We start from the raw sequence: 57671 nt of genomic DNA on the forward strand, positions 1-57671 counted from the left end.
GAGACCCAATTCCTTAATATTGAGCAAAATTCAAAGGAAATTTCAAAAGGGGTTCGGAATGTTTTAATTCCGAACCCCTTTTGTCTACAAACTGAACAGCACATCCATTATAAAAGGATGTGCTGTTTTCATTAATCCATTATTTGTACATTTCAGCAACTTGTTTTTGCAATTGAGTATTTTCAAGATACTCATCGTAACTAATTTGCTTATCGATAGTACCTTTTGGTGTAAGTTCAATAATTCGGTTTGCTACCGTTTGAATAAATTGATGATCATGAGAAGAGAAAATCATAGACCCTTTAAAGCTGATTAATCCATTATTCAATGCCGTAATTGACTCTAAGTCAAGATGGTTAGTCGGTTCGTCAAGCATTAGAACGTTTGAACCGCTTAGCATCATTTTAGAAAGCATACAGCGGACTTTTTCGCCCCCTGAAAGAACACTTGCCTTTTTCGTAACTTCATCACCAGAGAATAACATTCTGCCCAGGAATCCGCGAAGGAAGCTTTCACTCTGATCATTAGGAGAATATTGACGCAGCCAATCGACAAGTGTTAAATCAACACCATCAAAGAATTCAGCGTTATCTTTAGGGAAGTATGCCTGAGAAGTCGTAACACCCCATTTGAAAGATCCGCTATCCGGCTCTATTTCACCTGCTAAGATCTTGAACATGGTGGTTTTTGCAATTTCATCTTTGCCGACAAAAGCAATTTTGTCACCTTTATTCATCGTGAAGCTGACGTTTTCCAATATTTTAATACCATCGATTGTTTTTGTAATTCCATCTACACGAAGCAGGTCGTTTCCGATTTCACGCTCCGGTGTAAAGCCAACGTATGGATAGCGGCGGGAAGAAGGTTGAATATCATCTAAGCTAATTTTATCCAATAATTTCTTACGGGAAGTTGCCTGACTCGATTTAGATGCATTTGCACTGAACCGGGCGATGAAATTTTGAAGTTCTTTGATTTTTTCTTCTTTTTTCTTATTGGCATCTTGTGTTAATTTAAGAGCAAGCTGGCTTGATTCATACCAGAAGTCATAGTTACCAATATAAACTTTGATTTTACCGAAATCAAGATCCGCGATATGCGTACATACTTTGTTAAGGAAGTAACGATCATGGGAAACTACGATAACTGTGTTTTCAAAGTTGATTAAGAACTCTTCCAGCCATTTAATTGCTTTTAAATCTAAGTGGTTGGTAGGCTCATCGAGTAAAAGAACGTCTGGTTTTCCGAATAGTGCTTGAGCAAGCAATACTTTAACTTTGTCGCCACCGTTTAACTCAGCCATTTTCTTAGTGTGAAGGTCCTCTGTAATACCAAGACCTTTCAAAAGGATCGAAGCTTCAGGTTCAGCTTCCCAACCGTTTAATTCGGCAAATTCACCTTCAAGTTCGGCTGCTTTCATTCCGTCTTCATCAGTGAAGTTTTCTTTCATATAGATTGCATCTTTTTCTTGCATGACTTCATATAATCTTTCATGCCCCATAATAACTACTTTAAGAACCTCTTCTTCTTCATAAGCGAAGTGATCTTGTTTTAAAACGGCTAGGCGTTCGCCAGGCCCCATATGAACATCACCGGATTGTGCTTCAATTTCACCGGAAAGAATTTTTAAGAACGTGGATTTACCGGCACCATTTGCCCCAATTAGTCCATAGCAGTTACCAGGCGTGAATTTTATATTAACATCTTCAAACAGTTTACGATCGCCATAGCGTAAACCAACATTATTTACAGTAATCATTTATTTACATTCCTCCAAAACTACGTTTGCATCAACGTTTTTAGCAACTTTTTATTTTTTAAAGACACTGAATAACATGAGCAGAAGTTTACACTTGTATATTTTTAAAACTTTGCCGTCCGTTAGATTGTATCTTATTTCAGAGGAAAATTAAAGTTAGATTAGCAAAAACAAACGGTTAGGGGCAAAAATTTAACGAGCTTTTATGTTTTAGGATATAACTTGAAAATTTCACCAAATATTTTTGACGTACATATATATTTTTCGTCATTCACACACAATTCAATCCACATGGGAAACTCGTAGGGGCTTTTTATTTTATTATGTAGTAGTGGAAGAGATATTTGATGTCGTTATGAGGTTGGATGCTGTCCGAATTATGCATTATAAGTTAATTAAAATGAGATTAATAATTAATCATTTCTAATATGTTTATTCCTTCCACGCAAATAGATTGCTATAGCGCGTTTAACTAAACTGCAGATTAATAAAATCGCTGAGAAATTAGACGTTAAGCTACCACAAATTAATCATACACAGTATAAAGGAGGTTGTTAGGATGAAAAAAATACGTTTTGGTTTCCTAAAATACATAGTAAATTCCAACACAAATGTAAAACCGAACTTAAATGTAAATCTAAATGGGAATTCTAACAATTTTAAAAAAACGTTTCTATTAATCTTATAGTTCACAAAAAAGGTTATTAACCTAGATGGGTGAGTTTGAGGTGAGAATTTAGTATGTAGGCATCCGAATAAACGGGTGCTTTTTTAATAGATTAAACCATAATCGATTCTTTGAAAAAAAAAGCACCTGTCAATCCACATATTCTTTTCAATCTTGTTAAAGAACGACTTAACTGTACATCAGAAAATACCTTTATATCTAACGGCGAAATTTTGTCGTTTCTACATCTCCTGCAAGTAATACAGTAGGAATGGCTGCTCCTAAATAGTGTGAAATTTAAGTTCGTCTTCTTGCTAATAATGGGGAATTTTGTGCCGTCATGAAAGCGGTTTGAAGAGAAGTAAGGAAAGATTTAAACTGGTATATATAGTTTACTCTTCAAATAATAAGCTAATATCCCTGAATTTTTATTAAGTTAGGGGATTTGTCAACCATTGGATTTTCTGATAATATGAATGTCCATTTCATCGTTGTATCGGTATTTTTTCTCCAGTTTAATCAATAAAAAGTAGGAAGGAGGATGGTTCTTTTGGTAAGACATCCTGATTTTGAACAAGAACGTCAGCGGTTGGATTTCACTAAGCGGTATATAGATGTAGTCATCAAAACATCAGAAACCAGCAAAGATCAATTTCAGCGGAATATGCAGGAGGCTTTTGGTGATGCGGATTGGTCGGAGTCGGGCTTATATTCTCAGTTGTTGACGACTGCCAACTTTTTTGAAATGTCTAAATCTGAACTGGAAAGCTTACGCATGGCAAGCAAAAAGCCTTATTTTGCAAGAGTTGATTTCGAACGAAATGATGGTGATCTGGGTGAAGTACTTTATTTCGGAAAAACTTCCCTTTATCAGAGGGAAAGCCAGGAACAGATTATCGTCGATTGGAGATCTCCAATAGCTAATCTTTATTACGAGGGTCGGATTGGTGAAATTGAATATGAAGCAGAAGGGGAGACATTTAGCGGGAACATCACTTTAAAGAGGCAGTTAATGATAGAAGATGGTGAGCTAGAAGAGGTCAGGGATATAGATTTAACAACAACGGATGAATTATTGCAGGAGTCCCTTTCTAAAAGTTCGAGCAATCGTTTAACCGATATCATTACCACAATACAGGAAGAACAAAATAAAATCATTCGTGCTGATTTAAATAAACCAATCATTGTTCAAGGGGCTGCGGGCAGTGGTAAAACAACAATTGCCTTACATAGGATTTCTTATTTTATATACCATTATAAAGACTTGTTTGACCCACGCCAGTTGATGATTCTTGCCCCGAGCCGGGTATTCATTGATTATATTTCAGAAGCATTGCCGGAATTAGGTGTTGAAAAAGTAAAACAATTCACATTCACCGAGTATGTTCAAGTAGCAATCGGAAAGCAACTGAAGATAGTAGCTGATAATAAACTAACAAGTTTGTTGGAAAAGGATGATGAAGAAACAAAAGCGGCGATCTGGATATCTGGATTTAAGGGTTCACCATTATTTAAATTAATCTTGGACGAATATGTGAAGGATATTTTCAGGAGTTTTCATCCGGAAGAAGATTTTTATTGTGACAAGTATCGCCTTTATTCTGCAAAGAAGTTCATTAGGCTACTGGAAGAGGATTATTGGTATTTACCATTATACAGCAGACTCGACAAGCTCAAGTCCATTTTACAAAATGAAGTGAAACTGAAAAAGAAAAAAATGCTTGAACGAGTAACGGATTTTTATGACGTCAAAATTGAAAAGGCCCTCTATAAGAATATTGATCCAGTAATACGCAAGGAATTTGTAACAAAATGTCTCGATAAAAAGGAGGAACGGATCGGACAGATTAAAAAAGCAATCCGTTCCTCTGTAAAAGGCTATTTTAAGCAATTCAAAAATAAAAATCTTCTTCAATACTATCAGGAATTGTACCAAGATCCTGAGCAACTGGCCTCGTACAGTAACGGTAAACTAAGTCGTGAAGATGCATGTGCTTTATGTAATTATAATCAAAAGTTAATTCATGAAAAAAGTTATGAATTAGAGGACTTGGGTGCATTATTATATTTACAGGAGCTACTTTTTGGTGTGGATAAAGACAACAAAGCAAAAAATGTCGTTATAGATGAAGCTCAGGACTATAGCTTCATGCAGTTGCAGGCGCTGAAAACAGCAGCAGATACTGATATGTTCACTCTTGTAGGTGATCTTGCTCAAGGCATCCACTCATACCGGGGACTTCAAACATGGGAAGAGGTCCATCGTCGTATTTTTCCGAGGGCGACATACACTGAACTACAAAAAAGCTATAGAACGACTGTTGAAATAATGAAACAGGCTAATCAAATTCTTCAATTGTTACCATATGATTTCCCAGAAGTTGAGCCTGTCGTCCGCCATGGGACAGAACCAGAATTCATTTCCATCGATAAGGATGAATGGGGAGAAGAGTTGATTAAACTTATCGAAGAATTAAAAGGAGAGGGTTTCAAAACATTTGCCGTTATAGCCAAGACGATGAAAGATTGTAATCTAGCAAACGAGACATTAAGTAGATGTCATAATGGCTTCCATTTAATAGATGAAGCTGGAATTATTCCGAAAGATAAAACGTTAATTGTACCCTCATATCAAGCGAAGGGTCTAGAATTCGATGTAGTCTTTGCGATCTCCCTGGAGGAAATTTATTGTCGGAAGAATGAACTCGATATTAAGCTACTGTATGTAACAATGACAAGACCATTACACCGGCTTTATTTTTTTGGAAGTGAAAAAGAGGATTTCCTTCTGAGGAAATGATAGGAGGGGGATTTTGAATTTAATCTACCTCCTATTGCCTTGATTTTCTTACAAATGCAGAAGAATATCGTGAATGTCTTCCCATCCATAACCGACTTCGATTAACTCAATTCCGGCCATATTAACAGTTTTTTCAGCGATGACATGACCACCGAGAGTTTTGTAAAAACCGCATGAAGGATTATCTTTTAAAGCCCAGATAATTAAATTTTTATGTTCCTTATTCATGAGTTCATCAACCACCGTTTTAATCATTTTTCGACCAATTCCTTGTCGTTGATACTCTTTTAATAAATAGATAGCATATACTTCCCCTTGAATACGGGGGTCATTAGTTTGTTCGGGACCGCCAGCTACAAAACCAATAATTAGTCCTTCGTCATTTTCAGCAACATAGGTGGTATTATGCAGCATCTTTAAATTTCTTAGCCAATTTTTTTTTCTTGTTTCTAGATTCAAAGAAGCCAAATATTGATCCGGCAGGATTCCTTTATACGTCGATTGCCAACTGTTTATATGTACATAGGCTATACCGGTTACATCTTTTTCTGTAGCCTTTCTTATTTTCATTAAAATCACCTTCTTATTTTGTTATTTTTACTAGAATATCATGTAAAAAGTGAATAAGCATTTAATTTATGTTTATAACTACACTAAAAAGGATAAGAAATAATAGAGTGATTCAACCAGATGAAGGGAAGGATGAGAAAGATGAAATTGAAAGTCGGTTTTTATTTTCCGGGGGGCAAAGAAATAGAGCATGAGGTAGAAGGCGATGACTCAACTCAAATGATTTCAAATATTCAAAAACACCGCTATTATAATTTAGTTAAAGGCGATTGTCATTATGTTGTAGATACTGAAAAAGTAGCTTATTTTTCGGTAACTGAAATATTGGATTGATTATTAACCGTATTGGACTTTTGTTCCAATTCGGTTTATTCTTTTTGTTGTAGAGATGACCTTAAAAGGAGTAAACAATGAAAATTAATTTTACGAAAAAACAATATGAAACATTGTTCAAAATGGTTCAGTATGGATATTGGGTTGCTTCCGATATTGAAAATAATAAAGAGTTTAGTGACTTAGAGCAATACCTGAATTCCTATGCAAAAGATTTTGACATGGAAGGAATCCACTTTGTGAAGGAATATGAAATTTATGATTTAAGTCATGAATTGGAAAATGAAATTCATGAAGTTATAGATGAATATGAAGAAGGGGTATTTAGGGACAAGCTTGCGTATCACATGGCAAGAAAAGAGTTTGCAAAGGAATCGAACCTTCGAGAGTATACTCAAGAGGAAGCGTTAAAACGAATTATGGAACTCGAAGAAAAATATCACCTTCATATTGAAGAACGTGGGTTAGAGCATCTAAAGATAGAAGAATAAGGGGTGAAAAGAGAGGGCATTATTTGTCCTCTCTCCTTTATTTTCGGTATTATAACTTCAAGTGAAAATAATCTGAATCCACTATAATGCTTTTTTTAACCACAAAAGCTTTTTATTCATTATGGCCAAATTTTGAGCGAAATTGTTTAGCTGTGAATTCGTAAAAAGCCATTAAATCATTTTGTGAAGCAAACCCCGCTTGCGCAGACTTCTCATTACCCCCGCCTTTACCATTATACGAGCTGAGTGTATCTTTAAAATATTGTCCGCAATGAATGGAGTAGGACCCATTGTGCGCGAGCAGGATTTTTTGTTCCTTACGTGATGCAAATAAAACGAGCACTTTTTCTTTTTGAACCATGTTAGCTGAAAGAAATTGGAGTTCTTTCAATGAGCTTTCTTCGAAAATATAAGATATGAACCCATCGCCATTATCTGCAAGCAGGGAATCAGCAAGGAACTTTGCATGTTCAAGTTTGAGCTTTTCATTTGTCGATGCTAGTTGTTTGTAGTCATCTTCTAGCTTTTCCACCCTGTTGATTATTTCTTCGCGTCCGGTATTAAATTTAGACGATAAAGCTGAAAGAACATTAAGACTATCAGAAAAATCGTTCAGTGCCCTCAATCCGCATTTGAAATAGAGACGCGTATTTTCTTTCTGTTTCTCTGTTTTGAGGATTTTAATTAGGCCAATCTCCCCGGTTTGTTCTACATGCGTTCCACCACAAGGATTATACTCAATCCCTTCTATTTCAACAATACGGATATTCTCTGACACTTTTGGCATTTTGACGACAGGGAGTGCCTGTAATTGTTCATTTGTCACAAAATATGTGAGAAACTTGCGATTCTCATAGATATATTGATTAACCTGCTTTTCAGCAGCTATCGTATGTTCCTCGGTCCATTGGGGCGCGAAAATATCAATAGTTATATTTTCCGTTCCAAGATGAAAACTGACAGTATTCGCATCAAACAGTTCCCGGCAGACAGCCGAGAGTAGATGCTGACCGCTATGCTGTTGCATATGATCGAAGCGGCGTTCCCAATTGAGTTCACAATGAACAAATTCAGAACCTGGCCTGCATTCAAGTTTGTGAAGGATATTTCCATCCTCGCTTTTTGTAACGTTAAGGACAGTGATTCCTTCTATACTGCCTGTATCGGAAGGTTGACCACCCCCTTCTGGATAAAAAGCAGTTTCATCAAGAGTGATGTAATAAAAGCCATTTTCTTCAAAAATCTGCTGGATTTTTGTATCCCATTGAGATGTCTTGGATGATGTGTAATACAATTTTCTAGTCATTAATAATTCCTTTTCCTTTCAGTTGGTCATTAAATTATAACATCGCAAGTCATTTTTATGAAAAAGCAAGGTTTGTGAGATTGGCAAAGGTTTTAATGGTTTGTAGGTCACGGATCCGATCAGTGAAAATCACGCTCTGGATTAAGTTGATTCTAATGTCCATTTATGTAAGTAATAAAGTGAATTTAGTTAATATGGAAAAATACAAAAATAGCTTATTTGGAAACTTTCTGATGTTAGAGTTGGGCGAATCAAAGTTTATTACGACTTAAAAGGTATATCGGAACACTAGCTAAACTATACAAACCCAGTCAATTTACAAAAGTTAGTAGGCATCCTTTGTAGCCATGGAAAAAGAGTTTAAATTTTAATTTTAATTCCTCAAACATCCATGGAAGTTGACAAGGAGCAAAAAAATAAAAAAACGTAATAGGTATACATAACAACAAAAAAATGATAAATTCAAATATGTTGGAAAAATAAATAATTGGGTACAATTGTAGGTAAAGGTAAGTTACAGGAGGATTTTTATACATGCAAAAAATTCAGGCCGGTTTGGCTGTAGAGTTAGAAGTAGAGCGTAAGGCAGATTTCGGTTGGTTCTTGACTGATGGTTCGGAAGATGTCTTACTTCATCATAATGAAATGAATGAAGAAACGGAGCTTGATATTGGTGATGAAGTAACGGTATTTATCTATCATGATAAACAAGCCAGGTTGACAGCAACAATGAAAATTCCTGAAATTCAGATCGATCAGTATGGCTGGGCAGAAGTAGTTAATGTGAAAAAGAAACTTGGGGTCTTTGTTAACATCGGCCTTTCCAAAGATATTCTTGTATCACTGGATGATCTTCCAAACATTGACCATTTATGGCCTGAAGTTGGTGATCGTTTATATGTTTCCCTAAAAACCGATCGTAATGAACGCTTGTTCGGTAAACTTGCAACAGAAGATGTAATCCAGGAGATTGCTGTTAAAGCTCCTTTAAAAGGAGTCCGTAACACGACCGTGAAAGGGAATGTCTATCGTTTGCTAATGGTTGGTTCTTTCTTTGTTTCACAAGAAGGGTATCGCTGCTTTATTCATGAAAGTGAGCGGAAGCAGGAGCCCCGCCTAGGAGAATTAGTTGAAGGGCGTGTCATTGACAGTAAAGAAGATGGCACCCTCAATGTTTCTTTATTTCCCTTTAAGCAAGATTTAATGGGGGAAGATGCTGATGTCATCTTCAATTATTTAATGAATCGTGGCGGTGCGATGCCTTATGGCGATAAGACTCCACCTGATGATATCCAGTTTCACTTCGGATTAAGTAAGGGAGCATTCAAACGTGCTCTGGGGAAACTAATGAAAGAAGAGAAGATTTATCAGGAAGATGGATGGACCTATTCTTCAGACCGTAAATGACAAAAAGGCAGCGGAAGCTTTTCCGTTGCCTTTTCTATTTGAATTTTATTAAAAAAACTTTTTTTTCCCTTTGTCCTCTTTTAGGATTTCTACAGCTTCTCTGAACCTCATGGAATGTACAATCTCTCTTTCCCTTAAAAATCTTAGTGAATCATTGATATCCGGGTCATCTGAGATGTCAATCAACCATTGATAGGTTGCACGAGCTTTCTCTTCAGCGGCAATATCTTCATATAAATCAGCAATAGGATCGCCCTTAGCTTGGATGTATGTGGCTGTCCATGGATCGCCTGCTGCATTTTGATAGAAAAGGGCACCATCACGATTCGCATAATGTTCGCCAAGACCTGCTGCAACCATCTGCTGTGGTGTGGCGTCCTTAGTAAGCTTATAAACCATGGTGGCAATCATTTCCAGGTGTGCGAATTCTTCAGTTCCGATATCCGTAAGTAATCCGATGACTTTATCGGGTATTGTATAGCGTTGATTTAAGTATCGGAGTGCGGCAGCCAACTCACCATCAGCACCCCCATATTGTTCTATTAAATATTTTGCCAGTCTTGGGTTACAGTTGCTAACCCTCACTGGGTATTGCAGCTTCTTTTCATAAACCCACATAGATATCTCTCCTTATACCTGCCAGGGCCAAGGGCCTTGGCCCCATTCCCATTTATTTTCCCCTCCAGGACTATTTCCGAATCCCAGTAATGGTCCATATTTAGGCTCAAATACTGCCTTCAATTGTTTGGAGTATTGATGGAATTGATTGAATTGCTGAAGAGCCTCTTGGTCATTAGGATGGGTGTCCAAATAGTGGGTCAGCTCGACAAGTACGAAATCGGCAGCCTGTATTTGCTCAAGCAGCTGATAATATTCATCATCCAGTTTCCTATTCATTTAAGTCTCCCTTTCGCGATAAGGATTATCATAAAAATCGTAAAAGAATTTCCAAAGTGTTCCGTATCTCAAGGCTTCTTCTGGTGTGAATTGTTCTAGATTAGGCGGTTGGAAATTTATATACAATTGGGGAGGTGTCCTGTAATACTTTCTTCCAATAGGTGGACAGGGGTCGAATTTGCTATGAAATGGTTTATAGGACTTGATTAGGGTAAAAGTCTTTTCTCTTGTCAAAGAAAATACCTCCTTTTTAAAGATATTCCCTTTAATAATTATGCCTGGATAAAAAAAATATGACCCAAAAGGGTAGGATAATCAGTTGAAAAGGCTTCTATATTTATTTAATATTCGAAGCACTTGTTATCATCTCGTTATCTTACTGTGATGTTTGTCATCTATTCTTTATCTGTTTGTTCTTTGTATAGAAAATAACTATGGTAATATTGAAAACATTAGCTTATGAAGAAGCTCACAAGGAGGTAACAACATATGAAAAAATCAATCTTATCGTTAGCGGCAGCGGCTGCAATATCCGGTGCATTCACCATTCCGGTACAAGCAGAAGATGTCAATGTGAAAGATGGAGACACATTATGGGGGATATCTCAAACATATAAAGTATCAATAGAAGATATTAAGGATTGGAACCATTTGTCTTCAGACACGATTTATTCAGGAGAAACATTACATATTTCTCAAGAAAAGCATTATACGGTCAAGTCCGGGGACACGTTATGGGAAATTGCAGTCAAATATCATGTATCAGTAAATGACCTTAAATCTTGGAACGGTTTAAATTCAGATACAATCCATCCGAAACAGGAACTAGTTATTAAACCTGCGACAAACAAAAATGAGGCAGCGAGCGTAAAACCTGAACAGAATTCTGTACAAGCAGCGCCAGCTGAGCAAGCAAAGCCAGCAGTACCGGCTGGGCAAGCAAAACCAGCAGCACCAGCTGAGCAAGCAAAACCAGCAGCACCAGCTGAGCAAGCAAAACCAGCAGCACCTGCTGAAAAAGCAGAAAAAGAAAAAATAGTATCTAAAAGTGAATCTACAAATCAATCAGGCATAGAAAAAGAGATTACTGTAAGAGCGACTGCATACACTGCTAATTGTCAAGGTTGTAGCGGCACTACAGCTACTGGAATCGACTTAAAAGCAAATCCGGGTGCAAAAGTTATATCTGTAGACCCATCAGTTATCCCACTTGGATCAAAAGTTTATGTGGAGGGTTATGGCTACGCAACAGCGGCTGATACAGGCAGTGCCATAAAAGGAAATAAAGTAGACATCTTTATTCCTAATGAGAAGGACGCTATGAATTGGGGCGTTAAAAACGTTAAATTACAAATCTTAAATTAATTTAGTCATGCAAAACATGTTTATATATAACAAAAGTAGGCACAGAGTTTTCCTGTGTCTCCTTTTTTTGTTCTTTTGGTTCACGGAAAAAGCAGGTACAATGAAAGTAATAAATCCTTACAAGTTAAATAGGAGGAGTAGTACATTGATAGAAAAAGCACGTGATTATTTACAAAAGTATTTTGGATATGAGTCATTCCGAACCGGTCAGGAACAGATTATTGAACAAGTGTTAGGTGGAATAAATACAGCAGGAATCATGCCAACTGGCGGAGGTAAATCAATATGCTATCAGATTCCAGCTCTTCTATTGTCTGGCGTAACACTCGTCATATCCCCACTTATTTCCTTGATGAAGGACCAAGTAGATGCCCTCGAACAAAATGGTATAGATGCCACATTACTTAACAGCTCTATTTCAGGGATAGAAGCTTCCAATAGAATGAACGATATTAAGCAGGGAAGGTATAAGCTTGTTTATGTGGCTCCCGAAAGGTTGGAAAACCCTGCTTTTCAGCGGGAACTGGCTAACGTTGATATATCATTGGTGGCCATTGATGAAGCTCACTGTATCTCGCAATGGGGTCATGATTTCAGACCAAGCTATTTAAAAATCAAAACCCTGTTGAAAGAAATGCCCTCAGCTCCGACTGTCCTAGCATTAACTGCGACAGCAACTCCACATGTGACGGAGGACATTTGTCAGTCGCTTGGAATATCTGGACAACATACAATATCAACCGGATTTGCAAGAGATAATTTGTTTTTTTCCGTCGTCAAGGAAGAGAATCGCGGACGGTTTTTAATGCGCTATATTGAAAAAAACAAAAATGAGTCGGGTATCATATATGCAGCAACGAGGAAAGAAGTCGATTCATTGTACGCCAAGCTTAATAAAGCTGGCATCAAAACAGGCCGATATCACGCAGGCATGAATGAACAAGACCGTTCGGAACAGCAGGAGCAATTTATTATTGATGATGTTCCATTGATGGTAGCGACATCAGCTTTTGGAATGGGTATTGACAAGTCGAATGTTCGTTACGTCATTCATTATCAAACCCCAAAGAATATGGAGAGCTATTATCAAGAAGCAGGTCGTGCAGGTCGAGATGGTTTGGATAGCGAATGTATTCTTTTATACTCCCCTCAAGATATACAGATACAACGCTTCTTAATCGATCAATCGAACCCTTCGCAAGAGTGGCAGGCTCAAGAACTGAAGAAATTGAATAGAATGAAGGATTATTGCTTTACTGAAGGTTGTTTACAAGCCTATATTCTTCAATACTTTGGAGAAGGGGATCCTGAAGATTGCGGCCACTGTGAAAACTGTACAGATAAACGTGACTCAGTTGAAGTTACGACTCAGGCACAGATGGTTCTTTCGTGTATGTTACGAATGGGTGAAAGATTTGGCAAAACGATGATTAGTCAGGTACTCACCGGTTCACGGAATAAGAAAATTGAAGAGTTTGGGTTTCAGAAGCTTTCAACTTATGGAATTATCAATAATCAATCGGCAAAGGATGTTGCAGACTTCATTGATTTCCTGACTGCTAAACAGTATATCGAAATGACAGGTGGGCAATATCCAGTTCTTAAAGTAACCAATGCTGGCAGGGAAGTGCTTTTAGGACAGAAAAAAGTCCTTCGAAAAGAAATAAAACAAATAAGCAGCATTAGTATTGATCATGGATTGTTCGAAGAATTGAGACATTTAAGAAAAGAAATCGCAAGCAAGGAAAATGTACCGCCTTTCATTATTTTTTCCGATGCATCCTTGAAAGATATGGCAGCAAAACTGCCGAGTAAAGAACAGGAATTCCTTGAAGTTAAAGGGGTGGGCACTCAGAAATTCGACCGCTATGGAGCAGTGTTCTTAGAAGTGATTTCTCATTACTTACAAGCACATCCTGAAATAAAAATGAATACAATGGTTAAAAAAGAGACAACAAAGAGATCCACAGTACCATCTCATCTAGAGAGCTACCGTTTCTATCAGGAAGGCAAATCCCTCAAAGAAATTGCGACATTAAGAGGACTGTCTTCCATCTCCATTGAAAATCATTTATTAAAGTGTGCAGAAGAACGTTTGGAGATCAAGTGGGAAGAGTTTTTCTTAGGTGAGGAGTATGACCTTGTATTGGAAACAGCCAAACAATTGGATACTGAAAAACTTAAACCATTGAAAGAAGCCCTTCCTGACCATTTTTCATACTTTATGATTAAAGCAATCATGGTAAAAGCAGGATTAGAAAACTAATAGAATAAGGTTTTTGGATAATTTTTTCATTGGATAAATAAGAATTTGATTTGATGCGTATACTAGGAATGAAAAAAGGTGAAAAACTCAGTGCCTTTAATCAGAATCTTTATATAAAAAAGAGGAGGTTGCTCATGTATTTTGGTAAAAAGAATTCAGAGGAACCAGAAATCATTATGGAAGATACAATTGTATATGCATGCGGATCGGCAGATTGTAATGGATGGATGAGGAAAGATTTTGCCTCTGAAAACTATGATTGTCCAATGTGCGGCAGTCAATTAGTTGAAGAAGTAAGGGAACTGCCAAAAATCGAAAATGAATATAATGCGTTTAAATAAAAGAGGTGAAATATTGCCTCTTTTATTTTATATTTTGTAGAATGACGATCTTTACGGTGTTCTGTTTTAGTCGCATCCTTTACATATAAAATCATATGTGGTATGATAAAGATTCAGTGTTATTAAGAGTACACACTGGAGGGTAATTTAAAGTAACATTTTTATTAATAAAATATTTTTCATCATGTTTATGATGGAGTAGAATCAAGTTAAACACATCTAGAAAAAGAAATACATCTAATCACCAAGTATTTTCCTCGATCCATTTTGTTCTTCATTAACTTACTTCTATGTACCATTTATCTTTTGGAATTTAAGTTTCCCAATTGGAATTACGGACGGTTTTAATTAATAAACATGTACTTACAAGCTTTCACCTGATTCTCGCAGGCACGGTCTAGGAACCGTATGGATGGGAGAGAGGCAGGGCTTTCATTGTTTTAGGTTTTGGCACTAAAATTACTCTCATGCTTAATTCGGATTCAAATCATTCGAATGAGCAGGAAGAATCATGAGAAATTGATTCTTCAATAACACAGTCTTGATTGCCTTTGGGAAATCAGAGACTGTGTTTCATGATTATCTGGTATATGGATACGGGGAATAATGGCTTTCATTTCTCTTTAAGTAGCTTTACTCAATTATAATATGCATATGTATGATATAATGGTATATGGGATATTAAAAATTCATGGTTGTGATCTCAAGTTCCTTTTACTCAATGAGTTTGAGTGAAAGAACTCACAATTATTTAGATTAATCGCCATCTATTCTTCTTTTATCTTTATGGCTTGGGATCTGTTATGCAGGACGGAGTCAATTCAATTCTAAGGAGTGAGATACATGTATAGAAGAAATAATACGGAAGAAATCATTCCTGAAGAAACAAAGGTGTGGGAATGTACATCAGAGGATTGTAAAGGCTGGATCCGCGATAACTTTACAAGTAATGATGAGCACGTTTGTCCACTATGTGGCAGCGAAATGAAACCCGGCACTAGAATGCTTCAAGCAATCAACAATCCAAGAAATTATTAAGTCTTTATAAAAAAAGCTGAAGGGGGATTCCCCTTCAGCTTTTTTTATCTTTTTGCCTATTTAAGTAGATGTAGCAAAAAGCCAGAAAAATGATAGATAAGAAAAATTAGTGAATATCCTTTTTCTTGAACCGTCCCCCGCGAACCTCAGCAATATCTCCGACTGCAAGGAAGGCAGATGGATCAAAGCTTTTGACTATATCTTTAAGTTTTGCTTCCTCAAGGCGATTAATTACACAAAAGATAACCTTTTTATCATCTCCTGAATAAGCACCTTCGCCAGCTAAAAAGGTCACACCTCGACCAAGACGACTCATAATTGCATCACCGATGTCTCCAAATTCATCGCTGATAATCCAAACAAATTTAGATTCATCCAACCCAGCGATAACAATATCCATCGTTTTATAAGCTACGAAATAAGCTATAATCGAATACATGGCACGGTCCCATGAAAAAACAAAACCAGCACTGCCAAGGATGAATAAATTAAAGAACATGACAATCTCTCCAACAGAAAAAGGAAGCTTCTTGCTAGCTAGAATTGCTAGAATTTCTGTACCATCTAGAGAGCCGCCATATCTAATAACCATTCCAACACCAATTCCAAGAATCATTCCGCCAAATGCGGAAGCAAGGAGGATATCTTGAGTGAAAGCTGGTACGTGGTGAAGCAATGTAGTGGTTATGGAAAGGACTAAAATCCCATATAGAGTAGATAAAGCGAAGGTTTTTCCAATTTGTTTATAACCAATAAAAAAGAAAGGAAGATTCAGAACAAAAAGAAAGATACCGAGCTTCCAGCCCGTGATATAAGATAACATAATAGATATACCTGTAATACCACCGTCTATTACATTATTTGGTACTAAAAAAATCTCAAGGCCGACAGCCATTAAAACAGCACCGATTGTAATTAAAAGACCTCTCTGTAATATTTGCCTTAATGTTAATTTTTTATGCTGGGTCTTCTTTTGCATAATTTCTGTTGTAGTTGTGTTTGCCAAGTCTGACATTATCATGCCCCCACTCCTTCTATATATATGTACTATTTAATTATAAACCTTTAGGTATAATTAAATAAAGAAATTAACATTCTTAATTAAATATACTTTTCAAATAATAACCAGTGTAATTGTGTATTTAATTGTTTCATGCAATGAAGAAGTCGTATATGAATGCTTGTCACTTAACAAGCCTTTTCTATTTTACTCTATACAAAAGAATAGTATTTCTCATTTTACTGCATTTATAAAAAAAACTTCTCTTTTTCTTTAGAAAAAGAATGAGAAGGAAGATAATATATGTAAACAGATAGGTATTAAGAAATAAAAGTCTTTGAGGTACAACAAATTTCCATTACAATATAGGTGAATAGAATGACAGAGGTGGAAATGTAAACAATGGAACTTTCAATTGTATCATCTAATCCAATCCTTTTTATGATTGCCGTACTTTTAATATTTATGGCATGTTACACGGCGTTAGATTTACTAACAACATTAATTACAATAGTAAAATACAAACGTCTTTTGTATATAGGGAGCATTTGCTCTATGGGAGTGGCTATCTGGACGCTTAATTTTGTGGTCATATTTACTTTTGAGAATGCGGGAATGGCAGCGTATAATTTTGCTTCGATAATGCTCTCATTAGCAATAGGGGTAGCTCTCGCAGGGGTAGGATTATTAGCTATTTCATATAAACAACAGTTACTACAAATTATTTTTTGCAGTTTTATGTTTACGATGGCGATATTGTCGAATTATATAATGGGCATGTTTGCTTTAAACAACTCTGTGCAATTTAACCCTTTGTTACTTGTTATTACGCTACTCATTATTTTTAGCTTTTTTTTAATCTCGCTGTTAGTCTTATTTTATATAAATAAAGTAAGTCAATCTTCCCTAAAGCCAATCAGTACTCTGATTATGAGTGCGGCAATCATCGAAGGGTATTTTCTTTTTTTAAGAGTGTTTCCGCTTACTGGAGAAAAGGAGAATAATGAATTTGTTCAACTTAGCCCATTTATTTTATATCTAGTCTGTTTTGTTTCACTATTTATCCTTGCCAGTCTAATTGGTTCTAGCACGATTGTTGGACGGCGTTTGGCAAAGAGTGATAGCACAGTGAGGGATATCCGTTATGCCTTGGATCAATCTTCTATTGTGGCTATAACAGATGCTGAAGGAATCATTACTTATGTTAACGAAAAATTTATAGAAATCTCACAATATGAAGAACATGAACTGATTGGAAAAAGTCATTCTATCATTAATTCGGGTTATCATCCTCAAGAATTTTTCGCTGACCTTTGGTGCACAATCAAACAAGGAAAAACGTGGAATGGGGAAATTTGTAATCAGGCAAAAGATGGCGAGATTTATTGGGTGGATACTACAATCGTACCATTTATGAAAAAGGGAAAACCATATCAATATATTTCTATTCGTTCGGATATTTCCCGTAGAAAAAGAGCTGAAAGCGACCTAAGGGTCTCAATTAAGGAATTAGAGGATATGTATTATGCTATTAACCAATCATCCATAGTGGCGATTACCGATAATAAAGGGGTCATTGTCGATGTAAATGATAAATTCTCAGAAGTTTCCGGGTACAAGAGAAGTGAGTTAATCGGTCATACTCACCAATTGGTTAATTCCGGATATCACTCAAAGGAATTCTTCGATGATATGTGGAAGACCATCCATAATCGGAAAGTATGGAATGGTGAAATTAGAAATAGAGCGAAAGATGGCAGTTATTATTGGGTGGATACAACTATCGTTCCATTTTACACTGTGGAAGGAAAGCCATTTCAGTTTTTGACTCTTCGGTATGATATAACAGAGCGAAAACAAACAGAAGAGATGCTTCATCGACAAGATAAACTGGCTGCAGTCGGGCAGCTTGCTGCTGGTGTTGCACATGAAATTCGGAACCCTCTTACCTCAATGAAAGGGTATACTGAATACTTACAATTAGATGAAAAAGATGAAAATAGACTTGAGTACTTGGGAATTATTATGGATGAAATCAACCGTGTAAATGAGATAGTTGAAGAATTCTTAGAACTGGCCAAACCACAGTCCCTGATTTTGGAAACGAAGAATATAGTTCCAATTATTCAAAATGTTTTATCTCTAACAGAGTTTGATGCAAGGAAGAAGAATGTTACTCTCTTCTTTGATTGTTATCACGAGGAAATTCTAATTAGATGTGATGAGAATCGTTTAAAACAAGTCTTATTGAACTTTGTAATAAATGGGATAGAAGCAATGCCTGACGGGGGAGAAATAAAAGTCGTTACAGAACTTAAAGAAGAGAAAGTGCATATCTCCATAATCGACACGGGAGTTGGAATGCTACCCGAGCAGCTGAGGAAGATTGGAGAACCATTTTTCACGACGAAAAAATCAGGTAATGGTTTAGGACTTATGATCAGCTTTAAAATCATTGAAAGCCACCTAGGGCGAGTATTTGTAGAAAGCGAAGTTAACAAAGGTACTGTTTTTAATATTGTGCTTCCTATTGAAATGGTAAAGGATTTTTCCAATGATGGAATTGACAAATAAGTGGGGCTTGTATAATTTCTGCTATTTGATGCATGTATATGATAATTTTGAAGAAGATGACCGCATGGGGGATACTGGATTTGGAAAAACAAAAGCAAGCTAATATCTTAAGTTTGAAGATTTTTTATCTTTTTTCGTTTTTTGCTGTGGGAAGTTTAACACCGCTCTTAAGTGTTTATTTAGCAAATGAGGCAGGGCTAAATGGAATTGAAATAGGTACAATTATGTCTGTCGGGCCAATAGTAATGATCGTTTTTCAGCCAATTTGGGGTATTGTCTGTGATTGGAGCGGAAAACCTGCTAAAATTCTTGCAATGACATCGTTGCTCGCTGGTTTTTTTGGCTTAGGATACTTGCTTTTCGAACCATATTTACTTTTAGTATCTGTCGCAGTGGTATTGGCAATCTTTCAAAGTGCCATTATACCGGTTTCAGATAGCATAACCCTTCAATATACAACAAGAATCAAATCGAATTATGGAAAAATACGTTTATTCGGTTCGCTTGGTTTTGGTGTGGCTGTTTTTGTAATGGGAAAGTTTTCAGAATCATTTATTGGCCCTTCAGTTATATTTTACGCCTTTTTTATCGGCCTATTTGTCGCGGCTCTACTAGCTTTACGCTTGCCTGAAGAGCCTCCTCAAGAAAAGGCAAAACTTTTCGATGGGATGAAAGAACTGTTTACAATGAAACGTTTTCTTATCTTTCTTGCTTTAACCTTTCTGATCTTCGGCCCTAACCTTGCCAATAATGTCTATTATGGACTATTTGTCGAGGCAAGAGGCGGGACATATACAGGAATTGGAATTGCATTTCTGCTAGCTGTATTATCGGAAATACCATTTATGAGATTAGCCGGCAGCTGGATAAATAAATTAGGCCTGCTGCCAATCACGTTATTGGCCGGAACCGCTTCGTTGGTTCGTTGGTTGTTTTATTTTACGGAACCAAGTTTGGCAATAGTGTATGTAACTTCCATTATCCAAGGTTTTTCATTGGGCTTATTCATTCCTGCAGCTTTACAATATATTCGAGAAGTCGTCCCACCTCATATAACAGTTACTGCAGTAACACTTTATTCTGCTATAGGTAATGGGTTAGGAAACTGGTTCAGTACCTTTAGCGGCGGAATAATCTTGGATAAATCAGGGATTTATATGGTGTACTTATTTTATAGTTTGCTCACACTCATGGGGATGGTGCTCACAGTGTGGCTCATGAAGCTTGAGAAAGTAACTGGAAGAACGAAAACCAGTTTTTGAAAAAATAATTTAGGTCAGCAGTATGAAGGTGTTTTTTTTATTGTGTTAAAAGGAATAGAACTATTCGCTATAGAGAATAGTTATTTTCAATGGGATATAAAAAATTTAGTATTTTACTGAAAATCCACTAGAGAATTTAATGAATAATGGTGAATTTTATTCAGCGTCTGCTGTAGACAAGAAATAAAGAAAAAGCAAATCGGGACAAAAGTACTTCCTTTAGTTTCTTATTTCTAGGCCTTTTCGCAGCTAAAGTATTAAAATTTCCATATGAAGATCAAAAAGCGATTTCTATTGAAGTGGGCATGCAAAATTCAGGTTTAGGTGCTTCGTTTCCACTGCTCATTTTTGATCCCTTGCACAGTTCATAGTACTATCAATGTCAGGCATATTATTTCCAGACCCTTGCTTGCAACCTATTGGTCAAAAAGAGCAGAGACAATCAAAGAAAATGTACAGGCTAAACAGGAATCAATAAAGCAATAAATCGGTTTATGACAGAAAGGGATGACCCTTTCTGTCTTTTTCATTTTTGTTTGACTTGTATACATTATAGGCTTAACCACCGACTTTGAAAACGAGGCAGAAAACAGTAAAGCGAAACGCTACAATTAAAACAATTACGGTGATACGATTTCCCTTGGTTTTTGTAATGAGACTATACAGTTTTTTTATTTTTGGAAATAATATGTTTTAATGGAAGGAAGAGTTTGTATGGAAGGGTGAGTGTTATTGAGCAAAACCAAAGTGTTAGCTGTTACTGTAATATCAGTAGTTATCGGACTGTTCTTTTTATTTTGTCTTGGTTGGGCGATAATTGATTATTATGGAAAAAAAGCTTCTGATATAGAATTAAATGAAACAAAACCTATTGAGAAGAACCTACCAGAAGACTTTACAGTAGTTGCATTAGGGGATTCGTTGACACGCGGAACTGGTGATGAAACAGGGAAGGGCTACGTCGGCCTTGTCGTGGAAGATTTGGAGAGTAAATATAATAGCAAACCGCTAATTCATAATCTCGGGATTAATGGACAAGTGTCTCAAGAATTGGTGCAGCAGGTAAAACAAACGGAAGTGAAACGCCAATTGCAGACAGCTGATGTTATTTTAATTACTATTGGTGGGAACGATTTATTTCAACAAGGCCAGACCTTGTTTGATTTTGACCTTACTGCGACTTCTGAGTTACAAGAGAATTATCTGAAAAACTTGAATACCATTTTTAAAGAAATCAATAATGTCAATGATAAGGCAGCCATTTTATTGATTGGTTTATATAATCCATTCATAGAGCTGGATGAGGACTTTGATACAAACCGAATTGTCCGGGACTGGAATAATGAAACCGCTGAAGTGGTGGCTCTTTATAAAAATGCTATTTTTGTTCCTACATTTGATTTGTTTCAATTGTCGGTCAACGACTATTTGTATTCAGACAAATTTCATCCAAATAAGGCAGGATATCGATTAATTGCTGATAGGGTTGCTCCTTTAATACAATGGGAGGATGAAAAACAATGAGTAATGTGACATTGTCTGTGAAGGGTCTGAAAAAAAGGATAGGCAAACGGGAAATTATTAAAGGAATAGATTTTGAGTTAAAAGAAGGTGAGGTTTTTGGTTTTCTTGGACCGAATGGAGCTGGAAAAACGACGACAATTCGTATGTTGGTCGGTTTGATAAAGCCAACCTCAGGATCCATCCAATTATGTGGGTATGATGTGCGTCAGGATTTTACGAAAGCGATGCAACATCTAGGCTGTATCGTTGAAAATCCAGAACTATATCCATTTTTGAACGGCTGGGATAACTTGCTTCATTTTGCGCGAATGCTACCTGATGTTAATGAGTCAAGGATCAACGAGGTTGTGGAACTAGTCGGTCTACAATCGAGAATTCACGATAAAGTGAAAACATATTCCTTAGGTATGAGACAGCGTCTAGGGATTGCCCAAGCATTGTTAAACCGTCCTAAGGTACTGGTCTTGGATGAACCAACTAACGGCCTAGATCCTGCTGGAATTCGTGAAATGCGCCAATTCATCAGAAAGCTTGCGGAAGAAGAAGGGATGAGTGTTCTGGTTTCTTCCCACTTATTAAGTGAAATCCAGCTCCTATGTGATCGGGTAGCAATCATTAAAAGTGGAGAGATTATTCAAACAGATACAGTGGAAAGTTTATTAACCACTCAAGAGCGGTTAATTTGGAGGGTTTGGCCTTTTGAAAAGGGAAAAGAAATTCTAAGCAGTTTTACGGAAATTACCGTAGATCAGGATTATATCATTACAGCTTTTGATGAACATGAAACGCCTAAGTGGAATGCTGCGCTTAACGAAGCTGGTGTAAAGGTGTACGAAATGAATCGTAAGCTTCCGGGATTGGAAGAGCTATTTTTACAAATAACCGGTGGCGGAGGTGCTGGTATTGAATAATCTGATCCAAAATGAAATGATGAAGCTTCTGGCGAAGAAACGGCTAGTCATCATTGGTATCATTGTGGGTGTTTTAGTGCTGATGTTTACATATGCGCAGTACAAACAATTGGAGGAGCAACAGGAAAAGTTAGGTACTGATGATTGGCGTGCAGCTCTTCAGCAGCAAATCATCGATACCCAAAATCGGCTAGGTTCAAATAGGATGCTAGATGAGTGGCGCGAAAAACTCCAGGTAAGTTTGAAACAGCAGCAATATTACCTGGATCATGACATTAACCCTTCAGAACCAGGTGCCACGACATTTACGCGTATGTTTTTGGAAAATGCTATTGATTTGTTCATCCCACTGCTGGTCATGATTGTAGCAAGTGATATGGTTTCTTTCGAAAACAGTCAGGGCACGATTAAACTTCTGCTAACAAGACCAGTGAATCGCTGGAAAATACTAATGAGTAAATATGTGACATTATTATTGTCCATTTCTATTATCGTGGCTATGACAGCATTATTGTCATATATTTTATCAGGACTTGTTTTTGGGTATCATGGATGGGAAGCCCCTGTAATATCCGGTTTTGGATTGAATGGCGGCGATGTGGATTTCAGTACAGTTAGAATAGTTGAACAATGGAGATTTCTATTGATGGATATGGGGCTTGTCTGGCTTGTAGCTGTAGTTGTAGGGACTCTCTCTTTCATGCTATCGGTTTTAGTTCGAAGTACACCTGCGGGTATGGGCATAATGCTTGCTGCACTCATATCAGGGGCTATTTTGAACAGTATGGTGTCGTCATGGGAATCGGCGAAGTACTTCTTTATGGTGAATTTAAAATTAACCACTTATATTAGCGGAACCGCACCACCTATTGAGGGAATGACCTTATTATCCTCCGTCATTACTCTTTTAGTTTGGTGGGCGCTTGCTTTAATTGTTTCTTTTACAGTATTTACACGGAGGGATGTGTATTAAGGAAGGACAGCCTTATAAAAATCAAGGCTGTCTTTTATTTTCTTTTATAGGGTATCCTCATAAAAAGTATTCCAAAATAGGAGGTATATAAAAGGGATGATTATCATTTGAATAAAAAATTCCTTCCAATGACTTCAGTTTCCGGTGGAGAAATTCAAAAAGTTAAAGAGGATATTTATTGTCTTCCGATTCAAATTGTTAATGTTATTTTTTGTTGGCTCTCCTAGTGGGTATTGATTGATGCCGCAATTCCGCGTTCAGCCTACGTAATAAAGAAAGCTGCTGAGGGAATATACGGACGACAACATCCCCCTGCAGCCATTATTTTGACACATGGACATTTCGAACATGTTGGTGCTCTGATCGAGTATTGGAAGGCTCCTGTCTTTGCCCATCTTAAAGAGATGCCTTATTTAACGGGACAGGAAAATTATCCTGAGCCAGATTCTACTGTTGAAGGGGGGATGGTTGCTAAGATTTCTTGGATGTTTCCGAATGAGGGAATCAACCTGGATGAAAAAGTTCAACCCCTCCCTGATGATCATAGCGTTCCTGAGCTTTACGATTGGAAATGGGTCCACACCCCGGGCCATTCAAAAGGACATATTTCACTATTTCGGGAAAGTGACCGAAGTCTCATTGCTGGAGATGCTTTTGTGAATGTAAGACAGGATTCACTTTATAAGGTTTTCACTTAGAAAAAAGAAATTTCGGGACCACCACAGTATTTGACAACGGATTGGAATGCGGCCAAAAAATCGTTATTAAAGCTAGTCTAAAACCAACTGTCGCTATAACTGGGCATGGCTACTACCCTATTGAAGGGAAAGAACTGGAATTTGGTTTATCGAAAATTGCAAGGGAGTTCGACTCGCTAGCTAAACCGGATTATGGTAATTCTGTGGATTGAATGCTGTTGAGTTTTTTTGAATAATATATTTTAAATAGTCAACAATAATCAAGCAACTAATGCTAAATGGAGGGGTATCTATGACTACTTTAAGAGATATTATGACGACAGACGTGGACTATTGCACAGCAGAAGATAATATTTATGAAGCAGCAGTTAAAATGAAAGATAACGATGTCGGAGTGATTCCTGTTTTAGAGAATAATCATTTAATTGGTGTCATTACGGATAGGGATATCGTAATTCGCTGTGTAGCTGAGAAAAAACCTAATTCAACGAGAATAACGGATGTTATATCCACTAATCTTGTGACCGGTACTCCTGATATGTCAGCGGATGAAGCAGAGGAATTAATGGCCAATGAACAAATCAGGAGACTCCCGATAATAGAAAATGAAAAAATGGTCGGAGTCGTAGCATTAGGTGATCTTGCTGTACACCATCAGACAAATTCAATGGCGGGAGATGCTTTAAGTTCAATTTCCGAGGACAGAGATCAAATTCAACATTAAAAACAAAACTCTGTTAGCAGAAGCTAACAGAGTTTTGTTTATAGATATTTATTAAACCATCCTTTTATTTCATTTACATGTTGAAGACGCATCTTTGGAGAGCCGCTTCGAGTTACTTCATGGGTTTCTCCTGGAAAGGTCACGAGTTGAGCATCTTTCTTTTGTCGTTTTAAAGCTACAAAAAATTGTTCGCTCTGTTCAATTGGGCATCGATAATCCTTTTCGCCATGCAGTAAAAGTAAAGGGGTATTCACATTAGTGACATACTTTAAGGGCGAGTGTTGCCACAATTTATCTGCCGAGTTAAAAATATCACCCTTAATTTCCCACTCTGTAAAATAATAGCCAATGTCGCTTACGCCATAAAAGCTTAGCCAATTACTGATGCAGCGCTGAGTCACGGCTGCCTTGAAACGGTTCGTATGACAGACAATCCAGTTTGTCATGAACCCCCCGTAACTACCACCGGATACTCCTAATTTTTCATGGTCTATAAAATCATAGGTCGCTAGAGTATAGTCTACTGCGGCCATTAAGTCCTTATAATCCATTCCTCCATAATCTCCTCGACATGCATTAACAAAGTCCTGACCATATCCTACACTCCCACGTGGGTTGGTGAATAAGACAGTATAACCTTCATTAGCCAAGGTCTGGAATTCGTGAACGTAACTATTAGCATACATCATATGTGGTCCACCATGGATTTCTAAAATGAGTGGATATTTTTGGTTGTCCCTAAATTCGGTTGGTCTCATAATCCAGCCGTGGATGGTAAGCCCATCAACAGATGGAAAAGAAATGGGTTCAGGCTGTGATAAATATTTATGCTGTAAAAATTCATCATTCACAAAACTGATTTGTGCTTTTTCTCCATTCGTAAGGTTATAAACAAAAAGGTCGCCGGGATGAACAGGAGTACTGATGGCAACAATGGCACGGTGACTTTCAGGATCTATAGTTAGACCGTATATATGCTGTGGGTCAAGGATTGATGGATACATGGCTCCTTCAATCGATCCATAATATACTCCGGTATTTCCATAATCGCTTATTAAGAAATAAAAGCCTTGGCTATCGTTTGTCCATAAAATTCCTGGGTCGACTGCCCCGATTTGAAAATCGCCGATTGCAGAATCTCCTATTTCAACGTCCCATCCTTCAGTCAAGCACTGTATGGTTTGATCAAACATAGAGTATAGCCAAATTTTTGAAAAGGTAGCCCCGGCAAACTCTTTGTTATGACCAATGAAGGAGAGATACTCACCATTTGGAGACCATTTCGGATCTTTAAAAAAACCAGAACTGCCCGTTATTTTCTTTGAGGACTTTGTTTCAAGATCCATGATAAAAATATCGCTAAAAAGATCGTCATCGCTTTTTTCAGCTTCTCCGCATATGTAAGCAATTTGCTTTCCGTCAGGAGACCAGGCATTTGGGTGATAATCGACGTTATTTTCTGTTAGCAAGATGGCTTCGTCTTTTTCTATATCTACTATAACAAGCTGTTGATATAGCTGATCAAAATAGCCTCTGCCATCCCATTTATACTTAAGTTGGTCATAGCGCTGAACTTCTTTGGACAGGTCCTTTTCTTCTTTCACTTTAAAAAGGGTTTCACCCTCCTTTAACCCCGTTGAAAGTAACAGCTTTTTAGAGCACGGGGACCAAATCGGAATTGTTGCTCCGTTAATAAAATGGGTCATTTGCTGAGATTCCCCGCCAATGGTAGAGATTAAATGGACTTGTTTTTTTCCTGACCGATCTGATATAAAGGCTATATTCTTTCCATCGGGTGACCAGCATGGAGATGTATCTCGGTTATCTCCAAATGTCCATTGCTGTGTTTCATTCGTAATCAGGCTGAACATATACAAGTTGGAAATGTATTTTTCCGTTTTTTCATCAATTCTTGTTTGCACATAAACAGCCATGCTACCATCAGGTGATAGCTTTGGATCGGTTACTGATTTCAAGTGGAATAAGTCTCTTGCTGCTATTCCTATTTTGTTCATCCTTTTCACCCTTTCATGTTTCTCATAGTTATGTATTTCGCTAAGGAGAAATATAAACCCTTTAGTAAATATTTTACTCTTAGGGATTATCTATTGAGAAACGAAGGATTTGAAAAAAATCCGACCTTTTTATAAAGGACGGATTGTTCATGATATATGGAAAAATAAATTATTAACAGGGTGTTTCCATGATTATTTAGACTTATGTTGTGTATGTGGACGGTGCGGCGGAATTTGGAAATTGTGTTCTTCCATCATTTTATAATGCTTTTCAAAGTGTGAAAACATTTTATCGGCTTCTTCCCTGGAAAGCGCCCCGTACTCTACGTATTTTTCAATTAATTTCTTTTTGTCCGCCAGAATCTGCTGTTGGATTTTTGCGAGTTCTGATTTTTGGGCATCGGTGAATTGTACGCTTTCTGTTTTAGCAGATTTTTGAGTATCCTTTGCTGAAGCCGGGTGATTCAAATTTAACAAAAATAGAGAACAAACTGCAAAACAGATGACTAAAAACTTTTTCATGAATAAACGTCTCCTTTGTTATTTGTCATATTAAAGGTGTGGAACCTAAATTAAAACTTGCTATTGTGCCCGGAAGAGTAACTTTATACCTTATTATCTTTTACAGTATTAACAGATTTATGTAATGTTTTTCTGTTCATTCGCTAGATGGTTTGTAAGAGGCGGAAATGGGTAATGTAAATTTAAGGTTGAAACTTTTGCAGGAACTATCATCACAAGTGAACTTTAAGTAGTCAGATGAAGAGTATGACTGAAAAGAAAGGAAGATTATTATGCTTTGGACGATAATTGGTGCATTAATATTAATATGGGTACTTGGTTTAGTGTTTAAAGTGGCCGCGGGCTTTATTCATATATTGCTTATCATTGCGGTCATTCTAATACTTGTGAAAGTTTTTCAAGGTAGAAGGCGAGTATAGATTTGCGATTCGATGGTCATACGCAGTAGTATTTATGAGTGTTCACATACAAAAAGCGCCCTTGCATATAGGGCGCACAGACTGTAGACAAACTCGATGAAAATCGAGTTTGTCTACAGTTTTTTTGAGGGTTTTAAAAATCCGAACGTTGATTTCCACTCCAGGCACTCGCTTTCCGCGGGCGGTCCGGGAGCCTCCTCGGCGCCTTTGCGCCTGTGGGGTCTCCCTTGGACGCGCTTTTCCCGCAGGAGTCTCGCACCTTCCGTTCCAATCAACTTTGTTTTAACAATTAGATATAACCGCTTTTGCCTACAGTCTTTTTTGTTTTAAAATAGGAGTATTAAAACTTGAGGTGATGGCGATGCTTTCGAAACATAATTCTATTCAGCGAGATCAACTTGAAATGATTACTTTGGATCAACTGGTGCCAGCGAACCATTTGGTTCGTAAAATTGAGGCGGCCATTGACTTCACTTTCATTTATGACTTGGTGAAAGATATGTATTCAGAGATAGGGCGCCCAAGTATTGATCCAGTTATTTTAGTTAAATTGACATTCATTCAATATACCTTCGGTATTCGTTCGTAAGGAAACACGAGCATATCAAGGACGCCTTCAAGAAGAAATAAATCAAGATCGTGAAAACAATGGAAAGAAGCCTTTTCCACCGGATAAATTTGATAAAGAAGAAACCAAAGAGATTAAAGAAAGTACAACTGACCCCCAGAGTGGCTACTATGTAAAAGATGAACGAACAAAACTGTTTGCCTATTCATTTCATGCGGCTGCAGACCGCAACGGTTTTGTGCTGGGGACGATTGTAACACCGGGAAATACGCATGATAGTCATATCTTAGAGCCTCTTGTTGAACAAGTGATTGGGAAAGTTGGAAAACCTGAAGCTGTTGCCGCAGATGCAGCTTACAAAACACCAGCCATTACAAGCTACCTTTTTGGGAAAGAAATCACACCAGCTTTACCCTATACACGTCCACGAACAAAAGAAGGGTTCTTTCGCAAGCATGACTATGTTTACGATGAACATTTTGATTGTTATCTCTGCCCATCGGGCGAGATTTTAAAGTGCTCAACAACAAATAAAGAGGGCTATCGCGAGTACAAATCACCCAAACACACTTGTGCGACATGCTCATTTTATCACAGTGTACAGAAAGCAAAGACCATCAAAAAGTGGTGACACGCCATATCTGGCAAAATTATATGGAAGAAGCAGATCATCTGCGTCATCACAAGGATGTAAAACCTATATATGCGAAACGTAAAGAAACAATAGAGCGCGTATTCGCAGATGCAAAAGAAAAGCATGGTATGCGTTGGATTTTAAGGGGACTTAAAAAAATGTCGATGCAGGCGATGCTTACTTTTGCTGCCATGAATTTAAAGAGGATGGCCAATTGGACATGGCAAGGTCCAAGAATGGCTTAATATAGTGGGCTCGTAGAGGCCCAATCTCTTAATCCTGAGAAAATTCAAAGGGAATTTCAAAAGGGGGCCGGAATTAAAACATTCCGAACCCCTTTTGTCTATAAACTGAGCGCCCTCGCATATAGGGCGCTTTTTTGTGTTTTCTAATAGCTAATTTCCTTTAATTCATGTAAGGAGATGGCTCACCCATCAGTCTTTTATGTATCCATATTGCTGCCTGGGTCCCGTCTCCCATGGAAATGGTGACTTGTTCGGAATGGGCAACAAGGTCGCCACCGGCCCAGACACCGTTAATATTAGTTTCTTTTGTACGAGGATGGATAACGACGTGATTACTATCATTTACCTTTACACCTAATTGCAAGGCAAGATTATTATTCAGTTTGTTACCTTTAAAAGCGGTGAATGCCTTTTCAGCTTCAATTATTTTACCATTTACTAATTGAATCGCTGTCAACTGTTGTTTAGCATCAATATGTGCTTCTTGTACTTCTTCTTCGAATACAGGAATCTTCTTTTCCTCTAGCTTTTTTCTATACTTATCATCAATTTTTGATTTTAAATGATTTACGTAAACGATATCTTTTGACCAATATAATAGAGTAAGGGCCATCCCTGCACCCGCATTTCCCCCACCGAGGACCACTGTTTGTTTATTCATAATTTCATAACCATCACAGTCGGGGCAAATGTAGGTGGATGTTCCAAGAGTGGGATAGAGGTTTTTAATCGGAGGGATGTTATCGGTAATGCCTGTTCCGATAAAAATCGTTTTTGCTTGGTATTCCAGGCTATTTGCTGTTCTAATGAAAAACTTGCCCTGCTTTTTTTCCAGCGATGTTACTGTATCATTCAAGAATTCGACACCGAATTTTTCTGCGTGCTGTTTGCCAAGACTTCTTAATTGGCTGCCGCTCACTCCGTCTGGCCATCCAAGTATATTATGATAAGCCTTTGCTATTGTAGATCTGCCGTGTGCAGAATCAATAACGATAATATCATGCTTATATCTTCCGAGCTGAATGGCTGCTTGGATACCGGCGATTCCCCCGCCAATAATAATGCAGTCTGCTTGCTTCATAAATTCACCGCCCATAAGTTAAGGAATATACCTAGTTTTATTCTTTCTGTAAAAAATATACCACCAGACATTGATCGGTAAACTATTGAAAGACATAAAAAGAGGATGATCGCCATTTGCGACCTTCCTCTTTTTCCTGTATATGCTATTAATTCTGTATTGGTTCGAGCCATTCTTGTGCCCAGTGTTGAATTTCAGTCATTACAGGCGCAAGAGCTTTTCCTTTTTCTGTTAAAGAATATTCAATCCTGACCGGTGTCTCTGGATAAACGTCTCTTTTTACAATACCTTCAAATTCCAAGTCCTTTAAACGTTCAGAAAGAATCCTGCCACTGATTGGGAAGGCAGATTCAATATTACAAAACCGTTGAGGGCCAGTAAGCAATTGATTGACAATCAATCCTGTCCAACGTTTACTTAAGATTTGCATGCCTTTTTCAAATCGCGGACAAAGTGTCGTATTATTCATCATATCACCCCATTATTATATTATAATGCATTTACCCCTTCTGTAACAACTTTACCGAATATTATTTAGTTACTAGAGACGTTTTAGTATAAAAAATATATTAGCTTCCTTAAGGTATAATATAAGTGTTAGAAAATATTTTCGCCTCAAAAATGCCACATTTTAAAAGAAATGCTTATTCACAAAGATATTCCTTTAGAGATAAAATGAGAAATATGGTACTTTATTAGTGAGCTAAAAGTTTGTGTAAATGGAAGGATTCGTGGGATAGATGAGTGATTTACTGCAAGAGGCCGTATCCTTTATCAGGGAATGCTATTCAGAATTGGTAAAAACAGAAGAAGAAACGAATAGTAGAATTGAACATATTAAAAAGGAAATAATAGATACAGGTAGATATGAACATACATTAGAAGAACTAGAACATGGTGCTAAATTAGCTTGGCGTAATAGTAATCGCTGCATCGGTCGCTTTTTTTGGGATTCGTTGAGAGTGATTGATAAAAGGATCCTTCAAAGCGAAGAGGATATTTTATCCGCTCTGTTAGAACATATCGATAACGCTACGAATAATGGAAACATCAAACCAGTGATTACGATTTTCAAACAGAAAGATGATGAAAAAAAAGTAGATATTTGGAATCATCAGCTTATCCGCTACGCAGGGTATGAAACAGAACATGGTGTTATTGGAGATCCAAGCTCAGTAGAATTTACGAAGCGATGCCAAGCATTAGGGTGGGAAGGGAAATTTGGATCTTTCGATGTTTTACCACTTGTAGTCCAGTTGGACGGACAAGCACCGAAACTTTATGAAATTCCTAAAGAGCTAGTTAAAGAAGTTCCTATTAGCCATCCTGAGTTTTCCTGGTTCACAGATCTTGAGATTAAATGGTATGCTGTTCCAATCATTTCAGGCATGAGACTTGAAATCGGCGGTATTACATATACTGCTGCACCATTTAATGGCTGGTATATGGGGACGGAGATTGGTGCGAGAAACCTTGCAGATGAGGATCGATACAATATGCTTCCTAAAATTGGAGAGAAGATGGGCTTGAACATTAAACGAGAATCCAATCTATGGAAAGATCGAGCATTGATTGAATTAAATGAAGCGGTCCTTTATTCCTTTAAAAAATATGGCGTTAGCATTGTGGATCACCATACAGCCGCTAAACAGTTCAAGAAATTTGAAGAAAGAGAAACCTCTTGTAACCGAAAAGTAACGGGGGATTGGACATGGTTAATTCCTCCAGTATCACCAGCTACGACACACGTTTTTCATAAGCCGTATAACAATGAAATAAAGAAGCCGAATTTCTTTTATCAAAAGCCTCCATATAATTAAAGGTTTACGTTAAATTACATTGGGTATATATAGATTAATCCAACGTAAGGAGGAAGGTAATGATGGCATTAGGAAGAAACGTAGTATTGCTAGGAGTCGGAGTTGCCGGAGTCTCGTTTTTATCAACAAAAACGAACAGAGGAAAAGTGAAGGATATATGGTCCAATGCAAAAGATAAGACTATGAGGTTTTGGAATCAAAAGCATTCAGATTTGGATCCTTTAATTGAAAAGGCAGGTCACCCGGATCCATATGATCATGAAGATAATAAAATGGTTGACGAAGGCGCTATGTACAGTGTGAACTACTATAATAATGCGAAGCATGGATAATTAAGTGAAGAATCGCTTGGGGATGTCCCCAAGCGATTTTTATGATGTTATTCTATGACATATTTATAAAGATCGTTGCTTTTTAAAGTAACTTATCAGAAAATTACGAATTTACATTAGGGAGTTGTAAAGTGGGAAATTCTTTATTGTGCTTTACTAGAATAAGGATTAAGATAAAAGAAACGAAAGGAAGTGGATACAAGTGAGCGGCAGTTCTTATGATCCTGAGCCCAGAAAGCAAGAGGAAGCCAATATGATGCTAGACGTCGAGACTGTTATTCTTCCTGAGTATCTGCTCGAAGAAGGTAAATAGGGCTTTCTCTATAGAAGAGGAGGTCAACTAAATGATTGAAATATACAAGACGAATGAAAACCGTCTTCTGAATAAAACCGGTGAAATGACAAAAGGTTCTTGGGTGAACATTGTAGCACCGACAGAAGCCGAAATTGATTATATATGTACAACTTTGCAATTACCGATTAATTTCATGAAAGATCCGCTAGATGATGAGGAACGGCCTCGAATAGAAAAAGAAGATGATAATGTGTTAATTATCGTCGATTTTCCTTATTTGACTCAGGACGAAGCGAACCTGCCCATCTTTGAAACGATTCCGATTGGGATAATCTTTACCAAAGACTGTTTTATTACTGTATCTTTAAAAGAGACTCCTATACTAACAAACTTTAAAAATAATAAAATCAAAGGGTTTTTTACAAATAAAAAGACAAGGTTTGCCTTGCAATTATTATTTGAAATTTCATCTTATTACTTACGTTATCTAAAACAAATTAACAAGATGACAAATGAAGCGGAACGTGAATTGCACCAGTCAATGAAAAACAAAGAACTATATACATTCTTAGCATTGGAAAAAAGCTTGGTTTATTTTACGACATCATTGAAATCTAATAGGGTTGTCCTTGATAAAATTCTCCGTTTTAATTATTTGAAAATGTATGAGGAAGATAAAGAGTTACTAGAGGACGTAATTATCGAAAATGCACAAGCTATTGAAATGGCAGAAGTGTATCTATCAATTCTTAGCGGGATGATGGATGCATTCGCTTCAATTATATCCAATAATGTTAATAATGCTATGAAGTTCCTAACATCAGTTACGATTATATTAACGCTGCCAACCATGGTGGCAAGTTTTTACGGAATGAATGTAGAACTCCCGTTTGAACATAGTTCGTTTGCATTTATCTTTACTTTATTAATTGCTATTACTTTAGCGGGTACAACAGCATTTATTTTTTGGAAAAAGAAATATTTTTAAGGGTAACCGGCTTACAAGTAAGCCGGTTTTGTTATGATTCCTCAAAATACTCTTCGAAGCCTTCACTGCTTATTCTATCGGTATAGGGGTTCTCATCCGTTACATTCTTTGTATCTAAATTTGTTTTAATGACTAGTCTGGGGCTTTGTGATGGCTGCGCAATGATTCGATCATTTAAATCCTTAAAATCTGGTAACTCCTTATTGCCGGGTTTGTTTGGTTCCAAAAAAATCACCTTCACTTGTATCTTTGCAAAAAATGATGCAATGTATTCATGAATATGCTCGTTGATGGAAATCATAAAAGAACAAGAGGAGGAGATTATGATGACTACATGGAATGAGCAGGCAGCTCCTGATAATAATTTAAAGGCAACTGATATAAAACCAGAAAGAGCTAAAGCAAAATCGAAAACAATTGATGGAGATCAATTGAACAATGTGAAAATTCAACAGGAAATCAGGGAACAGAATCTATAATCACAAAAGGGGCCTAGTTTTAGGCCCCTTTGATTATGAACGTTTCTGCTTTTTTTGTGATGAGGATTGGGTAAAGGAACCAGTTTCTTTCGTTGTTGTACCTTGTCCCTCTATTTGTGAAGAACCTAAACGAGTTTGCGATGCGTCTTTTTTATTTTTTCCATTCATATTTTTCACCTCGACATTACTTTTCCTATTTCCTTTGCATCCTATACATATATTGAAGGTAAAAAGGACAGCTTAGCAAGTAGAGGAGGTGTGTGTTGATGTCAAAAATCGGTGTTGAAGAATCATTAACGAATATTCAGGAAGCACTTCGTGAAAAAGGTTTTGATGTTGTGGAGATTAAACAAGAAGCTGACGCAAAAAACTTGGATTGTTGTGTGGTAACAGGTTTGGAAACTAATGTGATGGGAATAATCGATACTTCATCTAAAGCTTCTATCATAGAGGCAAATGGTTTATCGGCTGATGAAGTGTGCCGCGAGGTTGAAAATAAAATTAACTCTATTCAATAGTACAAAAAGTGCCTAACCCTCTATAGGGTTAGGCACTTCTTCTGTTCAGGGCTGAGCTATGGAAATAGTAGCGTTTAATTCAACTTCTACATTGCCTTTGATGGCTCGGGAAATCATACAACTTGATTCCGCTTTTACTGCAAGTTTCCGTGCTTTTTCTGCCTCCTTTTCCGATGTAATGGATGCTAATACGAGAGTTGGCCGATGAATAATTTTCTTGTAAGTGAATACACCATTCGTAACATCAACTAAGGCTTCTGATTGCATTGTCAAACTGACCTTTTCAATTTTACTTCGCTCTAACATGGCGGCAAAGGTAATGATATAGCAGGTTGAAGCCGCTCCAAGTAGCATCTCATCCGGATTAGTACCAACCCCAGGTCCTTCCATTTCGGTTGGCACGCTTATTTGGGTTTGAAGATTCCCCGATTGAATCGTGCCGATATCATTTCTTCCACCGGGCCATTCCGCGCTTAAAAGAAAGTGATGCATCGTCATATCTATAACCTCCTTAATATTCTTTTAGTGTAAACGAATAAACAGGCTATGTATTCGATTTTGCTCGTAAGTCATGAAGTAATTTTTTACGATATTGAATCATAATGAAAGCTAAAATTAATATCGCTTGTGAAACAAAAAGGCAGAGGCATTAGGCTATTTTAAGCACCATAATGGATAGGCTTTTCTATAATAATATAAATCGCTTTATACAAAAGATAGATATTTCATAATGGAAGGGCTGAAAAGTTGACAACATTAAGTAATATGTTCGATTTAACGAATAAAACGGCTATTATTACCGGAGGCGGTAGAGGGCTAGGAAAACAGATAGCTTTGGCGTTGGCAGAGGCTGGAGCTAATATTGTTATTGCCTCACGCAATCTTTCTGTATGTAAAGAGGTTTGTGATCACTTACAATCATTAGGAATTAAAGCGATCGCCTTTGAATGTGATATTACCAATAAGAGTGAAATCGAGCATGTTGTAAAAGAAACTGTTTCTCAATTCGGTGCCATTGATATTCTTGTCAATAATAGCGGTACATCCTGGTCAGGCCCGCTATTGGATGTTCCTGAGGATAAATGGGAGAAAGTGTTGAAGGTAAATGTTACGGGTACCTTCTTGTTTTCGCAGGCTGTAGCAAAGGTCATGTTACAGCAACAGTCCGGTAAAATCATTAATATTGCATCGGTGTCGGGTCTTGGCGGTTCGATACCTGAAGTATTGGATACCATTGCTTATAACACTAGTAAGGGCGCTGTGATTACAATGACTAAGGATCTAGGGGTAAAACTTGCTAGACACGGGATTCAAGTCAATGCGATAGCACCAGGCTTTTTCCCGACTAAAATCACAAAAAAAATCCTTGAAGAATCCAACTTTGACATCGTAGGTCAAACTCCGGCTGGCCGGTTTGGTAATGAAGAGGATTTAAAAGGAGCCGCCGTTTTTTTAGCCTCGAAAGCGTCCGATTATTTGGTTGGACATGTTTTAATCGTTGACGGAGGTATAGCAGCATTAGCATAATTGGAGAAGAGAGGAACGATATATATGGCAGAAAAATCAGATTTATATAAAGAGCTAAAAGTGTTCGGCAAACAAAAAGAGCAACAGTTGAATAGTAAAATTCAGGAGTTAATAAATAATAGGGAGTTAATAGAATCAGTTAGTAGAAGTTCACAAATGCAGGTTCCAGAGATAATAGAGATGCAGGAGGCCTCAGAAAGAAGGTCCATTATCATGAATTATCCCACAAAAAAAGATGTAGCCAATATTGCGAAATTAGTCCTCCAGCTCGAAGAAAAAATTGACAAATTAGAAGAGCTACTTTCCACTGTAATTCCACAAAGGGATGGGTTTCTTAGAAGTCAACCTACTTTGAGTGATTTAGGGGTCGTTTATTCATTAGGTAGTAAAAAAATGAACTCAAGAGAGGAATCTAACAAAAAGGAAGTTAGTAAAAAAATGAACTCAAGAGGGGAATCTAACAAAAAGGAAGCGAATAGAAAAAGGATTTTAGATTTAATAAACCAATTACAAGATTTAAAGTTTGTTGGACAGGGGAATAGAAATGTCTAAACGTAAAGTGCCAAAAAATCAACCTGAATCGATTTCTAAATGGAAACATTTTTCGGATATTCCCAATCAGCCTATGCCGGAAATGGGATTAACACCAAAAATTTCGGTGTGGAAAAAAAATAAATCTACACTTTGGTATTATCCGGCGGTAAAAAAAAAATATAACGTGCCGGTTTTTCTAATTTATTCACTCATCAATACCCCGTTAATTCTCGATTTAGCTCCAGGTAATAGTTTAATAGAAGCTTTTGTAAATGAAGGGTTTGAAGTGTATTTGCTTGATTTTGGAAGTCCAGGCTATGAAGATGGTGACATCTCGATTGATGATTATATCGTCGATTACATTCAAAAAGGAGTCCAGCGCGCATTACGACACTCCGGAGCGTCAGAGATAACTGTGATGGGTTTTTGTCTTGGAGGTACAATAGCTGCTATGTATGCGGCTATTGCAGACGAGCCTGTTAAGAATTTAATTCTCTCCGTTACACCTATAGATTTTAGTGCCTCCCAATCTTTTGATCAATGGCAAGCTGCAATAAAAGATGGTACCGCAGATTTTGACGAGACGATTGACATTTTTAAAACGATCCCAGCTAGTGAGGTTAAATATGGAATCCGCTTGATCACATCACCTATCTATATATCACCCTATCTGTCTTTATTAAATCAGGCTGATGATGAAGAATATGTTCAACATTGGCGTCGATTCAATGCGTGGACAAATGGACACGTGCCTTTAGCTGGAGCGACTGCAAAACAGATAGGTGAAGATCTTGTGATAAACAATCGTTTGGTTAAGGGGAGTTTAAGAATCAGAGGTAAAAAAGCTAGGCTATCCAATATTGACGCTAGTGTATTAGTATCAGCAAATGAAAATGACCGTTTGGTACCGCAGGAAATGATCAATCCGATTATGAAGCATTTGACTTGTAAGGATAAGACATACATTCTCCTACCAAGTGGACATGCTTCCAAGGAGTATGTGAGTGGACTCCCACTTTACCTTAAGGAATGGCTTCCGAAGCGATCTTCTCCAATAAATAATTAACAGTTTTTGAAGGGGGATGTATGATGTACGTGGTAAATGAATATGAAAATTTTAAAATTATTTCAATTATAGGTTATTTAGGGTTTGCGCCCGTAGTATTCACAAGACTTTTTGGAACTATTCCAGATTATATCGGTTGAAAATAGTAGGGCTGGCTCGGAAGTTGAGCCAGCCCTACTACGTTTTGAGTGATATTTTACTCGATCTTCAAGAGGGGAGAAGTCTTTATCACCAGGGCAGGCAGTTGGTTTTCCAAATGGCATCTGTGTAACCAGCTTCCAATTCTGAGGAATGCTCCATGTCTTGCTCACTTCGTCATCAATTAATGGGTTATAGTGCTGAAGGCTTGCTCCGAAGCCTTCAATTTCTAAGGCTGTCCAAACGACAAACTGCAAAATACCTGACGATTAGTTGGACCAATTCGTGAAGTTTTCAGCATACAATTTAAATCGGTCTTGAAGACCTTTAATAATAGCCTGATCCTCAAAAAATAAAACCATACCATATCCATTATTAAATGATTGCATTTTTTCTTCTGTTTGTCCGAATTTTTTTCTGAAACGACTTTTCTCAGGGTTTCTTCGTAATATCCCATAATTGGTAGTGCCTTTTACCGGTTAAAACAACCTCTCTTGCACTCTAGGAGTTGAAGGCGGAAGGGGAATATTGAATGGCATGATCAACGACTTCTTTAATCCTAATATTAGGAACAACGCTTTCTTTGCTTATGGCATAATAAGAACGTCTATCTTCAGAAATACCGATTTATTTTGGATTAAATTTTTCTAATAATAAGCAGAAATAAATGGCTGTATTTTTTGCATAGTATTTTCTATAAGTGAAAGGAATGAATGGTTGACAAAAATATCACTCTAGTTTATCTTTAAATCAAGATATTTGGATTAAAGGTATTATTCTTAGTGCTGATACCTCGAATTCGAGGTATTAATCACAGGTTAATATATCTCTCATAAGGGGAGATATATAAAGAAAGGGGTGGTACGGATGGAATTAAAAGGATTACATCACGTTTCGGCGATTACGGCTAGAGCGGGTGGGAATTTTGATTTCTATACGAAAACGTTAGGGTTGCGATTAATCAAAAAAACGGTGAATCAGGATAATATTCGTGTGTATCACTTATTTTACGGAGACAGGGTAGGTTCTCCGGGGACAGAGCTGACGTTTTTTGAAATTCCTCAGGCTGCCCGTACACATGAGGGGAACAATAGTATTTCAGAAATTGCTTTAAGAGTGAATGATAATAAAGCTCTGGATTATTGGAAAAAACGGTTTGTAGAATATAATGTTGAGCATGACGAAGTAAAGACTCGTTTTCAACGACAGGTACTTGCATTTAAAGATCCAGAAGGGCAGAGACTGCTACTGGTTTCCGATCAGAATAATAAAGGCGTTCACGGAGGAGTGCCATGGGAAAAGAGCCCGGTACCGAAGGAGTTTTCCATCCTTGGATTAGGACCAGTTAAGCTTACTGTTCCTAATATTGAACCGACTGCAAGAGTCCTTACTGAGGTGTTAGGGTTCAGAAAATCAGGCACATATTCATCATCTATAAGAGGGCAAAGCAAGATTATCGTTTTTGAGACAGGCAAAGGTGGAACTGGTGCAGAAATTCATATTGAAGAGCGGAATGACTTGCCGCGTGAACGACTAGGAAGGGGAGGCGTACACCATGTTGCCTTTCGTGTCGATAACGAAGAAGAACTGAGGAAATGGATAGAAAAATTAAATGAATCAAGTTTTATTAACTCTGGGTTTATTGATCGTTTTTATTTTCGTTCCCTCTATTTTAAGGAACCAAATGGTATATTGTTTGAACTAGCAACAGACGGACCCGGTTTTGCAACGGATGAAGAAGAGCAACACCTAGGAGAGTCTTTGGCCTTGCCACCCTTTTTAGAATCAAAAAGAGCGGAAATAGAGGCGAATTTAAAACCACTAATACAAAATCTACATTTTAATTGAATTGAAAGGTGGTTAACACTATGCGAAAGCAGACAAAAGGAATTCATCATATAACCGCGATCGTAGGTAATCCGCAAGAGAATGTGGATTTCTATGCAGGGGTATTGGGAATGCGAATGGTGAAAAAAACCGTGAATTTCGATGATCCAGGTACCTATCATTTATATTTCGGAGATGAATCAGGTTCACCTGGCTCCATCATCACTTTCTTTCCGTGGCCTGATGCATACAAAGGAAGAATTGGTTCTGGACAAGTAGGGATAACGACATATGTCGTTCCAGAAGGATCTATTGAATTCTGGGAACTACGTTTATCCAAATTTAATATTGAATTCGAGAAAGCCACCCGTTTCGGAGAGGAATATCTCGAATTTAACGATCCTCATGGTTTGCACCTTGAACTTGTCGCTCGTAAAGAGGGTAAAAATAGCGAATGGTCATTTGGCGGTGTACCTGCTGATAAGGCGGTCAAAGGATTCGGTGGCGCGGTTTTATTGACGGCAAATCCGGACAAAACGATGAAACTATTAGAAGAAGTGATGGGCCTTAAGAAAATTGCAGAAGAAGGGGACTTTATTCGCTTCAAATCCAATTCAGACATCGGGAATTTGATTGATGTCAAAAAAACTATTATGCCAATTGGAAAAATGGGAGTAGGGACAGTACATCATCTCGCATGGCGTGCTAATGATTTTGATGATCATAAGGATTGGAGAGAGCATATCGGAAGCTTTGGCTATGGAGTGACACCTTTTACGGACCGTCAATATTTCGATGCCATTTATTTCCGTGAAGAAGGCGGCATTCTTTTTGAAGTTGCCACAGATCCACCCGGATTTGCTCACGATGAATCGATGGAAACAATGGGAAGTAAATTAATGCTGCCACCATGGTTGGAAGAAAAGCGAGAAATTATGGAAAAAACGTTACTTCAGGCTGTACCAAGGGTTCTTGAGGAGGATATATAATGTTAATGAAACATATTTTTGAAAAAGGAAGTAATCCAGGAGCTCCGTTACTTTTGCTTTTGCATGGTACAGGGGGAACGGAAACAGACCTTTTACCATTAGTAGAAATGGTTTCACCAGGTTCATCCGTATTGAGTGTGCGCGGAAATGTTCTTGAAAACGGTATGCCCCGTTTCTTTCGAAGGTTGGCTGAGGGGATTTTTGATGAAGAGGATTTGATTTTTCGTACAAAAGAGCTTAATGATTTCTTGGATATAGCAGCCGGAAAGTACGATTTTGACCGTGAAAATGTGGTAGCATTAGGTTATTCTAATGGTGCGAATATCGCTGCAAGTTTGATGTTTCATTTTGAAGGGGCATTAAAAGGGGCGATTCTTCACCATCCAATGGTTCCTAGACGAGGGATGACTTTGCCGTCACTTTCCGAAGTACCTGTCTTTATTGCCGCAGGGAAAAACGATCCGATTTGCCCTGCTCAAGAAACGGGTGAACTTATTCAACTCCTACAGCAAGCAGGTGCGACAGTTGACATTCACTGGGAAAATCACGGGCATCAGTTAACACGATCAGAGGTTGAAGCAGCTAGTTCATGGTTTCAAAAACATTTATTGAAAGATTGAAAGAGGGAGAGAAGATGATTTCAGTAAATCCTGAAGGTCTAAGTGAACGGGAAAATTATAAATTTTTGACTGGAAGTATTATTCCGAGACCCGTAGCACTTGTTACCACACAATCTGAAACTGGAGTAGTCAATATAGCGCCGTTTAGTTTTTTTAATATAGTCAGTTCTAATCCTCCAATGATTTCCGTTTCTGTTCAAAGGAAAAAAGGAGTGTCAAAAGATACTGCACGAAATGCGATTGAAACCGGTGAATTTGTTGTTCACATCACTGATGAAGACAATGTTGTAGATGCAAATCAAACGGCAGCAGAACTTCCAGCTGAGGAAAGTGAATTAAGTCTAACTAATTTCACGACGACGGCTAGTAATAAGGTTGCGGTTCCTGGGTTGCGAGAAGCGAAGGTACGCCTTGAATGCAAACTTGATCGGGCTATACCATTAGCAGGTTCATCAGATAAACCAGGTTGTGATTTGTTGATAGGGAAAATAGTGTGCTACCATATCAAGCAAGACATCTATCACAATGGTCGAATAGACCAGAATGGACTCAAACCGGTAGCCCGGTTAGCTGGTCATACGTATACTAAACTAGGCGAGTTATTTGATCTTGAGCGTCCTTAGAAATCACAATTGGATAAAACAAATGGCGACATCTTTTTCAGATGTCGCCATTGTTCTTTATCAACTAAAGTACTGCTTAGTCGAATGCTGGTATTCTGACTGTTGATTCCTTACTCCTTACTCCCGAGTAATCTTAGTGCTACCATAAATAGGGCAATTAGGCCTTTAATGTCTTATGCCGACTTGACCTAATGAGCCGATGAATGCAAGTGCATTTATATCTTTGGGTATTGCAAGTTACCGTTTAATATCAACATTTTCATTTTAGTTTCTATATTTCTTTTTAACGTATCTTCTGTCATTGCAGTCCTTATTTTCAAAAAAGGTCGCTATCGCAATATGCGATATTGAGAAATTTGTTTCGGACTCTTTTCTAATATCAGGTCTAACCTATATGCTGCAATGAATACATTAAAAAGATGTAAGTAAAATGATTAAGGGGGAACTCAGTTGTCAGAAGGATTACATAGTATCATCTTACCCGTATCAATTGAAAATGTATGGGGGTTTGTCAGTGTCATTGATCTATGGGCGCCTCTGGTCCCAGGATATATTAGTCATGAGATGATAAATGATGAGACACTCGTATGGGAGTTTAAAAGCGATTTGGGTTTAATGAAAAAGAAAATTAAACTTGAAGTTGATATATTGGAATGGAACGAACCTAATAAGGTAACATTTAACCTTCGGGGATTAAATGAAAAATTTGATGGATATGGTTACTTTTTTGCTGAACAGATCGGGAAAGGACAGACTAAGATGACTGGTTGTCTTGCGATAATAGCTAAAGGAGCTAAAGCACCGATTGTAAATGCTTTGTTAAAATCCTACGTTCCCCAAATGACTGTTGAATTTTCAGAGGCTATTGCACAAAATCTCCTTGTACAAAAATAGAGTATTTACCTATCGAATAAGGGTTATTTGATATAAATACTTGACAAGTATACCTGAGAGGTATGTATTATGAATTGTAAGGCGATAAGATTTATTTTATACATTCATTCCATATGGGACTAAACGTTGGATGGTATGCCTGATAAGAATAATAAGTTACAAGGGATAGGAGGTCAACCTCACACATGGAATATGAAAAGCAAATGAAAAATAGAGTTAAACGAATTGAAGGACAGCTACGAGGGATTTTGAAAATGATGGAAGAAAATAAAGACTGTAGAGATGTCGTAACACAGTTATCTGCCACTCGATCTGCAATCGACCGAACAATTGGTGTGATTGTGAGCTCCAATCTTGTAGAATGTGTCCGGGAAGCTAATGAGACAGGTGAAAAGAACCCTGAAGAACTAGTTAAAGAGGCAGTTAATTTATTAGTGAAAAGCCGATAAAATAAATGATTTAAATACAATGTCCTGTATATTGCAATGAAAGTTTGTATAAGAAGATTAAAAGTCACCCTGGCAGTTATGGATGTATTAAGGGTTGGTTCGAAAATACTTATATAGAGATAGGCCTCTACAGGAAGGGGCCTCAGACTGTAGACAAACTCGATGAAAATCGAGTTTGTCTACAGTTTTTTATGGCTTGTACAATTTGAACTTTGATTTCCTCTCCAGGCACTCGCTTTCCGCGGGCGGTCCGGGAGCCTCCTCGGCTAGCGCCTGCGGGGTCTCCCTTAGACGCGCTTTTCCCGCAGGAGTCTCGCACCTTCCGCTCCAATCAACTTTGTTATAAAATTTAGATAGAACTTCTTTTGTCTACAAACTGAGGCCTCTACAGGAAGGGGCCTATTTTTTGCGAATTTTTGTTTTTTTTTTTCTATTAGGCAAATCCTTTGATATAAAGAATTTGCATGTTATCCTTAAAGGGATAAAAATTGAGTGAGGGTATGCTATGGAAATTACGCATGTTACAACGGTTTTGCTAGGCCTCGTTATTATTCTTAATATTCTATTTGCAACGATTGTTATATTTTTTGAAAGAAGAGAAGCGAGCACGACCTGGGCTTGGTTATTGGTGTTATATTTTTTACCTGTAGTCGGTTTTATTTTATATCTTCTTTTTGGAACAAGCTTGAGGCACGCTCACTTATTCCAATGGGAGGATAAGAAAAAAATCGGGATTGAAGAAATCCTTGATAAACAGATGGAAGAGCTTTCTACGAATCACTTTCCTTTTCGAAATACCTCTTCGAGCAATTACCGTGATTTGATTTATATGCACCTTCGAAATAATGATGCAGTTCTGACGGAAGATAATCATGTCGATATTTTTTCGGATGGAAGAAAGAAGTTTGAACAGCTTTTTAAAGATATCGAAGAGGCAGAAAACCATATACATATACAATATTATATAATTCAAAGAGACGGTCTCGGAAAACGGTTCATTGAGGCTTTGACAAAAAAAGCAAATGAAGGTGTCAAAGTCCGCCTGCTTTATGATGAATTAGGGTCAAGGGAAATGACAAAAAGTTTTTTCAAGGACTTTAGGCAGGCAGGCGGCCGAGTGGAAGCATTTTTTCCATCCAAGTTAAAATTTATTAATTTACGTTTGAATTTCCGTAATCATCGAAAGCTAGTCATCATAGATGGAAAAGTAGGGTATGTTGGCGGCTTTAATGTCGGAGATGAATATTTGGGTCTTAATCCAAAATTCGGTTATTGGCGAGATACACATCTTAGAATAAAGGGATCTGCCGTCAAAGCCATTCAAACTCGTTTTATTCTTGATTGGAATCAGGCTTCAAAGAATCATGATATTATTTATCAGCCACATTATTTTCCTAATTTAAAGCCTCAAGGCAATATTGATTTGCAAATTGTAACAAGTGGTCCTGATTCTGAATGGGAACAAATTAAAAATGGCTATATTAAATTAATTTCTTCAGCAAAGAAATCGATTCTTATTCAAACACCCTACTTTATCCCAGATGCTAGTTTATTGGATGCACTTCGGATTGCCAGTTTGTCAGGGCTGGATGTGAAAATCATGATACCAAATAAACCTGACCATCTTTTCGTTTATTGGGCAACAACCTTTAATGCAGGGCAGTTATTAAGAGCAGGGGCAAAGGTGTACATCTATGATAACGGTTTTATACATGCGAAAATGATTGTTGTGGATGAAGAGGTATCTTCGGTCGGTACTGCTAATATTGATGTCCGGAGTTTTAAATTGAATTTTGAAGTCAATGCCTTTATTTATGATGAAGGAATGGCCGAAACGCTGACGAAAAATTTTTATAATGATGTAGAAGTCTGTAGACAACTAACAATTGAAGAGTTTGAAAAGCGTTCAAAGTGGATTCGTTTTAAAGAGTCCATAGCGAGACTGTTATCACCCATTTTATAATTCCTATATGGAGCAGCCAAACACTATACGGGCTGATTCTTTGGGTACAATAAATTATTATCAATAAAAAGGGAGGATTTGTGATGAAGACTTTTATAATCACAGGGGCTTCGAGAGGATTAGGTGCAGCTATTGCTAAGCAATGCTTGCAGAAGAGTGACCATTGTATTTTATTATCCCGTACAGCTCATCCTGAAATGGTGGAAATAGCTGCTCAATTCGGAACAAAACTTACTTTTTTTTCCGTTGATTTAAATGAAAGTGAGCAGCTTGCCTCATTAGTCAATAAGATTCTTGAAGAGGTCGATGAAAAAAGCGAGATTTACTTTGTTAATAATGCTGGTGTAATTGAACCGATAAAGCCGGTAGGAAGTCTGGGTCAGGAAAGTTTGGAAATCAGCATGCGAGTGAATTTTATGGCACCAATAGTATTGGCAGATGCATTCGTTAAACAAACAAAGGATTGGGACCGAAAGAAAGTTTTGGTCAACATTTCTTCAGGAGCAGCGAAAAATCCCTATCATGGCTGGGCTGCCTACTGTAGTACAAAGGCGGGGCTTGAAATGTTCACCCGTGTTGCAGGATTGGAACAGGATAAGGCGCCTTGCCCTATGACCCTCATATCTTTTTCACCAGGTGTAATGGACACAGGGATGCAAGAAACAATCCGTTCAGCAAATGAACAGGACTTCTCCGACAGGGCAAAATTTCATGACTATAAAGAAAAAGGCACTTTAAGAAGCCCAGAATTCGTAGCGGAAAAACTTTTGGAGCTACTCGAAGTGGAAGAGTTGAAAAATGGGAAGTTTTACGATATTAAAAGTTTACTTTGAGGTATGGAAGAAGGTCCTAAAACTATAATTTTGATTTGTTAAAAGAACAATGATTTGAGAAGAAGGTTAGGAAACAGTGCAAGGGACAAGCTTACATAGTAAGATCTGCAGATGATTGTGTGCCACGAAAACAAACAAAGTGTGCTTGAAAAGCATCTAGAATGCTATGCTGCACTTAAGATGAGAGAAGGCCTCTCGTAATCGCTATATAGGTAGAGATTGCAAACCACCCTAAGGTGCTATAGTCAAAAGCTAGGGTATTGGGCGTTAGGGAAGAGGCAGAACAAGGTTCTGTCAGGTAGGTATTAAGGAGACGAAAACCACTGATGAAGTATCATAAAAAATTAATAGAAGAAATAAAAGCTCCACTTTGTGTATATGAACACGAAGTAGGAGCTTCTTACCTAGGAACTGACTTCAAAAGACTCAACTAGGTGACCTCTTCTTCCACAGTAAAAGATAGGCGATAGACGCGACAACAGGACCAACCAAACCAGACAGATCTACGCCTTCAAGAGCGTTTGAAATCGCTCCTTTCCATACCACCGTGTTCATACACAAAAACGCAAAAATAACAGCAATAAGGTAAGCTCCTACACCTGCTAAGTTAAAGCCTCGGTAGTACCAATACTGACTGGAAGGAGTTTCGTCGTGCAATTCGAGTCCGTCATAATGATTTTGACGTAATATAATATCTGTCGCGTAAATTGCCAATAGCGGACCAAGCAAAATGACACTAAACTGAAGAATATTATTTAGCGTTGTGATCAAGCTGGAATACAGTAGCACGTAAATGGCAATCCCAACTGCTAATGTGCCGTTGATGAACACGCATCTAATTCTGTTAAACCGGACACCCATACCTTGAAGGTAGAGACTGCCAGAGTAAAGAGACAGAACACCAACGTAAATTGACCCAATAACGATCACAAGCAGAAACAGAGGATAGAACCAAGATGGAACAATCGATGCGATAGAAGTCTGAGGATCACTCATATCTATCTTGGTTGCTGCAATTGACCCTATGACTGCAATTAGTACAGTGGGTAAGAATCCACCAGCGAAGATCCATCCAATTATACCAAGGCGAGGAGTATCAGTCGGCAGATAACGTGCATAGTCAGCGCCAATGGGCCAAGACATTGGACAAGCGGCGATGATCGTGAACCCAATGCTGACCGCTTTGAAAAGCTCTCCCCCCTGTGGCGGATGTGAGGGAACGTAACTAAAGTCTGCATTTTTCAAAACAAATACGCCCAAGAGCCCAATGCAAATGGCGAGTGCAGCGGTAAATATCGGACTTATTCGCATGATCAGTGCTTGCCCATAGATGCAGATCGCTAAGGTGGAAACAGCAAGAATAGCAAAAATCGTCACCTTGACTTCGAGAGACAAAGACAAGCCGAACTGCTTCGCCAGGGCGAAGCCAGCAAGCGATCCAACTGCCAAGTTTAATACTAAATAGAAAATAGTGCACGCCCAATAAACAGCTCCATTGAAAATTCGGTTTCCCCGAATGCCGAACATTGCCCTTGTAACTAATCGGATGGGTGGCAACAAGTGGTCCCGCTTCGTAACAAGGTGGTGGATTTCTTATGCTAACAAGCCAAGAGTGGGAAAAAATAAATGGATTTACATTACAAATCTCTAGAATGAACATCAATAAAAATATGAAACGTGAATTATTAATTAGTCTCAAACAGTTTATTGATTTTGATAGGGGATTTTTTAATTTAAGCGTGATTGAAAAAGATGAATTTATTACATACGAGGAGTGTGTCCAAGTTAGCTATTTTAGACAGGAACTCGGACGAAGTTTTGACAAACATTTTAAAAGTTATCAAAAAATGGATTACCTATATTGGACTGTATACAATAAAGAATCACTGATTGCTCGTGATACTGACCTAATCAATCGAGAAATACTAATAAAGCTTCCATTCTATACTGAATTTTTAAAACCATATGAATTAACAAACATAGTAAATATAGTAATTAATCATAAGGTCTATGCCTAGGCTGCATCTTTTTGTCTAAAAAACAACAGGAGAATTTCACTGAAAAGGATCTATTCGTACTAAATATTATTGAACCATATGTAAAAGCACTCTTACTCAGAAATTACAATGAGCAGAAAAAAAACTATATTTCAGAACCTGAAAAAAGATTGATGAATTTATATCAACTTACAGATCGAGAAATTGAAATTATCAAATTAGTATTAAAAGAAAACAATAATCTCAAAATCAGTGAAAGGTTAGGGATTAGTAATCATACTGTTAAAAAACACTTTAATAATATTTTTGGAAAGATTGAGGCTACGAATAAACTGGAATTGATAAAGTTCCTGATAAAAGAAGGTTTTGAGGTATAGAGTTATTTGGCATGTTTAGAAGGTTTGGCGAGGATTTTATTTTATTCAGCAAATATTGAAAAAAAGGTGCTCAGGGGTGAAAAAATAGCAAAAAGAGGTATATATAATTAACGATTGTAAAATGGTTCTCCCGTACTTAACCCCTCCTTCATATAAGTTAGACATCTACGATATAAATGGACATAAAGAAAAACAAAATCATTTCATTATTAATACAGTTTATTTGGAAAAATCAGGAATACCAAGGTTTTTCCAACACTCGAAATCAAAATCACTATTATAATTCCATAAAAGTAAGGATATTATATTTTCATAACTGACGATTACTGTGTTTTCACTCCAACTTTTAAGACTTCTTCTCCAGCATTTACGATTCAATTCATCACTTCTTGACTTGACTCTCCTCCTTCAAATTTTAATTCCATATCATTAAATGTTGCTTTTAGTTTTTCATACCAATCAGGTAAGCCTGTTGTTCTTAGTGTGAGTTCTGAGAGCCGTTCATCAATCTCTATATTAAAATCTGTTTTCTCACTTAATGGTTCTACTGATTGGATAGCACGCAAAAACGGACTTGATATTATTCGGTCAATTTTTGCATTACTGAAGAAATCAACTAAATATTTCGCTTGTTTCGAACCTTTTTCGGTTAATTGTGATTCCGAAGGTTGCCCCTCTGATTCGCAATGTCTGACAATGTAAATCTTCTTTAGCATACAAATCCTTCCACCTTAATGAATAGCGTCCAAGGGAGACCTCACAGGCGCAAAGGGCGCCGAGGAGGCCCTCGGACCGCCCGCGGAAAGCGAGTGCCCTACGTTCCAATCAACGTGTAAATTTTACAAATCCTCAAAAAAACTGTAGACAAACTCAATTATTTATCGAGTTTGTCTACAGTCTGCAGAATCCATTAGGAATCTATTTACCACTTTCAAGTATATGCAATCTTTGCACCATAGTGAATGGAACAATTTATGATATTTGTATTAGAGAATAAAGATATAAATAACATGCCTTCGAGTAGGAATAATCGTTGCGGTAAAAGCTAATCAAAAATAATAGAATCGCCTTAAAAGTAAGCCATCACAACAAAATAACTATAGGAGCGATTTTTATTTTCTTTATTGGTCAAGCCATATCGCATGAGAATCACTTAAGATTTCCAGATGGTTACTTAATTTTGCAAAGGTAGCGATCTTTGGAAGTAATGCCCCCTCATGCTCCATTCTCAAAAGTCAAATTAGTTACAACCTAGGAAGGACTTTTCTCGCGCCTAGGAAAAGCCAGGTACTAAGAACGAAAGGCATTGTCAGGGCTGGAAGTCCATAGGGTAAAAGCCAGGTAGCAACACTTGCCGATAAGGGTACTGTCACACAAGCTGCGATGATTCCTGATATAGGCGCAAATCGATTATGGTCCTCTTTAAAAACTATAGATACGGCAATGCTGGTTAAAATCGCATTGTAGCCATAAAGACCCATGATAATTAACGAGTGTTCCCCTCCAAGTACGAATGATATGAGTAATGCAAAAGCATTACCTAAAATGGAAAAAAGACCATATTTCCATCCGGCCCAAAATACGCCAATAAATAACAGAATGCCAGCTAAGGTACTATCTAGAAAAAAAATTTGCCCTATCCCATTAAAACTCCCTTCCAACCAATTAACCTTTCCAGAGATGTTTAAGGTCCAGTGTGATAAGTCTTGAGGAACTAGTCCCGGACTTAACTGGAAAGCCTTTAACTTGTAAGATACAAGCAACATAAACCATGTCAGAATGATGAAAGGGAATGTAAGGATGGGAATCCCTGTGTTTCTCATGAAATGCATCATTGCTGCGGAAAAGATTGCGGCTAAAGCAGCTCCAACTAAAGCGATAAACCACTGAGAGGGTCCAGTTAAAAACAATGTTAGTGCAATGCCTGTTAGCACGGAGTTATATCCGTATAAACCTGAATTCACACTGTTTTCATTAGCACCTCCCAGTTTTCCGATTAGCGTTCCTATGATAGCGGAAGATAGAGTAATAATCCCTAAAGGATAAGAGTAAATCGTGATCGCCATTAGAATAATGAAACCAGTAACAGCATTCTCAATCAATATGACTTGAGAGATTCCTTTCAGTGATGACTTCATTAAAGAAAGAAACATTCCATCGGTCAATGAAGTACGTTTGTCTTTTTGCATAATACTAACCCCTCAATTAAGATATTTAAAAAAATAGGTTCAGATACAATCATTTCATTTTCTACAGTTTTAAAAAATATCCTCTGACACATAACTTGTTAATCATGAATCAAGAGTTTAAGTTCAGCAGAAGGGCAATGTAAAAACCTAAACGAAAAATGTAAGATAATCATTTTTCCGAGTTTACCTTTTTTATAGGGGATTTTTGCAAGTCCTATGTTTCCGGAAAGAGTTCTCCCTCCTTTGAATATAATCCTTTAGCTTTTCTTAAATTTCCTCCTTACAAAGTCCATTCATTTAACAATTAATATATCATAATATACATATATAATTTGATATATATGTATATTATGATATATTAATATTTATGGGGAATCAATCCTTCATTTTATTGTAAATTCTGAATTTTTTTGTCAGAAAATAAAAAATAAGGTTAATTCCAACATCATTGTTTTTCTAAAATAGTGATATTCTGTATGGGACTTAATGGTGTTTTTTATCGTGAAATGATACATGATCATTTGATTGCAGATAATTCAGGTAACGTTATTGATGAATATTTGATTCTCCATTAGTAAAAAAGCAGGCCCTATAAAGAGGGGAATTTCCGTTTATCTCAGATAACAGGGTGTAATGTCTACCTTATATCTTTGAGGAGTCAGGCAAGCATTTGGTGGGGGATAAACAGTTCATACTTCCCAATTGGTTCAACTAATCATCAATGGGTTTGGAAGAAAGGTCTCAAAAATTGATGGAATTTTCACCATACTTAGTCATTTGAAAAATGAGGAGGCTTTACGATGCAATTATTACCGCGTGAGATAGATAAGCTCATGATTGTAGTGGCAGCTGATCTTGCTAAGCGACGAAAAGAAAGAGGATTAAAATTAAACCATCCAGAAGCCGTAGCACTTATCACCTATGAAGTGTTAGAAGGGGCAAGGGATGGAAGAACAGTTGCACAATTGATGGAATATGGTGCAATGATTTTGTCGCGCGAAGATGTTATGGAAGGTATTCCAGAGATGATCCACGATATTCAAGTAGAAGCTACTTTTCCTGATGGAACGAAACTAGTAACGGTTCATAATCCAATCAGATAACAATCGACAAGGAGGCATGCTCAAATGATACCAGGGCAACTATTTTTAAAAGAAGAAGAAATTATTTGTAATGCCGGGAAAAAAGTCACAAAGCTGTCGGTAATTAATACAGGAGATCGGCCTGTTCAAATTGGCTCTCATTTCCACTTTTATGAAATCAATGAAGCACTTCAATTCAATCGCGAAGAAGCGTTTGGGAAACGGTTAAATGTTCCTGCGGGTGCTGCCGTTCGTTTTGAGCCTGGAGATGAAAAAGAAATAGAATTGATTGATTTTGGTGGAGAACGTCGTGTGTATGGATTAAATAATAAAACAGATGGATCCGTGGAAAGAGGGGGAAATCAATGAGTTTTAAAATGTCAAGAAAGCAATATGCCGAGATGTATGGTCCAACGACAGGAGATTCCATTCGTTTAGCGGATACAGATTTAGTTATCCAAATTGAGAAAGATTATACTACATACGGTGAAGAAGTCGTTTTTGGCGGCGGAAAAGTAATCCGTGACGGGATGGGGCAACATCCTCTTGCAACTCGCGAAGATGGAGTTCCGGATGTGGTCATTACAAATGCTGTTATTCTAGACTATACCGGAATTTATAAAGCGGATATTGCAATCCGTGACGGAAAAATTGCTGGAATCGGAAAAGCCGGAAATCCTTTAGTAATGGATAATGTGGATATTGTAATTGGTGCTTCTACAGAAATTATTGCTGGGGAAGGGATGATCGTCACAGCTGGTGGAATCGACTCCCATGTACATTTTATTAATCCAGCACAGGTTGAAACTGCATTGGCTTCCGGTCTTACAACTTTAATTGGAGGAGGCACGGGTCCTGCTGCAGGATCAAAAGCCACAACTGTTACGCCAGGTGAATGGAATATTCATAGAATGCTGCAAGCAGCGGAAGGATTTCCAATTAACGTAGGCTTCACTGGAAAAGGACAAGCTGCGAACGAAGAGGCGTTAGCTGAGCAAGTACGTGCAGGCGCAATTGGATTAAAAGTGCATGAAGACTGGGGAGCTACAGCCTCTGCTATCGACCACGCTCTCCGAGTAGCGGACCAATATGACGTACAAGTTGCCCTTCATGCAGACACGTTGAATGAAGGCGGATTTTTGGAAAACACGCTAGCGGCGATTAAAGACCGAGTTATTCATATGTACCATACGGAAGGGGCAGGGGGCGGACATGCTCCTGATTTAATTAAATCAGCGAGCTTTATGAATGTTCTTCCATCATCTACAAACCCGACTTTGCCATATACAATTAATACGATCGACGAGCATTTGGATATGTTAATGGTGTGTCACCATTTAAACCCATCTATTCCTGAAGACCTTGCCTTTGCTGATTCACGGATTAGACGCGAAACGATTGCGGCTGAAGATATTCTTCAAGATATGGGTGTATTCAGTATGGTTAGCTCAGATGCACAAGCAATGGGACGAATTGGCGAGGTTATTTTACGTACATGGCAAACAGCAGATAAAATGAAAAAACAGCGAGGAGCGTTGGAAGGTGACAGCGAGCTTTCTGATAATAATCGCGCGAAGCGTTATGTAGCTAAATATACGATTAACCCCGCGATCACTCATGGTATTTCTGGATATGTCGGTTCGATTGAAGTCGGAAAAATGGCGGACCTTGTCATTTGGTCACCGGCATTTTTCGGCGTGAAGCCTGAAATGATTCTTAAAAATGGCTTTGTTGTAGAAAGCTTAATGGGTGATGCTAATGCGTCCATTCCGACACCACAGCCAGTTATTTATCGTCCAATGTATGGATCTTATGGAAAAGCCATGTCTAAGAGCTCAATTACCTTTGTTTCTCAAGTCGCTTTTGATGATAAAGTGCATGAAAAATTAGGCTTGGAAAAAACGGTTCTTCCAGTTCATGGTATTCGAAACTTAACGAAAAAAGATATGAAGCTTAATTCCGAAACGCCTGAGATTACGGTTGATCCACAAACGTATGAGGTAAAAGTAAACGGGGAACTCATTACTTGTGAACCTGTGGATATAGTACCGATGGGACAACGCTATTTCTTATTTTGAGTCTTATTTTGAGGTGAAACTATTGATCATTGAAAAAATTGTTACAAATATCGAAGCAATGGACAGAGAAGAAATTGCGAAACGCCATATGGAAAAGGTGTACCTGGAAAGTGCTAATTTAGTGAAACGGATTCAAAGAGTGACCACCGACCACGGCCACGAAATTGGCATTCGCTTAAAAGAACTGCGTGACCTTAAGGCGGGCGATGTTTTATATATGGATGACAAAAATATGATTGTCGTAGATGTCCTTTCCGATGATCTATTGGTCATTAGCCCGCGAAGTTTAAAGGAAATGGGAACGATTGCCCACCAATTGGGGAATCGTCACCTTCCAGCTCAATTTGAAGAGAACAATATGCTCGTTCAGTATGATTATCTTGTTGAAGGATTGCTGCAAGAGCTTCAAATTCCTTTTACACGTGAAGATCGGAAAGTAAAACAGGCTTTTCGCCATATTGGACATAGCCATGAATCCTAATATTCTTTCTTTATTCCAACTATGTGATTCGAATTTTCCAACTGGTGCTTTTAGTCATTCGTTTGGTCTAGAGACGTATATTCAAGAAGATCAAGTGTATGATCAAGCATCGTTTTCCAAGTGGCTTCATGTATATTTAAATGAACAGCTCGTCTATTCAGATGGGCTGGCAACGCGTCTTGTCTATGATGCCTTGGAAAATGAGGATGTACAAACGGTGTGGAAGGTCGATCGAATGCTGACGGTTCAAAATTTGCCGCGTGAAACGAGAGAAGGTACCAAAAGAATGGGAGAACGCATGGTAAACCTTGTGGGATCTTTATATGAGTTTCCTGTTCACTCGCAATATCAAAAACGGATTAAGGAGAAGCACTCCTTTGGACATCCAGCTATTGCTTTTACGATGATAGGGCACCATCTTGGTGTTCCGAAATCAACTACCACCCTCTATTATTTGTATTCTACTATTTCAAGTCTTGTTCAAAATGCCGTTCGGGCGATTCCGTTAGGACAAACCGCGGGACAGAAGACGATTCATGAGTTTCAAAGTGCTTTAATAGAGGCAACAGAAAAAATTCAAACTTTGGATAAAGAGGATTTTGGAATCATTTCACCAGGTTTAGAGTTATCTCAAATGAAACATGAGCGTGTGAATATTCGTATTTTCATGTCTTAATATAGAAGGAAGTGTTTTTATATGGAACCGATTAAAATTGGAGTAGGCGGACCTGTTGGAGCCGGAAAAACGATGTTGGTTGAAAGGCTAACCCGTCATTTAGAAGGTGAAGTCAGCATGGCTGTTGTGACGAATGATATTTATACAAAAGAAGATGCCAAATTTTTAATGCAAAATGGAGTCCTACCGGCAGACCGTATTATTGGGGTTGAAACAGGAGGATGTCCACACACAGCTATTCGTGAAGACGCCTCCATGAATTTTGCGGCTATCGATGAATTAAAAGAGAAGCATCCGGACGTAGAGCTCATTTTTGTGGAAAGTGGAGGCGATAATCTTGCGGCGACTTTCAGCCCAGAGCTTGTGGATTTCTCCATCTATATTATTGATGTAGCTCAAGGCGAAAAAATTCCGCGTAAAGGCGGCCAAGGGATGATTAAATCAGATTTATTCATCATTAATAAAACGGATTTAGCTCCTTTCGTTGGCGCAAGCCTCGAAGTGATGGAGTCTGATACGAAGGTTTTTCGCGGAAATAAACCGTTTGTTTTCACCAATTTAAAAGATAACACGGGGCTTGATCAGGTCATTAACTGGCTTATGAAGAATGCATTATTAAAAGGGTTGGAATAATGGAAGACTGGACTGGAGTTTTGTGTCTAGATGTCGAAGATCGGAATGGAAAGACTGTAGCGAAAAATGTATATTTTCAGGGCGCATTGAAAGTGATGCGTCCGGTTTATCATGACGACTCTGGACAAGCTTGTTATTATATATTGAACCCCGGTGGAGGCTATTTAGACGGAGATCGCTATAAAATAAAAATTACGCTCGAGAAGCAAGCGAGGCTAACCATAACGACACAATCCGCAACAAAGGTTTATAAGACACCTAACACTCATGCTTACCAGGAAACAGAGATCTTTCTAAAGTCTGGATGTTATCTCGAATATATTCCGGATCCGCTAATTATGTATCAGGACGCGCGCTATAAACAAAAAAATGTCATTCGCATGGAGAAAGGGGCGACTTTCCTTTATTCCGACATTTTAACCCCGGGGTGGTCTCCGGATGGAGGTCGTTTCAGTTATAATCGGCTTCAATTCATCAATGAAATTTATATGGACGATGAGCTTGTGGCCTATGATCATATACAATTGAATCCTGCTGCCCAAAATATAGAGAAGATTGGCTTCATGGAAGGGTTTTCGCATTTAGGTTCCATGATTGTGGTTGGCGAACAAACAAGCCCTGACCTCCTTGATCGGTTATATCAGGCTATTAATAGGAATACAGATCGATATAAAATTGGACTATCTTTATTATCTGTACCAGGATTTACGGTTCGTGTATTAGCTAACTCGACACAAGTAATAGAGAAAATCTTTACTGAGTGTCACCGAATTATCAGTCAAGAGTGGTTTATAACCAAACCGTGTTTTCTAAGAAAGTATTAATACTTAGAACCCGGCAATCAAAAGGTTGCCGGGCTTTTATCCGGGTTAATCAGGCTGTAAAAAACCGCCGCTTATGGAAGTTTCACTTTATACGGGACAAAAAGTTTGAAGGAGAAATATTTATGGATGTTACATTGTTTTCAGTTTTAACGATAGGTTTTGTTTTGGGAATCAGGCATGCAATTGAGCCTGATCATGTTATTGCAGTATCAACAATTGCAAGTCAAAGCAAAAAGTTATGGCACGCTTCTCTAGCAGGAGTATTTTGGGGGATAGGTCATACGATAACATTATTTATAGTTGGTATTATTCTTATTCTTATGAAGGGTGAAATACCAGGGAAATGGTCTATGTCCTTAGAATTTTTAGTAGGAATCATGCTTGTTTATCTTGGTGTTACAACGATCCTTTCTTTCAAAAGTATCCATGTTCATACGCATGCACATGATGGAGATGAACATAAACATGTCCATACCCATGAACATGGTGGTAAACATGAGCATAAACACAAACATAAACATGTTTCATATTTGAAATCGATGTCTATTGGTCTAGTCCATGGTCTTGCAGGAAGTGGCACTATGGTTATATTGACGATGAGTACAGTAAAGAGTGTTTGGGAAGCGGCTATTTATATTCTTTTATTTGGAGTAGGAACGGTCATTGGTATGCTTTTTTTCACTACGATTATTGGTATCCCTTTTGTGTTAAGTATGAAACGTGTTAAAATTAGTAGAACACTTGTATTCACAATGGGCACAATTAGTATGGTTTTTGGAATATATTATATGTATAATTTAGGGGTTAATGAAGGATTATTTAACCTCTGGTTTTAAGTCAGTAAGGAATGTTGGATCGAAGCGTGCTAACATACACACTATTATTGAACGCTATATATGGATGAAGGGGGATTAGATGAATACTCTTGGATATGCGATACTTAGTTCGCTTGGTAGAAATCCATGTTCTGGCTATGAATTAGTTAGATATTTAGAGGTATTATGGCCTGCGAAGCATAGTCAAATATATCCTCTGTTAACTAAAATGGA

The 57671-nt window shown here is 37.7% G+C and carries 59 protein-coding genes and 3 pseudogenes (1 of these 62 running past the window's edge); 44 read left to right on the forward strand and 18 right to left on the reverse strand.

Translation table 11 applies throughout. The features are described from left to right. Positions 1-139: 139 nt before the first annotated feature. Positions 140-1759, reverse strand: a complete 1620-nt coding sequence (locus ACQKMR_RS13635; protein ID WP_427697777.1) for an ABC-F family ATP-binding cassette domain-containing protein — start codon at positions 1757-1759, stop codon at positions 140-142. Between the two features lie 1208 nt (positions 1760-2967). Here ACQKMR_RS13635 and ACQKMR_RS13640 point away from each other — a divergent pair. Beyond that, positions 2968-5226, forward strand: a complete 2259-nt coding sequence (locus ACQKMR_RS13640) for a HelD family protein (protein ID WP_427697778.1) — start codon at positions 2968-2970, stop codon at positions 5224-5226. 48 nt (positions 5227-5274) lie between these two features. Here the strand turns inward: ACQKMR_RS13640 and ACQKMR_RS13645 are convergent, their stop codons facing one another. Next, the gene (locus tag ACQKMR_RS13645) at positions 5275-5796 is read right to left on the reverse strand and encodes an N-acetyltransferase family protein (RefSeq protein ID WP_427697779.1); all 522 of its coding nucleotides are present in this window, start codon (positions 5794-5796) and stop codon (positions 5275-5277) included. 141 nt (positions 5797-5937) lie between these two features. On the opposite strand from ACQKMR_RS13645, the gene ACQKMR_RS13650 reads away from it, so the two are divergent. Together ACQKMR_RS13650 and ACQKMR_RS13655 are read left to right on the forward strand one after the other, a co-directional pair. Continuing rightward, positions 5938-6129, forward strand: coding sequence for a hypothetical protein (locus tag ACQKMR_RS13650; protein ID WP_427697780.1), 192 nt, complete (start codon positions 5938-5940; stop codon positions 6127-6129). A gap of 77 nt (positions 6130-6206) precedes the next feature. Next, a complete protein-coding gene (locus ACQKMR_RS13655) occupies positions 6207-6620 on the forward strand; it encodes a hypothetical protein (RefSeq protein WP_427697781.1) in 414 nt (137 codons plus the stop codon). Between the two features lie 112 nt (positions 6621-6732). Here ACQKMR_RS13655 and ACQKMR_RS13660 read toward each other — a convergent pair whose 3' ends face one another. Beyond that, entirely contained in the window at positions 6733-7926 is a 1194-nt protein-coding gene (locus tag ACQKMR_RS13660) for an alanyl-tRNA editing protein (protein ID WP_427697782.1), read from the reverse strand. Between the two features lie 534 nt (positions 7927-8460). On the opposite strand from ACQKMR_RS13660, the gene ACQKMR_RS13665 reads away from it, so the two are divergent. Beyond that, the gene (locus tag ACQKMR_RS13665; RefSeq protein WP_427697783.1) at positions 8461-9333 is read left to right on the forward strand and encodes a CvfB family protein; all 873 of its coding nucleotides are present in this window, start codon (positions 8461-8463) and stop codon (positions 9331-9333) included. 48 nt (positions 9334-9381) lie between these two features. Here the strand turns inward: ACQKMR_RS13665 and ACQKMR_RS13670 are convergent, their stop codons facing one another. Genes ACQKMR_RS13670 through ACQKMR_RS13680 form a run of 3 tightly spaced genes read right to left on the reverse strand, consistent with a single transcriptional unit; the run spans position 9382 to position 10464 of the window. Continuing rightward, on the reverse strand, positions 9382-9951 hold the full coding sequence (locus tag ACQKMR_RS13670) for a manganese catalase family protein (protein WP_427697784.1): 570 nt from the start codon (positions 9949-9951) through the stop codon (positions 9382-9384). A gap of 12 nt (positions 9952-9963) precedes the next feature. Further along, positions 9964-10230: a spore coat protein CotJB gene (locus ACQKMR_RS13675; protein WP_427697785.1), complete on the reverse strand. Its 267-nt coding sequence runs from the start codon at positions 10228-10230 to the stop codon at positions 9964-9966. Continuing rightward, positions 10231-10464: a spore coat associated protein CotJA gene (locus tag ACQKMR_RS13680; RefSeq protein WP_427697786.1), complete on the reverse strand. Its 234-nt coding sequence runs from the start codon at positions 10462-10464 to the stop codon at positions 10231-10233. 255 nt (positions 10465-10719) lie between these two features. Between ACQKMR_RS13680 and ACQKMR_RS13685 the strand changes: the two genes are divergently transcribed. The 4 genes from ACQKMR_RS13685 (at position 10720) to ACQKMR_RS13700 (ending at position 15240) form a co-directional block, all read left to right on the forward strand. After that, positions 10720-11595, forward strand: a complete 876-nt coding sequence (locus ACQKMR_RS13685) for a LysM peptidoglycan-binding domain-containing protein (protein WP_427697787.1) — start codon at positions 10720-10722, stop codon at positions 11593-11595. Positions 11596-11740: 145 nt separating this feature from the next. Beyond that, positions 11741-13861: a DNA helicase RecQ gene (recQ, locus tag ACQKMR_RS13690; RefSeq protein ID WP_427697788.1), complete on the forward strand. Its 2121-nt coding sequence runs from the start codon at positions 11741-11743 to the stop codon at positions 13859-13861. A 134-nt stretch (positions 13862-13995) separates the two neighbouring features. Further along, positions 13996-14202: a cold-inducible protein YdjO-related protein gene (locus ACQKMR_RS13695; RefSeq protein WP_053346482.1), complete on the forward strand. Its 207-nt coding sequence runs from the start codon at positions 13996-13998 to the stop codon at positions 14200-14202. Between the two features lie 843 nt (positions 14203-15045). After that, the gene (locus ACQKMR_RS13700; protein ID WP_053346481.1) at positions 15046-15240 is read left to right on the forward strand and encodes a cold-shock protein; all 195 of its coding nucleotides are present in this window, start codon (positions 15046-15048) and stop codon (positions 15238-15240) included. A gap of 106 nt (positions 15241-15346) precedes the next feature. On the opposite strand, the gene ACQKMR_RS13705 is transcribed toward ACQKMR_RS13700, so the two are convergent. After that, positions 15347-16255 carry a YitT family protein gene (locus tag ACQKMR_RS13705; RefSeq protein ID WP_427697789.1) on the reverse strand — a complete coding sequence of 303 codons (909 nt, stop codon included), beginning with the start codon at positions 16253-16255 and terminating at the stop codon, positions 15347-15349. A 387-nt stretch (positions 16256-16642) separates the two neighbouring features. Between ACQKMR_RS13705 and ACQKMR_RS13710 the strand changes: the two genes are divergently transcribed. From ACQKMR_RS13710 to ACQKMR_RS13740, 7 genes and pseudogenes are all read left to right on the forward strand, one after another. After that, positions 16643-18814: a PAS domain S-box protein gene (locus ACQKMR_RS13710; RefSeq protein WP_427697790.1), complete on the forward strand. Its 2172-nt coding sequence runs from the start codon at positions 16643-16645 to the stop codon at positions 18812-18814. 80 nt (positions 18815-18894) lie between these two features. Further along, a complete protein-coding gene (locus ACQKMR_RS13715) occupies positions 18895-20076 on the forward strand; it encodes an MFS transporter (RefSeq protein ID WP_427697791.1) in 1182 nt (393 codons plus the stop codon). Between the two features lie 732 nt (positions 20077-20808). Beyond that, the gene (locus ACQKMR_RS13720; RefSeq protein ID WP_427697792.1) at positions 20809-21600 is read left to right on the forward strand and encodes an SGNH/GDSL hydrolase family protein; all 792 of its coding nucleotides are present in this window, start codon (positions 20809-20811) and stop codon (positions 21598-21600) included. Then, the gene (locus ACQKMR_RS13725) at positions 21597-22511 is read left to right on the forward strand and encodes an ABC transporter ATP-binding protein (RefSeq protein ID WP_427697793.1); all 915 of its coding nucleotides are present in this window, start codon (positions 21597-21599) and stop codon (positions 22509-22511) included. Before ACQKMR_RS13720 ends, ACQKMR_RS13725 begins: the two co-directional genes overlap by 4 nt. Further along, positions 22504-23484 carry an ABC transporter permease gene (locus ACQKMR_RS13730; RefSeq protein ID WP_427697794.1) on the forward strand — a complete coding sequence of 327 codons (981 nt, stop codon included), beginning with the start codon at positions 22504-22506 and terminating at the stop codon, positions 23482-23484. The genes ACQKMR_RS13725 and ACQKMR_RS13730 overlap by 8 nt, the downstream gene beginning before the upstream one ends. Before the next feature lie 128 nt (positions 23485-23612). Continuing rightward, positions 23613-24394: pseudogene (locus ACQKMR_RS13735) on the forward strand (MBL fold metallo-hydrolase). An 80-nt stretch (positions 24395-24474) separates the two neighbouring features. Further along, positions 24475-24906, forward strand: coding sequence for a CBS domain-containing protein (locus ACQKMR_RS13740; RefSeq protein WP_427697795.1), 432 nt, complete (start codon positions 24475-24477; stop codon positions 24904-24906). 38 nt (positions 24907-24944) lie between these two features. Here ACQKMR_RS13740 and ACQKMR_RS13745 read toward each other — a convergent pair whose 3' ends face one another. Together ACQKMR_RS13745 and ACQKMR_RS13750 are read right to left on the reverse strand one after the other, a co-directional pair. After that, complete coding sequence (locus ACQKMR_RS13745) at positions 24945-26921, reverse strand: S9 family peptidase (protein ID WP_427697796.1); 1977 nt, start codon at positions 26919-26921, stop codon at positions 24945-24947. A gap of 192 nt (positions 26922-27113) precedes the next feature. After that, entirely contained in the window at positions 27114-27443 is a 330-nt protein-coding gene (locus ACQKMR_RS13750) for a YckD family protein (RefSeq protein WP_427697797.1), read from the reverse strand. Positions 27444-27715: 272 nt separating this feature from the next. Here ACQKMR_RS13750 and ACQKMR_RS13755 point away from each other — a divergent pair, with 272 nt between their 5' ends. Continuing rightward, entirely contained in the window at positions 27716-27862 is a 147-nt protein-coding gene (locus ACQKMR_RS13755; RefSeq protein WP_427697798.1) for a lmo0937 family membrane protein, read from the forward strand. Between the two features lie 361 nt (positions 27863-28223). Beyond that, positions 28224-29309, forward strand: a pseudogene (locus tag ACQKMR_RS13760) (transposase). 160 nt (positions 29310-29469) lie between these two features. On the opposite strand, the gene ACQKMR_RS13765 reads toward ACQKMR_RS13760, so the two are convergent. Together ACQKMR_RS13765 and ACQKMR_RS13770 are read right to left on the reverse strand one after the other, a co-directional pair. Then, the gene (locus tag ACQKMR_RS13765; protein ID WP_427697799.1) at positions 29470-30390 is read right to left on the reverse strand and encodes an NAD(P)/FAD-dependent oxidoreductase; all 921 of its coding nucleotides are present in this window, start codon (positions 30388-30390) and stop codon (positions 29470-29472) included. A 148-nt stretch (positions 30391-30538) separates the two neighbouring features. Then, positions 30539-30859: a winged helix-turn-helix transcriptional regulator gene (locus ACQKMR_RS13770; RefSeq protein ID WP_427697800.1), complete on the reverse strand. Its 321-nt coding sequence runs from the start codon at positions 30857-30859 to the stop codon at positions 30539-30541. A gap of 271 nt (positions 30860-31130) precedes the next feature. Between ACQKMR_RS13770 and ACQKMR_RS13775 the strand changes: the two genes are divergently transcribed. The 3 genes from ACQKMR_RS13775 to ACQKMR_RS13785 all read left to right on the forward strand — a co-directional run bounded on the left by ACQKMR_RS13775 (position 31131) and on the right by ACQKMR_RS13785 (position 33825). Then, positions 31131-32210, forward strand: coding sequence for a nitric oxide synthase oxygenase (locus ACQKMR_RS13775; protein WP_427697801.1), 1080 nt, complete (start codon positions 31131-31133; stop codon positions 32208-32210). Positions 32211-32269: 59 nt separating this feature from the next. Then, positions 32270-32542 carry a hypothetical protein gene (locus ACQKMR_RS13780; protein WP_427697802.1) on the forward strand — a complete coding sequence of 91 codons (273 nt, stop codon included), beginning with the start codon at positions 32270-32272 and terminating at the stop codon, positions 32540-32542. Positions 32543-32886: 344 nt separating this feature from the next. Then, positions 32887-33825 (forward strand): magnesium transporter CorA family protein, encoded by a 939-nt coding sequence (locus tag ACQKMR_RS13785; RefSeq protein ID WP_427697803.1) that lies wholly within the window; start codon positions 32887-32889, stop codon positions 33823-33825. A 31-nt stretch (positions 33826-33856) separates the two neighbouring features. Here the strand turns inward: ACQKMR_RS13785 and ACQKMR_RS13790 are convergent, their stop codons facing one another. Further along, on the reverse strand, positions 33857-34051 hold the full coding sequence (locus ACQKMR_RS13790) for a hypothetical protein (RefSeq protein ID WP_427697804.1): 195 nt from the start codon (positions 34049-34051) through the stop codon (positions 33857-33859). Between the two features lie 100 nt (positions 34052-34151). Between ACQKMR_RS13790 and ACQKMR_RS13795 the strand changes: the two genes are divergently transcribed. Then, entirely contained in the window at positions 34152-34304 is a 153-nt protein-coding gene (locus ACQKMR_RS13795; RefSeq protein WP_427697805.1) for a hypothetical protein, read from the forward strand. Positions 34305-34337: 33 nt separating this feature from the next. Here ACQKMR_RS13795 and ACQKMR_RS13800 read toward each other — a convergent pair whose 3' ends face one another. Next, entirely contained in the window at positions 34338-34472 is a 135-nt protein-coding gene (locus tag ACQKMR_RS13800; protein ID WP_098176396.1) for a YuzL family protein, read from the reverse strand. Positions 34473-34570: 98 nt separating this feature from the next. On the opposite strand from ACQKMR_RS13800, the gene ACQKMR_RS13805 reads away from it, so the two are divergent. Beyond that, a complete protein-coding gene (locus ACQKMR_RS13805) occupies positions 34571-34822 on the forward strand; it encodes a YkuS family protein (protein WP_056520657.1) in 252 nt (83 codons plus the stop codon). Positions 34823-34867: 45 nt separating this feature from the next. On the opposite strand, the gene ACQKMR_RS13810 is transcribed toward ACQKMR_RS13805, so the two are convergent. Next, on the reverse strand, positions 34868-35320 hold the full coding sequence (locus tag ACQKMR_RS13810) for an OsmC family protein (RefSeq protein WP_427697806.1): 453 nt from the start codon (positions 35318-35320) through the stop codon (positions 34868-34870). 267 nt (positions 35321-35587) lie between these two features. Between ACQKMR_RS13810 and ACQKMR_RS13815 the strand changes: the two genes are divergently transcribed. From ACQKMR_RS13815 to ACQKMR_RS13825, 3 genes are read left to right on the forward strand one after another with little or no spacing between them, the layout of a single operon-like run. After that, complete coding sequence (locus ACQKMR_RS13815; RefSeq protein WP_427697865.1) at positions 35588-36349, forward strand: SDR family oxidoreductase; 762 nt, start codon at positions 35588-35590, stop codon at positions 36347-36349. Between the two features lie 24 nt (positions 36350-36373). Then, positions 36374-36901 carry a hypothetical protein gene (locus tag ACQKMR_RS13820; RefSeq protein WP_427697807.1) on the forward strand — a complete coding sequence of 176 codons (528 nt, stop codon included), beginning with the start codon at positions 36374-36376 and terminating at the stop codon, positions 36899-36901. Then, positions 36894-37949: an alpha/beta fold hydrolase gene (locus tag ACQKMR_RS13825; protein ID WP_427697808.1), complete on the forward strand. Its 1056-nt coding sequence runs from the start codon at positions 36894-36896 to the stop codon at positions 37947-37949. The genes ACQKMR_RS13820 and ACQKMR_RS13825 overlap by 8 nt, the downstream gene beginning before the upstream one ends. A gap of 188 nt (positions 37950-38137) precedes the next feature. Here ACQKMR_RS13825 and ACQKMR_RS13830 read toward each other — a convergent pair. Then, positions 38138-38714: pseudogene (locus ACQKMR_RS13830) on the reverse strand (nitroreductase family protein); the annotation flags it as partial. A gap of 240 nt (positions 38715-38954) precedes the next feature. On the opposite strand from ACQKMR_RS13830, the gene ACQKMR_RS13835 reads away from it, so the two are divergent. From ACQKMR_RS13835 to ACQKMR_RS13870, 8 genes are all read left to right on the forward strand, one after another. Further along, positions 38955-39935 (forward strand): ring-cleaving dioxygenase, encoded by a 981-nt coding sequence (locus ACQKMR_RS13835; protein WP_427697809.1) that lies wholly within the window; start codon positions 38955-38957, stop codon positions 39933-39935. Between the two features lie 20 nt (positions 39936-39955). Further along, the gene (locus tag ACQKMR_RS13840) at positions 39956-40903 is read left to right on the forward strand and encodes a ring-cleaving dioxygenase (RefSeq protein ID WP_427697810.1); all 948 of its coding nucleotides are present in this window, start codon (positions 39956-39958) and stop codon (positions 40901-40903) included. A gap of 5 nt (positions 40904-40908) precedes the next feature. Then, on the forward strand, positions 40909-41523 hold the full coding sequence (locus tag ACQKMR_RS13845) for an alpha/beta hydrolase (RefSeq protein WP_427697866.1): 615 nt from the start codon (positions 40909-40911) through the stop codon (positions 41521-41523). Between the two features lie 14 nt (positions 41524-41537). After that, complete coding sequence (locus ACQKMR_RS13850) at positions 41538-42146, forward strand: flavin reductase family protein (RefSeq protein ID WP_427697811.1); 609 nt, start codon at positions 41538-41540, stop codon at positions 42144-42146. A 450-nt stretch (positions 42147-42596) separates the two neighbouring features. After that, complete coding sequence (locus tag ACQKMR_RS13855) at positions 42597-43040, forward strand: CoxG family protein (protein ID WP_427697812.1); 444 nt, start codon at positions 42597-42599, stop codon at positions 43038-43040. A gap of 185 nt (positions 43041-43225) precedes the next feature. Next, the gene (locus ACQKMR_RS13860) at positions 43226-43489 is read left to right on the forward strand and encodes a metal-sensitive transcriptional regulator (RefSeq protein WP_053346459.1); all 264 of its coding nucleotides are present in this window, start codon (positions 43226-43228) and stop codon (positions 43487-43489) included. Between the two features lie 505 nt (positions 43490-43994). Further along, entirely contained in the window at positions 43995-45452 is a 1458-nt protein-coding gene (gene cls / locus ACQKMR_RS13865) for a cardiolipin synthase (protein ID WP_427697813.1), read from the forward strand. 83 nt (positions 45453-45535) lie between these two features. Continuing rightward, positions 45536-46285, forward strand: a complete 750-nt coding sequence (locus ACQKMR_RS13870; RefSeq protein ID WP_427697814.1) for a (S)-benzoin forming benzil reductase — start codon at positions 45536-45538, stop codon at positions 46283-46285. Between the two features lie 426 nt (positions 46286-46711). Here the strand turns inward: ACQKMR_RS13870 and ACQKMR_RS13875 are convergent, their stop codons facing one another. After that, positions 46712-47845, reverse strand: a complete 1134-nt coding sequence (locus ACQKMR_RS13875) for a purine-cytosine permease family protein (RefSeq protein ID WP_427697815.1) — start codon at positions 47843-47845, stop codon at positions 46712-46714. Positions 47846-47880: 35 nt separating this feature from the next. Here ACQKMR_RS13875 and ACQKMR_RS13880 point away from each other — a divergent pair, with 35 nt between their 5' ends. Beyond that, positions 47881-48303 (forward strand): hypothetical protein, encoded by a 423-nt coding sequence (locus ACQKMR_RS13880; protein WP_427697816.1) that lies wholly within the window; start codon positions 47881-47883, stop codon positions 48301-48303. Positions 48304-48314: 11 nt separating this feature from the next. After that, positions 48315-48659: a response regulator transcription factor gene (locus ACQKMR_RS13885; protein ID WP_427697817.1), complete on the forward strand. Its 345-nt coding sequence runs from the start codon at positions 48315-48317 to the stop codon at positions 48657-48659. Between the two features lie 374 nt (positions 48660-49033). Here the strand turns inward: ACQKMR_RS13885 and ACQKMR_RS13890 are convergent, their stop codons facing one another. Beyond that, on the reverse strand, positions 49034-49375 hold the full coding sequence (locus tag ACQKMR_RS13890; protein ID WP_427697818.1) for a histidine phosphatase family protein: 342 nt from the start codon (positions 49373-49375) through the stop codon (positions 49034-49036). A gap of 528 nt (positions 49376-49903) precedes the next feature. Continuing rightward, complete coding sequence (locus tag ACQKMR_RS13895) at positions 49904-50848, reverse strand: urea transporter (RefSeq protein ID WP_427697819.1); 945 nt, start codon at positions 50846-50848, stop codon at positions 49904-49906. A gap of 800 nt (positions 50849-51648) precedes the next feature. On the opposite strand from ACQKMR_RS13895, the gene ACQKMR_RS13900 reads away from it, so the two are divergent. The 9 genes from ACQKMR_RS13900 to ACQKMR_RS13940 form a co-directional block, all read left to right on the forward strand. Beyond that, the gene (locus tag ACQKMR_RS13900) at positions 51649-51951 is read left to right on the forward strand and encodes an urease subunit gamma (RefSeq protein ID WP_061465959.1); all 303 of its coding nucleotides are present in this window, start codon (positions 51649-51651) and stop codon (positions 51949-51951) included. A 24-nt stretch (positions 51952-51975) separates the two neighbouring features. Further along, the gene (gene ureB, locus ACQKMR_RS13905) at positions 51976-52299 is read left to right on the forward strand and encodes an urease subunit beta (protein WP_427697820.1); all 324 of its coding nucleotides are present in this window, start codon (positions 51976-51978) and stop codon (positions 52297-52299) included. Then, positions 52296-54008 (forward strand): urease subunit alpha, encoded by a 1713-nt coding sequence (ureC, locus tag ACQKMR_RS13910; protein WP_427697821.1) that lies wholly within the window; start codon positions 52296-52298, stop codon positions 54006-54008. Before ureB ends, ureC begins: the two co-directional genes overlap by 4 nt. Positions 54009-54030: 22 nt before the next feature. Beyond that, positions 54031-54489, forward strand: coding sequence for an urease accessory protein UreE (gene ureE / locus ACQKMR_RS13915; RefSeq protein WP_427697822.1), 459 nt, complete (start codon positions 54031-54033; stop codon positions 54487-54489). Next, positions 54479-55165 carry an urease accessory protein UreF gene (locus tag ACQKMR_RS13920; RefSeq protein WP_427697823.1) on the forward strand — a complete coding sequence of 229 codons (687 nt, stop codon included), beginning with the start codon at positions 54479-54481 and terminating at the stop codon, positions 55163-55165. Before ureE ends, ACQKMR_RS13920 begins: the two co-directional genes overlap by 11 nt. A gap of 21 nt (positions 55166-55186) precedes the next feature. Beyond that, on the forward strand, positions 55187-55798 hold the full coding sequence (gene ureG, locus ACQKMR_RS13925; RefSeq protein ID WP_427697824.1) for an urease accessory protein UreG: 612 nt from the start codon (positions 55187-55189) through the stop codon (positions 55796-55798). Next, positions 55798-56622, forward strand: a complete 825-nt coding sequence (locus ACQKMR_RS13930) for an urease accessory protein UreD (protein WP_427697825.1) — start codon at positions 55798-55800, stop codon at positions 56620-56622. Before ureG ends, ACQKMR_RS13930 begins: the two co-directional genes overlap by 1 nt. Before the next feature lie 122 nt (positions 56623-56744). Further along, positions 56745-57458 (forward strand): sulfite exporter TauE/SafE family protein, encoded by a 714-nt coding sequence (locus ACQKMR_RS13935; RefSeq protein ID WP_427697826.1) that lies wholly within the window; start codon positions 56745-56747, stop codon positions 57456-57458. 79 nt (positions 57459-57537) lie between these two features. After that, positions 57538-57671: the 5' end (the start) of a PadR family transcriptional regulator gene (locus ACQKMR_RS13940; RefSeq protein ID WP_427697827.1), read on the forward strand. Its footprint extends 481 nt past the window's final position; the window shows 134 of its 615 coding nt (coding positions 1-134); it begins with the start codon at positions 57538-57540; the stop codon falls past the right edge of the window.

Source organism: Peribacillus sp. NPDC096540 (assembly GCF_050278525.1).
GTDB lineage: Bacteria > Bacillota > Bacilli > Bacillales > DSM-1321 > Peribacillus.

What these genes read in the sequence shown, in the direction of transcription:
- ACQKMR_RS13755 (WP_427697798.1), top strand. Translation starts at nt 27,716, where the DNA reads ATGCTTTGGACGATAATTGGTGCATTAATATTAATATGGGTACTTGGT.
- ureC (WP_427697821.1), top strand. Translation starts at nt 52,296, where the DNA reads ATGAGTTTTAAAATGTCAAGAAAGCAATATGCCGAGATGTATGGTCCA.
- ACQKMR_RS13850 (WP_427697811.1), top strand. Translation starts at nt 41,538, where the DNA reads ATGATTTCAGTAAATCCTGAAGGTCTAAGTGAACGGGAAAATTATAAA.
- ACQKMR_RS13780 (WP_427697802.1), top strand. Translation starts at nt 32,270, where the DNA reads ATGATGGCATTAGGAAGAAACGTAGTATTGCTAGGAGTCGGAGTTGCC.
- ACQKMR_RS13650 (WP_427697780.1), top strand. Translation starts at nt 5,938, where the DNA reads ATGAAATTGAAAGTCGGTTTTTATTTTCCGGGGGGCAAAGAAATAGAG.
- ACQKMR_RS13725 (WP_427697793.1), top strand. Translation starts at nt 21,597, where the DNA reads ATGAGTAATGTGACATTGTCTGTGAAGGGTCTGAAAAAAAGGATAGGC.
- ACQKMR_RS13805 (WP_056520657.1), top strand. Translation starts at nt 34,571, where the DNA reads ATGTCAAAAATCGGTGTTGAAGAATCATTAACGAATATTCAGGAAGCA.
- ACQKMR_RS13745 (WP_427697796.1), bottom strand. Translation starts at nt 26,921, where the DNA reads ATGAACAAAATAGGAATAGCAGCAAGAGACTTATTCCACTTGAAATCA.
- ureB (WP_427697820.1), top strand. Translation starts at nt 51,976, where the DNA reads ATGATACCAGGGCAACTATTTTTAAAAGAAGAAGAAATTATTTGTAAT.
- ACQKMR_RS13655 (WP_427697781.1), top strand. Translation starts at nt 6,207, where the DNA reads ATGAAAATTAATTTTACGAAAAAACAATATGAAACATTGTTCAAAATG.
- ACQKMR_RS13675 (WP_427697785.1), bottom strand. Translation starts at nt 10,230, where the DNA reads ATGAATAGGAAACTGGATGATGAATATTATCAGCTGCTTGAGCAAATA.
- ACQKMR_RS13815 (WP_427697865.1), top strand. Translation starts at nt 35,588, where the DNA reads ATGTTCGATTTAACGAATAAAACGGCTATTATTACCGGAGGCGGTAGA.
- ACQKMR_RS13785 (WP_427697803.1), top strand. Translation starts at nt 32,887, where the DNA reads ATGATTGAAATATACAAGACGAATGAAAACCGTCTTCTGAATAAAACC.
- ureG (WP_427697824.1), top strand. Translation starts at nt 55,187, where the DNA reads ATGGAACCGATTAAAATTGGAGTAGGCGGACCTGTTGGAGCCGGAAAA.
- ACQKMR_RS13665 (WP_427697783.1), top strand. Translation starts at nt 8,461, where the DNA reads ATGCAAAAAATTCAGGCCGGTTTGGCTGTAGAGTTAGAAGTAGAGCGT.
- ACQKMR_RS13930 (WP_427697825.1), top strand. Translation starts at nt 55,798, where the DNA reads ATGGAAGACTGGACTGGAGTTTTGTGTCTAGATGTCGAAGATCGGAAT.
- cls (WP_427697813.1), top strand. Translation starts at nt 43,995, where the DNA reads ATGGAAATTACGCATGTTACAACGGTTTTGCTAGGCCTCGTTATTATT.
- ACQKMR_RS13765 (WP_427697799.1), bottom strand. Translation starts at nt 30,390, where the DNA reads ATGAAGCAAGCAGACTGCATTATTATTGGCGGGGGAATCGCCGGTATC.
- ACQKMR_RS13795 (WP_427697805.1), top strand. Translation starts at nt 34,152, where the DNA reads ATGACTACATGGAATGAGCAGGCAGCTCCTGATAATAATTTAAAGGCA.
- ACQKMR_RS13835 (WP_427697809.1), top strand. Translation starts at nt 38,955, where the DNA reads ATGGAATTAAAAGGATTACATCACGTTTCGGCGATTACGGCTAGAGCG.
- ACQKMR_RS13860 (WP_053346459.1), top strand. Translation starts at nt 43,226, where the DNA reads ATGGAATATGAAAAGCAAATGAAAAATAGAGTTAAACGAATTGAAGGA.
- ACQKMR_RS13845 (WP_427697866.1), top strand. Translation starts at nt 40,909, where the DNA reads ATGAAACATATTTTTGAAAAAGGAAGTAATCCAGGAGCTCCGTTACTT.
- ACQKMR_RS13660 (WP_427697782.1), bottom strand. Translation starts at nt 7,926, where the DNA reads ATGACTAGAAAATTGTATTACACATCATCCAAGACATCTCAATGGGAT.
- ACQKMR_RS13870 (WP_427697814.1), top strand. Translation starts at nt 45,536, where the DNA reads ATGAAGACTTTTATAATCACAGGGGCTTCGAGAGGATTAGGTGCAGCT.
- ACQKMR_RS13740 (WP_427697795.1), top strand. Translation starts at nt 24,475, where the DNA reads ATGACTACTTTAAGAGATATTATGACGACAGACGTGGACTATTGCACA.
- ACQKMR_RS13895 (WP_427697819.1), bottom strand. Translation starts at nt 50,848, where the DNA reads ATGCAAAAAGACAAACGTACTTCATTGACCGATGGAATGTTTCTTTCT.
- ACQKMR_RS13750 (WP_427697797.1), bottom strand. Translation starts at nt 27,443, where the DNA reads ATGAAAAAGTTTTTAGTCATCTGTTTTGCAGTTTGTTCTCTATTTTTG.
- ACQKMR_RS13890 (WP_427697818.1), bottom strand. Translation starts at nt 49,375, where the DNA reads ATGCTAAAGAAGATTTACATTGTCAGACATTGCGAATCAGAGGGGCAA.
- ACQKMR_RS13920 (WP_427697823.1), top strand. Translation starts at nt 54,479, where the DNA reads ATGAATCCTAATATTCTTTCTTTATTCCAACTATGTGATTCGAATTTT.
- ACQKMR_RS13640 (WP_427697778.1), top strand. Translation starts at nt 2,968, where the DNA reads ATGGTTCTTTTGGTAAGACATCCTGATTTTGAACAAGAACGTCAGCGG.
- ACQKMR_RS13825 (WP_427697808.1), top strand. Translation starts at nt 36,894, where the DNA reads ATGTCTAAACGTAAAGTGCCAAAAAATCAACCTGAATCGATTTCTAAA.
- ACQKMR_RS13700 (WP_053346481.1), top strand. Translation starts at nt 15,046, where the DNA reads ATGTATAGAAGAAATAATACGGAAGAAATCATTCCTGAAGAAACAAAG.
- ACQKMR_RS13820 (WP_427697807.1), top strand. Translation starts at nt 36,374, where the DNA reads ATGGCAGAAAAATCAGATTTATATAAAGAGCTAAAAGTGTTCGGCAAA.
- ACQKMR_RS13710 (WP_427697790.1), top strand. Translation starts at nt 16,643, where the DNA reads ATGGAACTTTCAATTGTATCATCTAATCCAATCCTTTTTATGATTGCC.
- ACQKMR_RS13705 (WP_427697789.1), bottom strand. Translation starts at nt 16,255, where the DNA reads ATGTCAGACTTGGCAAACACAACTACAACAGAAATTATGCAAAAGAAG.
- ACQKMR_RS13685 (WP_427697787.1), top strand. Translation starts at nt 10,720, where the DNA reads ATGAAAAAATCAATCTTATCGTTAGCGGCAGCGGCTGCAATATCCGGT.
- ACQKMR_RS13695 (WP_053346482.1), top strand. Translation starts at nt 13,996, where the DNA reads ATGTATTTTGGTAAAAAGAATTCAGAGGAACCAGAAATCATTATGGAA.
- ACQKMR_RS13645 (WP_427697779.1), bottom strand. Translation starts at nt 5,796, where the DNA reads ATGAAAATAAGAAAGGCTACAGAAAAAGATGTAACCGGTATAGCCTAT.
- ACQKMR_RS13900 (WP_061465959.1), top strand. Translation starts at nt 51,649, where the DNA reads ATGCAATTATTACCGCGTGAGATAGATAAGCTCATGATTGTAGTGGCA.
- ACQKMR_RS13770 (WP_427697800.1), bottom strand. Translation starts at nt 30,859, where the DNA reads ATGAATAATACGACACTTTGTCCGCGATTTGAAAAAGGCATGCAAATC.
- ACQKMR_RS13775 (WP_427697801.1), top strand. Translation starts at nt 31,131, where the DNA reads ATGAGTGATTTACTGCAAGAGGCCGTATCCTTTATCAGGGAATGCTAT.
- ACQKMR_RS13935 (WP_427697826.1), top strand. Translation starts at nt 56,745, where the DNA reads ATGGATGTTACATTGTTTTCAGTTTTAACGATAGGTTTTGTTTTGGGA.
- ACQKMR_RS13670 (WP_427697784.1), bottom strand. Translation starts at nt 9,951, where the DNA reads ATGTGGGTTTATGAAAAGAAGCTGCAATACCCAGTGAGGGTTAGCAAC.
- ACQKMR_RS13880 (WP_427697816.1), top strand. Translation starts at nt 47,881, where the DNA reads ATGCTAACAAGCCAAGAGTGGGAAAAAATAAATGGATTTACATTACAA.
- ACQKMR_RS13800 (WP_098176396.1), bottom strand. Translation starts at nt 34,472, where the DNA reads ATGAATGGAAAAAATAAAAAAGACGCATCGCAAACTCGTTTAGGTTCT.
- ACQKMR_RS13635 (WP_427697777.1), bottom strand. Translation starts at nt 1,759, where the DNA reads ATGATTACTGTAAATAATGTTGGTTTACGCTATGGCGATCGTAAACTG.
- ACQKMR_RS13840 (WP_427697810.1), top strand. Translation starts at nt 39,956, where the DNA reads ATGCGAAAGCAGACAAAAGGAATTCATCATATAACCGCGATCGTAGGT.
- ACQKMR_RS13810 (WP_427697806.1), bottom strand. Translation starts at nt 35,320, where the DNA reads ATGACGATGCATCACTTTCTTTTAAGCGCGGAATGGCCCGGTGGAAGA.